At 69.4% G+C, this 56784-nt stretch carries 52 protein-coding genes and 3 pseudogenes (1 of these 55 only partly in view); 28 read left to right on the forward strand and 27 right to left on the reverse strand.

From position 1 onward, the window contains the following. Window positions 1–280 precede the first annotated feature (280 nt). Together ABZV38_RS05095 and ABZV38_RS05100 are read left to right on the forward strand one after the other, a co-directional pair. Window positions 281–2371, forward strand: a complete 2091-nt coding sequence (locus ABZV38_RS05095; protein WP_356324669.1) for a M4 family metallopeptidase — start codon at window positions 281–283, stop codon at window positions 2369–2371. Between the two features lie 543 nt (window positions 2372–2914). Continuing rightward, window positions 2915–3985: an alcohol dehydrogenase catalytic domain-containing protein gene (locus tag ABZV38_RS05100; protein ID WP_356324671.1), complete on the forward strand. Its 1071-nt coding sequence runs from the start codon at window positions 2915–2917 to the stop codon at window positions 3983–3985. 849 nt (window positions 3986–4834) lie between these two features. On the opposite strand, the gene ABZV38_RS05105 is transcribed toward ABZV38_RS05100, so the two are convergent. Continuing rightward, the gene (locus tag ABZV38_RS05105; protein WP_356324673.1) at window positions 4835–6250 is read right to left on the reverse strand and encodes a DEAD/DEAH box helicase; all 1416 of its coding nucleotides are present in this window, start codon (window positions 6248–6250) and stop codon (window positions 4835–4837) included. Between the two features lie 219 nt (window positions 6251–6469). Between ABZV38_RS05105 and ABZV38_RS05110 the strand changes: the two genes are divergently transcribed. Together ABZV38_RS05110 and ABZV38_RS05115 are read left to right on the forward strand one after the other, a co-directional pair. Then, entirely contained in the window at window positions 6470–7090 is a 621-nt protein-coding gene (locus ABZV38_RS05110) for an L-threonylcarbamoyladenylate synthase (RefSeq protein ID WP_356324676.1), read from the forward strand. 101 nt (window positions 7091–7191) lie between these two features. Beyond that, the gene (locus ABZV38_RS05115) at window positions 7192–8709 is read left to right on the forward strand and encodes a glutamate synthase subunit beta (RefSeq protein ID WP_356324678.1); all 1518 of its coding nucleotides are present in this window, start codon (window positions 7192–7194) and stop codon (window positions 8707–8709) included. 202 nt (window positions 8710–8911) lie between these two features. On the opposite strand, the gene ABZV38_RS05120 is transcribed toward ABZV38_RS05115, so the two are convergent. Genes ABZV38_RS05120 through ABZV38_RS05130 form a run of 3 tightly spaced genes read right to left on the reverse strand, consistent with a single transcriptional unit; the run spans window position 8912 to window position 11733 of the window. Further along, the gene (locus tag ABZV38_RS05120) at window positions 8912–10132 is read right to left on the reverse strand and encodes a cytochrome P450 (RefSeq protein ID WP_356324680.1); all 1221 of its coding nucleotides are present in this window, start codon (window positions 10130–10132) and stop codon (window positions 8912–8914) included. Between the two features lie 12 nt (window positions 10133–10144). Continuing rightward, on the reverse strand, window positions 10145–11527 hold the full coding sequence (locus ABZV38_RS05125) for an FAD/NAD(P)-binding oxidoreductase (protein WP_356324681.1): 1383 nt from the start codon (window positions 11525–11527) through the stop codon (window positions 10145–10147). Then, entirely contained in the window at window positions 11524–11733 is a 210-nt protein-coding gene (locus tag ABZV38_RS05130) for a ferredoxin (RefSeq protein WP_356324683.1), read from the reverse strand. Before ABZV38_RS05130 ends, ABZV38_RS05125 begins: the two co-directional genes overlap by 4 nt. Before the next feature lie 674 nt (window positions 11734–12407). On the opposite strand from ABZV38_RS05130, the gene ABZV38_RS05135 reads away from it, so the two are divergent. The 3 genes from ABZV38_RS05135 (at window position 12408) to ABZV38_RS05145 (ending at window position 16443) form a co-directional block, all read left to right on the forward strand. Then, window positions 12408–13163, forward strand: a complete 756-nt coding sequence (locus tag ABZV38_RS05135) for a dienelactone hydrolase family protein (RefSeq protein ID WP_356324685.1) — start codon at window positions 12408–12410, stop codon at window positions 13161–13163. Window positions 13164–13338: 175 nt separating this feature from the next. Then, window positions 13339–15213, forward strand: coding sequence for a transketolase (locus ABZV38_RS05140; protein WP_356324687.1), 1875 nt, complete (start codon window positions 13339–13341; stop codon window positions 15211–15213). A 135-nt stretch (window positions 15214–15348) separates the two neighbouring features. Continuing rightward, a complete protein-coding gene (locus ABZV38_RS05145) occupies window positions 15349–16443 on the forward strand; it encodes an NAD(P)/FAD-dependent oxidoreductase (RefSeq protein WP_356324689.1) in 1095 nt (364 codons plus the stop codon). Between the two features lie 96 nt (window positions 16444–16539). Here ABZV38_RS05145 and ABZV38_RS05150 read toward each other — a convergent pair whose 3' ends face one another. Beyond that, window positions 16540–17124 (reverse strand): helix-turn-helix domain-containing protein, encoded by a 585-nt coding sequence (locus tag ABZV38_RS05150; protein WP_356324983.1) that lies wholly within the window; start codon window positions 17122–17124, stop codon window positions 16540–16542. Window positions 17125–17337: 213 nt separating this feature from the next. Here ABZV38_RS05150 and ABZV38_RS05155 point away from each other — a divergent pair, with 213 nt between their 5' ends. Then, complete coding sequence (locus ABZV38_RS05155) at window positions 17338–17850, forward strand: methylated-DNA--[protein]-cysteine S-methyltransferase (RefSeq protein ID WP_356324691.1); 513 nt, start codon at window positions 17338–17340, stop codon at window positions 17848–17850. A 57-nt stretch (window positions 17851–17907) separates the two neighbouring features. After that, window positions 17908–18635, forward strand: a pseudogene (locus ABZV38_RS05160) (2OG-Fe(II) oxygenase). Window positions 18636–18782: 147 nt separating this feature from the next. Here the strand turns inward: ABZV38_RS05160 and ABZV38_RS05165 are convergent. Continuing rightward, window positions 18783–18908 (reverse strand): hypothetical protein, encoded by a 126-nt coding sequence (locus tag ABZV38_RS05165; RefSeq protein ID WP_356324693.1) that lies wholly within the window; start codon window positions 18906–18908, stop codon window positions 18783–18785. Between ABZV38_RS05165 and ABZV38_RS05170 the strand changes: the two genes are divergently transcribed. Then, window positions 18901–19482, forward strand: a complete 582-nt coding sequence (locus tag ABZV38_RS05170) for a hypothetical protein (protein ID WP_356324695.1) — start codon at window positions 18901–18903, stop codon at window positions 19480–19482. The two genes, ABZV38_RS05165 and ABZV38_RS05170, sit on opposite strands and share 8 nt — an antisense overlap. A gap of 110 nt (window positions 19483–19592) precedes the next feature. Here the strand turns inward: ABZV38_RS05170 and ABZV38_RS05175 are convergent, their stop codons facing one another. Then, window positions 19593–19745 carry a hypothetical protein gene (locus ABZV38_RS05175; RefSeq protein ID WP_356324697.1) on the reverse strand — a complete coding sequence of 51 codons (153 nt, stop codon included), beginning with the start codon at window positions 19743–19745 and terminating at the stop codon, window positions 19593–19595. Between the two features lie 25 nt (window positions 19746–19770). Here ABZV38_RS05175 and ABZV38_RS05180 point away from each other — a divergent pair. The 8 genes and pseudogenes from ABZV38_RS05180 to ABZV38_RS05215 all read left to right on the forward strand — a co-directional run. Continuing rightward, a pseudogene (locus tag ABZV38_RS05180) lies at window positions 19771–20511 on the forward strand (MFS transporter); the annotation flags it as partial. Between the two features lie 295 nt (window positions 20512–20806). After that, on the forward strand, window positions 20807–21952 hold the full coding sequence (locus ABZV38_RS05185; RefSeq protein WP_356324699.1) for an ATP-binding protein: 1146 nt from the start codon (window positions 20807–20809) through the stop codon (window positions 21950–21952). Continuing rightward, the gene (locus tag ABZV38_RS05190) at window positions 21949–22359 is read left to right on the forward strand and encodes a roadblock/LC7 domain-containing protein (RefSeq protein ID WP_356324701.1); all 411 of its coding nucleotides are present in this window, start codon (window positions 21949–21951) and stop codon (window positions 22357–22359) included. Before ABZV38_RS05185 ends, ABZV38_RS05190 begins: the two co-directional genes overlap by 4 nt. Beyond that, entirely contained in the window at window positions 22356–22736 is a 381-nt protein-coding gene (locus ABZV38_RS05195; protein ID WP_356324704.1) for a DUF742 domain-containing protein, read from the forward strand. Before ABZV38_RS05190 ends, ABZV38_RS05195 begins: the two co-directional genes overlap by 4 nt. After that, the gene (locus ABZV38_RS05200) at window positions 22711–23301 is read left to right on the forward strand and encodes an ATP/GTP-binding protein (protein ID WP_356324706.1); all 591 of its coding nucleotides are present in this window, start codon (window positions 22711–22713) and stop codon (window positions 23299–23301) included. Before ABZV38_RS05195 ends, ABZV38_RS05200 begins: the two co-directional genes overlap by 26 nt. Window positions 23302–23310: 9 nt before the next feature. Further along, entirely contained in the window at window positions 23311–24678 is a 1368-nt protein-coding gene (locus ABZV38_RS05205; RefSeq protein ID WP_356324708.1) for a cytochrome P450, read from the forward strand. Window positions 24679–24780: 102 nt separating this feature from the next. Beyond that, window positions 24781–26034, forward strand: a complete 1254-nt coding sequence (locus ABZV38_RS05210) for a cytochrome P450 (protein WP_356324710.1) — start codon at window positions 24781–24783, stop codon at window positions 26032–26034. Window positions 26035–26085: 51 nt separating this feature from the next. After that, window positions 26086–26850 (forward strand): enoyl-CoA hydratase/isomerase family protein, encoded by a 765-nt coding sequence (locus tag ABZV38_RS05215; RefSeq protein ID WP_356324712.1) that lies wholly within the window; start codon window positions 26086–26088, stop codon window positions 26848–26850. A gap of 71 nt (window positions 26851–26921) precedes the next feature. Here the strand turns inward: ABZV38_RS05215 and rbsD are convergent, their stop codons facing one another. From rbsD to ABZV38_RS05240, 5 genes are read right to left on the reverse strand one after another with little or no spacing between them, the layout of a single operon-like run. Beyond that, complete coding sequence (rbsD, locus tag ABZV38_RS05220; protein WP_356324714.1) at window positions 26922–27311, reverse strand: D-ribose pyranase; 390 nt, start codon at window positions 27309–27311, stop codon at window positions 26922–26924. Next, the gene (locus tag ABZV38_RS05225; RefSeq protein WP_356324716.1) at window positions 27308–28213 is read right to left on the reverse strand and encodes a ribokinase; all 906 of its coding nucleotides are present in this window, start codon (window positions 28211–28213) and stop codon (window positions 27308–27310) included. Before ABZV38_RS05225 ends, rbsD begins: the two co-directional genes overlap by 4 nt. Before the next feature lie 32 nt (window positions 28214–28245). Beyond that, entirely contained in the window at window positions 28246–30198 is a 1953-nt protein-coding gene (locus tag ABZV38_RS05230) for a substrate-binding domain-containing protein (protein WP_356324718.1), read from the reverse strand. Then, window positions 30188–31732, reverse strand: a complete 1545-nt coding sequence (locus ABZV38_RS05235) for a sugar ABC transporter ATP-binding protein (RefSeq protein ID WP_356324720.1) — start codon at window positions 31730–31732, stop codon at window positions 30188–30190. Before ABZV38_RS05235 ends, ABZV38_RS05230 begins: the two co-directional genes overlap by 11 nt. Continuing rightward, window positions 31729–32745 carry a LacI family DNA-binding transcriptional regulator gene (locus ABZV38_RS05240; protein ID WP_356324722.1) on the reverse strand — a complete coding sequence of 339 codons (1017 nt, stop codon included), beginning with the start codon at window positions 32743–32745 and terminating at the stop codon, window positions 31729–31731. The genes ABZV38_RS05235 and ABZV38_RS05240 overlap by 4 nt, the downstream gene beginning before the upstream one ends. Before the next feature lie 295 nt (window positions 32746–33040). Between ABZV38_RS05240 and ABZV38_RS05245 the strand changes: the two genes are divergently transcribed. Further along, the gene (locus ABZV38_RS05245) at window positions 33041–33379 is read left to right on the forward strand and encodes a DUF779 domain-containing protein (RefSeq protein ID WP_356324724.1); all 339 of its coding nucleotides are present in this window, start codon (window positions 33041–33043) and stop codon (window positions 33377–33379) included. Window positions 33380–33578: 199 nt separating this feature from the next. Here the strand turns inward: ABZV38_RS05245 and ABZV38_RS05250 are convergent, their stop codons facing one another. From ABZV38_RS05250 to ABZV38_RS05285, 8 genes and pseudogenes are all read right to left on the reverse strand, one after another. Then, complete coding sequence (locus ABZV38_RS05250; protein WP_030924608.1) at window positions 33579–33773, reverse strand: hypothetical protein; 195 nt, start codon at window positions 33771–33773, stop codon at window positions 33579–33581. 134 nt (window positions 33774–33907) lie between these two features. Beyond that, window positions 33908–34801, reverse strand: a complete 894-nt coding sequence (locus ABZV38_RS05255; protein ID WP_356324727.1) for a phosphatidylinositol-specific phospholipase C/glycerophosphodiester phosphodiesterase family protein — start codon at window positions 34799–34801, stop codon at window positions 33908–33910. A 297-nt stretch (window positions 34802–35098) separates the two neighbouring features. Next, window positions 35099–36226, reverse strand: coding sequence for an acyl-CoA dehydrogenase family protein (locus ABZV38_RS05260; RefSeq protein ID WP_356324728.1), 1128 nt, complete (start codon window positions 36224–36226; stop codon window positions 35099–35101). Further along, window positions 36223–37416, reverse strand: a complete 1194-nt coding sequence (locus ABZV38_RS05265; protein ID WP_356324730.1) for an acyl-CoA dehydrogenase family protein — start codon at window positions 37414–37416, stop codon at window positions 36223–36225. The genes ABZV38_RS05260 and ABZV38_RS05265 overlap by 4 nt, the downstream gene beginning before the upstream one ends. Then, a complete protein-coding gene (locus ABZV38_RS05270) occupies window positions 37413–38381 on the reverse strand; it encodes an NADPH:quinone oxidoreductase family protein (RefSeq protein ID WP_356324732.1) in 969 nt (322 codons plus the stop codon). Before ABZV38_RS05270 ends, ABZV38_RS05265 begins: the two co-directional genes overlap by 4 nt. 215 nt (window positions 38382–38596) lie before the next feature. Next, on the reverse strand, window positions 38597–38740 hold the full coding sequence (locus tag ABZV38_RS05275) for a hypothetical protein (protein WP_356324734.1): 144 nt from the start codon (window positions 38738–38740) through the stop codon (window positions 38597–38599). A 326-nt stretch (window positions 38741–39066) separates the two neighbouring features. Next, window positions 39067–39495, reverse strand: coding sequence for a TIGR03668 family PPOX class F420-dependent oxidoreductase (locus ABZV38_RS05280; protein ID WP_356324736.1), 429 nt, complete (start codon window positions 39493–39495; stop codon window positions 39067–39069). A gap of 101 nt (window positions 39496–39596) precedes the next feature. Then, window positions 39597–40422: pseudogene (locus ABZV38_RS05285) on the reverse strand (LLM class F420-dependent oxidoreductase). A gap of 307 nt (window positions 40423–40729) precedes the next feature. Between ABZV38_RS05285 and ABZV38_RS05290 the strand changes: the two are divergent. Genes ABZV38_RS05290 through ABZV38_RS05300 form a run of 3 tightly spaced genes read left to right on the forward strand, consistent with a single transcriptional unit; the run spans window position 40730 to window position 43334 of the window. Beyond that, window positions 40730–42142 carry an MBL fold metallo-hydrolase gene (locus ABZV38_RS05290; protein WP_356324738.1) on the forward strand — a complete coding sequence of 471 codons (1413 nt, stop codon included), beginning with the start codon at window positions 40730–40732 and terminating at the stop codon, window positions 42140–42142. A 53-nt stretch (window positions 42143–42195) separates the two neighbouring features. Then, complete coding sequence (locus ABZV38_RS05295; protein WP_356324985.1) at window positions 42196–42555, forward strand: rhodanese-like domain-containing protein; 360 nt, start codon at window positions 42196–42198, stop codon at window positions 42553–42555. Then, complete coding sequence (locus ABZV38_RS05300) at window positions 42552–43334, forward strand: sulfite exporter TauE/SafE family protein (RefSeq protein WP_356324740.1); 783 nt, start codon at window positions 42552–42554, stop codon at window positions 43332–43334. The genes ABZV38_RS05295 and ABZV38_RS05300 overlap by 4 nt, the downstream gene beginning before the upstream one ends. A 38-nt stretch (window positions 43335–43372) precedes the next feature. Here ABZV38_RS05300 and ABZV38_RS05305 read toward each other — a convergent pair whose 3' ends face one another. Then, window positions 43373–43651 (reverse strand): metal-sensitive transcriptional regulator, encoded by a 279-nt coding sequence (locus ABZV38_RS05305; RefSeq protein WP_355761728.1) that lies wholly within the window; start codon window positions 43649–43651, stop codon window positions 43373–43375. Window positions 43652–43728: 77 nt separating this feature from the next. On the opposite strand from ABZV38_RS05305, the gene ABZV38_RS05310 reads away from it, so the two are divergent. Further along, window positions 43729–44301, forward strand: coding sequence for a rhodanese-like domain-containing protein (locus ABZV38_RS05310; protein WP_356324742.1), 573 nt, complete (start codon window positions 43729–43731; stop codon window positions 44299–44301). Between the two features lie 77 nt (window positions 44302–44378). On the opposite strand, the gene ABZV38_RS05315 is transcribed toward ABZV38_RS05310, so the two are convergent. Continuing rightward, the gene (locus ABZV38_RS05315; RefSeq protein WP_356324744.1) at window positions 44379–45674 is read right to left on the reverse strand and encodes an alpha/beta fold hydrolase; all 1296 of its coding nucleotides are present in this window, start codon (window positions 45672–45674) and stop codon (window positions 44379–44381) included. Window positions 45675–45780: 106 nt separating this feature from the next. Between ABZV38_RS05315 and ABZV38_RS05320 the strand changes: the two genes are divergently transcribed. Continuing rightward, complete coding sequence (locus tag ABZV38_RS05320) at window positions 45781–46944, forward strand: betaine/proline/choline family ABC transporter ATP-binding protein (protein WP_356324746.1); 1164 nt, start codon at window positions 45781–45783, stop codon at window positions 46942–46944. Between the two features lie 136 nt (window positions 46945–47080). On the opposite strand, the gene ABZV38_RS05325 is transcribed toward ABZV38_RS05320, so the two are convergent. The 3 genes from ABZV38_RS05325 to ABZV38_RS05335 are packed head-to-tail and all read right to left on the reverse strand — an operon-like array spanning window position 47081 to window position 49382. Next, window positions 47081–48034, reverse strand: coding sequence for an ABC transporter substrate-binding protein (locus ABZV38_RS05325; RefSeq protein ID WP_356324748.1), 954 nt, complete (start codon window positions 48032–48034; stop codon window positions 47081–47083). Further along, the gene (locus tag ABZV38_RS05330; protein ID WP_356324750.1) at window positions 48031–48708 is read right to left on the reverse strand and encodes an ABC transporter permease; all 678 of its coding nucleotides are present in this window, start codon (window positions 48706–48708) and stop codon (window positions 48031–48033) included. Before ABZV38_RS05330 ends, ABZV38_RS05325 begins: the two co-directional genes overlap by 4 nt. After that, window positions 48705–49382, reverse strand: coding sequence for an ABC transporter permease (locus ABZV38_RS05335; protein WP_356324752.1), 678 nt, complete (start codon window positions 49380–49382; stop codon window positions 48705–48707). The genes ABZV38_RS05330 and ABZV38_RS05335 overlap by 4 nt, the downstream gene beginning before the upstream one ends. Window positions 49383–49720: 338 nt before the next feature. Here ABZV38_RS05335 and ABZV38_RS05340 point away from each other — a divergent pair, with 338 nt between their 5' ends. Together ABZV38_RS05340 and ABZV38_RS05345 are read left to right on the forward strand one after the other, a co-directional pair. Continuing rightward, on the forward strand, window positions 49721–50176 hold the full coding sequence (locus ABZV38_RS05340) for an SRPBCC family protein (RefSeq protein ID WP_356324754.1): 456 nt from the start codon (window positions 49721–49723) through the stop codon (window positions 50174–50176). 279 nt (window positions 50177–50455) lie between these two features. After that, complete coding sequence (locus ABZV38_RS05345) at window positions 50456–51187, forward strand: flavodoxin family protein (RefSeq protein WP_356324756.1); 732 nt, start codon at window positions 50456–50458, stop codon at window positions 51185–51187. 59 nt (window positions 51188–51246) lie between these two features. On the opposite strand, the gene ABZV38_RS05350 is transcribed toward ABZV38_RS05345, so the two are convergent. Next, the gene (locus ABZV38_RS05350; RefSeq protein WP_356324758.1) at window positions 51247–51585 is read right to left on the reverse strand and encodes a thioredoxin domain-containing protein; all 339 of its coding nucleotides are present in this window, start codon (window positions 51583–51585) and stop codon (window positions 51247–51249) included. 659 nt (window positions 51586–52244) lie between these two features. Here ABZV38_RS05350 and ABZV38_RS05355 point away from each other — a divergent pair. After that, window positions 52245–54674, forward strand: a complete 2430-nt coding sequence (locus ABZV38_RS05355) for a phosphoketolase family protein (protein ID WP_356324760.1) — start codon at window positions 52245–52247, stop codon at window positions 54672–54674. Between the two features lie 65 nt (window positions 54675–54739). On the opposite strand, the gene ABZV38_RS05360 is transcribed toward ABZV38_RS05355, so the two are convergent. Then, a complete protein-coding gene (locus ABZV38_RS05360) occupies window positions 54740–56197 on the reverse strand; it encodes an MFS transporter (protein ID WP_356324762.1) in 1458 nt (485 codons plus the stop codon). Window positions 56198–56359: 162 nt separating this feature from the next. On the opposite strand from ABZV38_RS05360, the gene ABZV38_RS05365 reads away from it, so the two are divergent. Next, a protein-coding gene (locus ABZV38_RS05365; RefSeq protein WP_356324765.1) for a MarR family transcriptional regulator crosses the window boundary here: on the forward strand, window positions 56360–56784 show its 5' portion. It continues 31 nt past the right edge of the window; the window shows 425 of its 456 coding nt (coding positions 1–425); the start codon lies at window positions 56360–56362; its stop codon lies off the right edge, out of view.

The raw sequence follows: 56784 nt of genomic DNA on the forward strand, positions 1-56784 counted from the left end.
ACACGCTTCCCGCAGGCCGCGACCGCCTCGTCCACCACATCCCGCGGCACCGAGGAGGCCAGCACACCCAACGAGATCCAGTCCGGCAGCGACCCGCCCACATCCTGACTCACCGCCAGAACGGTAGCGGCACCCCGCCCCAACATCAACACAAGCTAAGTGGCATTGGGTCAAGGGCGCCAAAACCGAGGGCCATGGTCTGAGCGTCCTGCCGGACGCCCGAGGCGGCAAGCTGGCCTGGCACTTCACCGTCACGGGTGCCGAAGCCAACGGCAGCCCGGTGCGCCAGGAGGTGTACGTCGACGCGAACATCGGCGGCATCGCCCTCTCGTACAACAACATCGACGCCGCGGACGCCGCCCCTGGCAAGGGGACGGGCATACGCGTGGACGGCTCCGAGGTGGAGCTGGACATCAACAAGGAGACGGGCGGGTCGTACACGCTCGTCGACTCCACCCGTGACATGTTCGCGCGGACCGGCGGCCAGATACGCACCTACGACGCCCAGCGCAAAAGCTACTCGCTCGTGGCGGGCGGCCCGGTCACCGAGGACATTCCCCTGGCGACCTCCGCGAGCGACCGGTTCGACGCCACCAACACTTCCTCCGGCGCGGTCGACGCACACCTGAACGCGGCGAAGGTCTACGAATACTTCAAGGACAAGCTCGGCCGTGACGGCGTCGACGGCAAGGACGGCACGATCTACTCCGTCGTCAACGTCGCGAGCAACGGCAAGGACTACGCCAACGCCTTCTGGGACGGCTCCAAGATGGTCTACGGCCACATGGACGGCGTGCCGCTGTCCGTGGGCCTGGACGTGGTCGGCCACGAGATGACCCACGGCGTCACCGAGCACTCCGCAGGGCTCGTCTACCTGAACCAGTCGGGCGCCCTCAACGAGGCGATCTCCGACTACTTCGGCAACGCCATGGAGACCGCCGACAAGGGCGTCGCGATGAGCGACCCGACGTCCGGCCTCATCGGCGAGTACCTCTGCAACGGCACCATGCCGCTGGACGAGTGCGCGCTGCGCGACCTCAACGACGGCCGCAACGCGCAGACGGACTACCAGCCCATCACGCTCGACATCGACAACGGCGGGGTGCACTACAACTCCACCATCGTCGGCGGCGCGCTGTGGGACATCCGGAAGAGCATCGACGCCGGCCTCGCCGACCGCATCATGTACCGGGCGGCCCAGAACTACCTCACCCCGCTTTCCGGCTTCACCGACATGCGCAATGCGGTCGCCCTGGCCGCGAAGTCGCTGAAGGTCTCCACAGCCGATCTGGAAGCCATCGGCCGGGCCTTCGACGACCACGGCATCGAGCGGGGCTGGGTGCAGAAGTCCGGCACCTACGACGGCACCACCATCGGCGCCGACGTCCTGCCCGCGTACGAGGTGTACAGCGGAATCGACGAGCAGGCAGCGCAGATCTACGGCGATGTCTACGCCATCGGTCACGGTGACGCGATCGCCTGGGACCAGGGCGGCGCCGCCTTCGGCATCACGGTCGGCCGCTTCGGCAAGAAGCCCCAGCACGAACTGGCGCAGTCGGACGCCTACCTGATGGATCCGTCCCTCGACGACGAGCGTGTCGTCTTCACCCGGATCTCCGCCACCGACGTCGGCATCTACCGGGCCGGTGACAAGGGCCAGGGCGCGATCAAGAAGCTGGTCGACACCCCGGACGCCGACGAGACCGAGCCGGTCACCGAGAACGGCGCCCTCGCCTACATCAGCACCACCTCCGACGGCGAGCAGGACGTCATGCTCCTGAAGGCCGACGGCACCACGGTGAACGTGACGCCCGAAGCCGGCACCAAGGCCTCGCGCCTCGCCATGAAGAACGGCACCCTCGCCTGGGCCGGCGGCGACGGGACGTACCTGTACGTCTACAACATCGCCGCGGGAACGACCCAGAACAAGCGGATCGGCGGCTTCCTGTTCGACAGCATCTCGGACATCCAGCTCACCTCGGACCGCGTCTTCTACCGCATCAGCGGCGGGTTCCTGATCCCGAGCACCAAGATCGGATCGACGCCGGCCGCCGACGTGACCCAGATGAAGAATCTGAGCTCCCCCAAGAGTCTGTACGTCGCCCAGTTCTCGGTCAGCGACGAGTACTTCGCCTACTCGACGTACGACATCTGGGGCGCGCTCGGCTCCTGGACCGGCCCGACCAAGGTGAAGGTCTCCACGACGGCGGACGTGCTGGCCGGGCTGAACAACTTCAGCCTCGCTTCGTGCTCCTCCGGTTCACAGCTGGCCCCGTCGCTCGGTGACGGGCAGCGGATCGTCTGGCTGGACACCACAGCCGCCACGACGGACGTGGTGACGCGCGGGACGTTCGCGGGCACCTGCGAGTAGCATCCGCCACTCGCAGGAGGCGGTCACCGGATCTACCGGTGGCCGCCTTTTCGCATACGGACGGCGGGAGGCTCGTCAGCCTCCCGGCGAACGCCGGCGCAGTCCTGGACCGGCCTGAGATGCCAGTCCTCCGCCCCCTCGCGCTGTCCGGCCCCGGCAAGGTCGGCCGCGAGGGACAGCAACGGGCCGGACCCCAGGTGCTTCCAGTGTCATGCGTCCAGCGTGCCGGTCGCCGCCGTTCCGCGCCATGCCCGTCTGGACCGCGAGGCCGCCGTGACCGTCCCCGACCAGCAGTGGGACGGGTCCGGCCTGCGGGAACAGTGACGCAGCCGTTGGCGCCGAGGTCGTACCGGCGCGCCGTCCACCCGAACCTCCATGTGCGCGGCTGCAAAGAGAGCGGCACGGCCCGGCCGTGCGCGCCACCCCTTACGGCAGGCGATGGAGTCCGGCAGCACCGCACGGATCTCCCCGAGGTCGCCGAAGGGACCTGGGCCGGCTGACGACCCCGGCACACTCCCCGCATGGAACGGCCGGTAGACGAACGTGAGGGCTTTCGTTCTCCGGAAGGTCGGCGAGGTCGGCGTCATCGACAAGCCGGTCCCCGAACCCGGGCCCAATGACGCGGTCGTGCGCACCACCGCGGCCATGGTGTGCACGACCGATGTGCACACCATGAAGGGCGCGATTCCGGTCGCTCCGGATGTGACGTTGGGGCATGAGGCGGTCGGTGTCGTCCATGCGCTCGGCTCGGCCGTCGAAGGTCTGGTCGAGGGTCAGCGCGTCGCGGTGGCCGGGGTCACGCCGTGCTTCCGGTGTGACTTCTGCCAACGCGGATTCTCCTCGCAATGCCTCGGGAGGATGCTGGGTGGCGCCCAGTTCACCAACCAGCGGGACGGGAACATGGCCCAGTATTTTCTCGTCAACGACGCCCAGGCCAATCTCGCGCCGATTCCCGAGACTCTCTCCGACCACCAGGCGCTGTACGCCACCGACATGCTCAACACCGGGTTCCTGGCCGCCGAACACGCGGAACTCGAACTGGGCGAGACGGTCGCGATCTTCGCCCAGGGTGCGGTGGGGCTGTCGGCGACGATCGGCTGCCGGCTGCGCGGCGCCGGTCTCATCATCGCCGTCGAGTCGGTTCCCGCACGTCAGGAACTCGCACGCCGCTTCGGCGCCGATCTGATCGTCGACTACACACAGTGCGATCCGGTGGAGCGGATTCTCGAACTGACGGATGGTCAGGGGGTCGATGCGGCCATCGAGGCACTCGGCACCCCCGGGACCTGGGAGGCGACATTCCGGGTCACGAAGCCGGGAGGGCGCATTTCCAATGTCGGGTACCACGGGGAGGTGCCAGAGCCGTTGAAAATCCCCCTTGAGCCGTTCGGATACGGCATGTCGGACAAGAAGGTCTACGGCGGGCTCAACCGCGGAGGGAACGGGCGGCTTCGGCGGATCTTCCGGTTGATGGAGAACGGCAAGGTGGATCCCACTGCGATGACCACGCATGAATTCGGTTTCGACGAGATCGAACGCGCGTTTTGGATGATGGCATCGAAAGAAGGGGGAATCATCAGGCCCTTGATTCGCTTCGACGCCGATGGCGCGTAGACGGTGCACAGTTGCCGCAGTCAAGGACAACCCTTGGCCGCACCGCGCAAGGGCCGACAGAAGACAACGACAATGAGCCAGAATTTGCTACGTTGCGAAGTTGTTACCTGTATGGGTGGTGCGTCCCCTGGCTCGGCCGTAGCGTCGATAGCGGAACAACCTTTGAGAAGAGGCCATAAGCACCGTCAGGCGCCTGCTCCGGTCTCGCGGCCCGCACCGCGGAGCGGGCCGGGCGTACGCAAGGCCTCGTAGGCCCGGAGCGAGACTGCTGGGGAGCGGACATGCAAAGACACCAACTGAAGGCAGCGGTTCTGATCTGTGCCGCGGCATCCCTCGCAACCGCAGTCGCGCCGGCATCCGCTTCCACGAAGGCACAGTCACCCGCCGGCGTCGTGGTCGTCGACTGCTTCTCGCATCCTCAAGCACGCCCGGGCACGTTCCTGATTGCCTGCGGGGACGGCAACAGCATCCTCACCGCGCTCCGGTGGTCGGCCTGGAAACCGAAGTTCGCCACGGGTAGCGGGCTCAACGTATTGAACGACTGCCGGCCCTACTGCGCTGCAGGCACGTTCCACTCCTACCCCGTGGCTGTCAGGCTCGACCGGCCGGAGCCATGGCAGAAACATCCCGGGCACCAGCATTACACCCAGCTGCGCATTGTCTACACCGACAACAGGCCGCCACAGATGCCAAGAGAAGTGACGTACCGGCTCTGGGACTGACGGTTGGCCCGGGCCGTGCGCAGTACCGCGTCCAGCCGATTACCGCATTCGGTGGATCTGTGCCACATGTGTCACGTGTGACACATGAATGAGGGCTCCTGACCTGGGCTTTTCCGCCAGGCGCCTGCTAGGAGCCGCGGCGCACCCGTGCGGCCCTGCGGGCCTCGGCCAACTTGCGGGCGTCACCGCCCCGGCGGGACCCGCCATCGGTGCGCCCGGACTCGCCCCGGGCAGTGCCCATGCCGCGGAACGGGGCGTTGCCGCTCTTGGGGCGCGCTGCGGCCGGACCACCGTCGAGCGGAACGCCGGAGGGGGTCCGGGCACCGGTGATCCGGCTCAGTTCCGCCTCGCCCGAGCGCACCGCGGTGATTTTCGGCGTAATGCCGGCGTCAGCCATGAGCCTGCTCATTTCGCGGCGCCCGCTCGAAGGGACCAGGGTGACGACGCTGCCGGATTCACCGGCCCGGGCGGTGCGCCCTGCACGGTGCAGATAGTCCTTGTGGTCGCTGGGCGGGTCGACGTTGACCACCAGGTCGAGGTCGTCCACGTGCAGGCCCCGGGCTGCGACATTAGTGGCCACCAGCACGGTGACCTGACCGTTCTTGAACTGGGCGAGGGTGCGCGTGCGCTGGGGCTGGGACTTTCCGCTGTGCAGCGCGGCGGCACGGACGCCGCTGGCCCGCAGGTGCTTGGTCAACTGGTCGACCGCATGCTTGGTGTCCAGGAACATGAGCACCCGGCCGTCGCGGGCCGCGATCTCGGTCGTGACGGCGTACCGGTCGGCCCCGTGGACTGTCAGCACATGATGTTCCATCGTCGTGACCGCCCCCGCCGACGGGTCGACCGAGTGGACCACCGGGTCGTGGAGGTAGCGACGGACCAGCAGGTCGACATCGCGGTCCAGGGTCGCCGAGAACAGCATCCGCTGCCCGTCGGGGCGCACCTGGTCGAGCAGTTCGGTGACCTGGGGCAGGAAGCCCATGTCGCACATCTGGTCGGCCTCGTCCAGCACGGTGATCCGCACCCGGTCCAGGCGGCAGTCCTTGCGCTCGATGAGGTCATGCAGGCGTCCGGGGGTCGCTACGACGACCTCGGCCCCGGCCCGCAGCGCACCGGCCTGCCTGCCGATCGATATGCCGCCGACCACCGTGACCATGCGCAGCTTCAGAGCCTGGGCGTACGGCGTGAGCGCCTCGCCGACCTGCTGGGCCAGCTCCCTGGTGGGGACGAGGATCAGCCCGAGCGGCTGTTTCGGCTCCGCACGCCGGCTCGCGATCCGCGTGAGCAGCGCCAGGCCAAAAGCCAGGGTCTTGCCCGATCCGGTGCGCCCCCGGCCCAGGACGTCCCGGCCCGCGAGGGAGTTCGGCAGCGTCGCCGCCTGAATCGGGAACGGCTCGTTCACGCCGAGGCCGGCGAGCGTTTCCTGCAGCTGCTGCGGCAGGTCCAGGTCGGCGAACGACGTCGCTGCCGGGAGCGCCGGGGTGACCGTATCCGGCAGGGCAAATTCGCCCTTCGGGGCGTTCGTGCGAGCTGAGCGCGTCATGGAGAGCCTTCCTCGATGTACGGCACGTATCGAGGAATTCCCGGCAGACGGTGAAGCCGGCAAACCGCAAGAACGGGCATGTGAAGATGATGGAGGCCATCAACGGTAGCAGCCGGTGCTCACCAGGAGCGTGAAACCTCAAGCACCGGGGATTCCGGCCACCTCACCGTCGCGATCCAATTCCTGACCGCGGCTGTCCGGATCGCATAGGCTCCGCAGATGGCCAAGTACTTTGACGTGCACCCCGACAATCCTCAGCGGCGCGCCATCAGCAGCGTGGCCGACAGCATTCGCTCCGGTGCGCTCGTCGCGTACCCCACGGACTCCTGCTATGCCCTGGGATGCCAGCTGGGCAATCGTGACGGCATCAGCCGGATCCGGTCGATCCGGAACCTCGACGATCGTCACCACTTCACGCTGGTGTGCGAGGACTTCGCACAGCTGGGCCAGTTCGTACATATCGACAACGACGTGTTCCGCGCGATCAAGGCGGCTACGCCCGGCAGCTACACCTTCATCCTCCCTGCGACCAAGGAGGTGCCGCGCCAGCTGCTGCACCCCAAGAAGAAGACGGTCGGAGTCCGTATTCCGGACCATGCTGTTGCTCAGGCCCTGGTCGCCGAGCTCGGTGAGCCGCTGCTGTCCAGCACACTGCTCCTTCCCGACGAGGACGAGCCGATGACGCAGGGCTGGGAGATCAAGGAGCGGCTCGATCACATGGTGGACGCCGTGGTCGACTCGGGAGACTGCGGCACCGAACCGACCACGGTCATCGACTTCTCCGAGGGTGAAGCGGAGATCGTACGCCGAGGGGCAGGCGACACCACACGCTTCGAATAGCCGGCCGGCGCAGGGTGTCCTCAGACCGATGAAAGGGGAATAAACCAGGCGTAGTCTGTTCAAAACGCCGGTACACCGCACTGGGGCGACGGAGGCGGAGCATGACCGACCCCCACGGCTTCCTCAAAGTCCCCCGTCGGCCTGTTCCGGCGCGCCCCGTCGAGGAACGGCTGGGCGACTGGAACGAGGTCTACGCGGGGCAGGCACGGCTTCCGCTGGTGTCCGAGCAGGCGGGGCGCTGTATGGACTGCGGCATACCGTTCTGTCACAGCGGCTGTCCGCTGGGGAATCTCATCCCCGAGTGGAACGCGTACGCGGCGAAGGACGACTGGTGGGCCGCCGCCGAGCGGCTGCACGCGACGAACAACTTCCCGGAGTTCACCGGGCGGCTGTGCCCCGCGCCGTGCGAGGACGCCTGCGTGCTCACCATCAATACCGATCCGGTGACGATCAAGAACGTCGAGCAGGCGATCGCCGACGAGATCTGGGCGCGCGGGTATGCGTCACCGCGACCGCCCGAGCGACTCAGCGGGAAGACCGTCGCCATCATCGGCTCCGGACCGGCCGGGCTGGCGGCGGCACAGCAACTCACCCGGATCGGTCACACCGTCGCCGTCTACGAGCGCGCCGACCGCATCGGCGGACTGCTGCGCTACGGCATCCCCGCGTTCAAGATGGAGAAGCAGCACCTGAACCGCCGCATCGAGCAGATGCGATCGGAGGGCACGAAGTTCCGCACGGGTGTGGACATCGGCAGCGATCTCGACGCCACCGAACTCACAAGACGTCACGACGTGGTGGTCGTCGCCGTAGGAGCCAGAGGACAGCGGGAGCTGCCCGTCCCCGGCCGCGGCCTGCACGGCATACATCAGGCCATGGACTACCTCACCTTCGCCAATCGGGTCACGGAGGGCGACTACATCACGTCGCCCGTCACAGCCGAGGGCAAGCACGTCGTGATCATCGGAGGCGGGGACACCGGTTCGGACTGTCTGGGCACCGCCCTCCGTCAGGGCGCGACGTCCGTGGTGCAGCTGGATATCAATCCGGAACCCGGCGAGGCCCGGCGGGAGGCCGAGCCCTGGCCCACGTATCCGAAGGTCTACCGGATCTCCCATGCCCATGAAGAGGGCCGGGAACGGGAGGGCGCGGATCCGCGAATCTTCTCCTCCGCCACCCTCCGCCTCGAAGGGGACCGGCACGGCCATGTGCGCGGCATACGCCTGGCGGAGGTGGAACCCGAGGACAGAAGGCCGCGACCGGACACCGAGCACGTGATCTCGGCGGATCTGGTCCTGCTCGCCCTCGGCTTCTACGGTCCCGAACGGGGCACCGGTCTGATGAAGCAGCTGGGGCTCACGCTGGACGACCGGGGTAACTTCGCCCGCGATGCCGACTTCGCCGCCGAATCGGCGGAGCGGGCCGAGCACGCCGAGCGGACAGTCCCTACCGGGACGGGCGGGGTCTTCATCGCCGGCGACGCGGGACGTGGCCAGTCACTTGTGGTGTGGGCCATCGCAGAGGGACGGTCCGCCGCGGCCGCAGCAGACCGCTATCTGAGCGGCTCCACAGAGTTGCCGTCCCCCGTCGCCCCAAGGGACCGGCCGCTGGTGGCATGAGCGCATCCGTCACCCCATGCGCACGACCACGATCACCACCTCGCCGGAGCCACATTCACAGATGCCTCTCGCCGCCGGCCGGCCGCCTCCCGAGTCGGCCATGAGGCGTCGGGCCAGGTGAGGCGGGGTTTGTCCGGCACGCCGTCGAGCCGCGCAGCTACCCGGACGGGTGGCCGGTCAGGCACCATCGGCGACCTGCGGCCTACTTTCCTACGGAGCCCTCGATCAGGAGATGGCGGGGACCACGCAACACAGGGCTGCGCCGGTACGGGGGTGGGTCCTCGACCAGGCGGGGGGCGTCGAGGTGGCGGAGGAGCGCATTGAGTGCGATCTGTGCCTCGATACGGGCTAGCGGGGCGCCGAAGCAGTTGTGGATGCCGCTGCCGAAGCCGAAGTGCTGGTTGTCCTCGCGCATCGGGTCGAAACGGTCCGGGTCGTCGAACCTCAGGGGGTCCCGGTTGCCGGCGGCGAGCACCAGGATCAACGGGGCGCCCTTGGGGATGGTGACGCCCGCGACGTCGATGTCGGTGAGCGGCGAGCGCTGCGGCAGAAATTGGACGGGGGGCTCGTAACGCAGCAGTTCTTCCACGGCCCTCGGCATGTTTTCGGGCGCGGCGCGCAGCTGCTCCAGGATGTCGGGGTGGCGCAGGAGGGTGAGCATGCCGTTGGTGATCAGGTTGACGGTCGTCTCGTGACCGGCGATGAGCAGCAGCACAGCGGTGGCCATCAGTTCCGGCTCGGTGAGGCGGCCTTCGGGTCCTTCGTCGTTGGCCAAGGCGGAGAGCATGTCTCCGGACGGGTGGCCACGCCGTTCTTCGGCGAGGTCGCCCAGATAGTGCGCCATCGCCTCCCGTGCGTCCAGTGCCGACTGTCGACGGTGCTCCGGGTCCTCCCCGTGGCTGAAGTCGAAGCCGGCGATGATCGCGTTCGTCCAGGTGCGGATGCGGGGCACATCGTCCCGGGGCACGCCCAGGAGCCCGCAGATCACGGTGACGGGCAGCGGGTAGGCGAAATCCTCGACGAGGTCGATCCGGTCCTTGCCCTCGAACGAGTGGATCAGTTCCTCGGCGATCCGGGTGATGTCGCCGTGCAGGGCGTCGATCCGTCCCGGGGAGTGCGGCGGGCCGAAGGGGCGCATGGCGATGCGGCGGAGCCGGTCGTGTTCGGGGTCGTCGACACCGATGAAGGCCGGCGGCATGTCATCCGACGTGGCCAGCTGTGGGTCCGGATCCGTACGGTTACGGAGGTCCGAGCTGATGCGGGGGTCGTGGAGCAGAGCCGCGATCTCGTGGTAGGTGCCCACCAGGTAGCTGCCGTCGCCCTGTCGTACCACTCCGTTCCCGCGGAGCTCTGTGTACAGCGGATACGGGTCGGCGCGGTTCGCGTAGTCGGTGATGCGCTCAAAGAGGGTGTCCGGTGGCATGCGAGGGTCTCCTCATCGACGGTGGGCAGCGGTCGGCGGCGGTTCGGCCCGCACCAGAATCAGGTGCCGGTCCGGCAGATGACCGGTGAGAGCCACGGTCGGACCGTGCGAGAGCAACTGAGGGGACGGCACGTCGGAGGGGACGGGCTCGGGCGAACCGGACCGGTCGGCGGCACCGGGTGCGGGTGGAAACGGTGCCGCCGTCTCGATGAGGTACTGGTAGTGCTCCAGCCACTTGGCGCGGTTCACACTGACCGCAGCGGTGATACGTCCCCGGTAGCCGTAGACGGCAACGAACCGGCCCTCGCGCAACGAGCCCTGGGCGATGACCACTTGATCGGAGAAGGTCGGTACGCCCACGGACTTGATGTTGAGGCCGAACTGGCTGGACCAGAAGGCGGGCACCGACAGGTGCGGGCGCCTTCGTGGCCCCGGGCTGATCATGTTGTGCGCCGCGACCTCGGCCTGTGCAACCGCGTTGCCCCAGTGTTCGAGGGAGAGCATCTGGTACTCGAAGAGCGGATGCGGGAAGCGTGCCACGTCTCCGGCGACGAAGACATCGTCGGTGACGATCCCGTACATGTCGAAGGCGCGGCACCCCGCGTCGCAAGCGACACCTCGAGGGCCTGCGGCCAGGCCTGATCCGTCAAGCCATTCGGTGTTGCGGACGGCGCCCAATGCGACCACGGCGACATCGGCGTCGATCCGGCCGCCGTCGGAGAACTCGGCGCCGGTGAGCCGGCCGTTGCTGCCTTTCAGAGCGGTGACGGTCACGCCGCAGCGCAGGTCGACCCCGTGTGCGCGCTGCAGCCGCGCCGCATAGGTGCCGAGTGTCCCGCCGAGCGCGCCGACGAGCGGCGAGGGTCCGCGTTCGGCGACCGTTACGTCGAGACCGCGCTCCCGGCAGGCGGACGCGATCTCCGAGCCGATGAATCCGGCGCCGATCACCAGGACCCGGCGCGGTCCGGCGTCGAGGAGTTCGGCGAGGAGGGCCGCGTCGTCGTTCGTACGCAGGGTGAGTACGCCGTCCAGGCGCGCTTCGTCGGAGTTCGGCCATGGCCGGGCCCGGGTCCCGGTCGCGATCAGCAGCCGGTCGAAGGGGAGCTCTTCGCCGTCGGCGAGGATCACCCGCTTCTTGATCGGGTCGACCCCGACGGCACGGACCCCGAGCTTCCACTGCGCGTCCACCTCGCGACGGCTCGGCAGCGCGACGTCATGCGCGTGTACCCGACCGAGCAGCACCTGCTTGGACAGCGGTGGCCTGTCGTAAGGAGGGTGGGGCTCCTCCCCGACAAGGGTCAGCGATCCCGCGAAACCTTCGTCACGCAGCGTCTCGGCGGCGCGCAGACCGGCCAGCGATGCGCCGACGACGACGATTCGGCCGACGACGCTCACGGGGCGCCGAGACCTGCCGGCTCACCGGCGAGGATGGCCTGTACCGGACAGGCCGCCACCGCCCGGCGGACGCGCTCATGCTGATCGTCGGGCACGGCCGGCGTGAACATCAGGGCCTCCTCGCCATGCAGTTCGAACACCTGAGGGGCGAGAAATGCGCATTGCGCATAACCCTGGCAGCGATTGAGGTCGACAACGATCTGCATCCCGGTCCACTCCTCCGTGCCACCCGTCGTCTCTGTCCTAATACCTGCAGGCGCGCGACGCGAACGGTGCGGGTCCGTCCGGGTCGCAGGCCGACCGGTCAGGAAGGGCAGTGGCTGCGGCAGATTGCGCCCCGCCTGGCAGCTGCCGCCCGGCGGCCTGTCGCTGTGGGTCGACCTGGGCGAGCCCATCGCCTCACCGCTGGCCGAGCGCGCACTGGACTACGGGGTCCGGATCGAAGGTGGCGCCTACTTCGCCACCGACCCGGGCTTCTTCGAACAGCGCCTCCGCATCCCCTACACGACTCCTCCCGACACCCTGCGCGAGGCCGTGCGCCGCATGGCCACCGCGCTCGCCGACGGGCTCCCGCCCTCGTCCGCCACCGACGGCCGCACTGGGCCACCTGACGGACACCTGATGTGCTCCCGGTGCGGCGCCACATCGCGCCCTTGCGCCGGCTGCGGAAGGATCCTCCACGCGCGGCCCCGGACGGCGAAGGGCTGTGCGGATCCTGCCGGCGCAAGCGCCCCTCCACGCAGCGTGCGCCATCACTTCTTCGGTCACCTGCAAGGATCGGCCGGGACAAGTGCGTCGCCGTCTTCCAGCACATCGCCACAACGGCGTGACCACCCGCTCCACACGCCAGGACACAGCTCCCGGAGAAACGGAAGTACCCATGCCCGCCGTACGCGGAACAGAGGTCGATGTCCCCACCCCTGACGGTGTCGCGGACGCCTATCTGACGCATCCCGACGACGACCGCCCCCATCCCGCGGTGCTGCTGTACATGGACGCCTTCGGGCTACGGCCGCAGCTGAAGAAGATGGCCGACCGGCTTGCAGCTGCCGGTTACACGGTGCTGGTACCCAACGTCTTCTACCGCCACGGCCGCGCCCCGGTGGTGGCCCTGCCCGACCTCATCGACCCTGCCCGGCGCCCGGAGATCTTCCAGCAGCTCCGCCCGGTCATGGACTCCCTCACCCCCGACCTGGCCGCCCGGGACGCCGGGGCCTACCTCGGCCGGCTGGCCGCCTGCCCCCACGCTTCGGAAGGCCGAGTCGGCATCACCGGCTACTGCATGGGGGCCCGCCTGGCCTTGCGTGCCGCCGCCACCCACCCCAACCGGGTCGCGGCCATGGCCGGCTTCCACGGCGGAGGCCTGGCCGCCGACGTCCCCGACAGCCCGCACACGCTCGCCGAGAACATCACCGCCGAGCTGTACTTCGGCCACGCCGACCAGGACCCCGGCATGCCGCCCGAACAGATCGACCGCCTGGACAAGGCTCTTGCCGCCGCCGGGGTACGCCACCGGGCCGAGGTCTACACCGGCGCCGACCACGGCTTCACGCAGGCCGACACCGCCGCCTACGACGCCGCCGCGGACGAACGCCACTGGGCAGCCCTGCTCGACCTCCTCCATCGCACGCTCTGAGCCCACCGGCGGCCCTCCGGCTGCAACATCACGGTCCGGGCCGGACATGAGGAGACGTCAATGCGACCGATCGCCACGGGCAAACGGCCGAACAGACAGTCGCAGCTGTGACCCAGCCCCGCACACGGGGTACCAGGCATCGGGTAACAGCTTTTCTGCAGGAAGGGAGGCCGTGATGACGGCCGTATCCAGCCACTCGATCGGTCCCGACAGCGACCTGGACCAGGTCTTCGAACTCGCCCAGCAGCTGCGCGTGGACTCCGTGCGCGCCAGCACCACGGCCGGCTCGGGCCACCCCACCTCCAGCCTGTCCGCCGCCGATCTCATGGCCGTCCTGATGGCCCGCCACCTGCGCTACGACTGGCAGCAGCCGAATTACCCCACAGGCGACCACCTGATCTTCTCCAAGGGCCATGCCTCTCCCCTGCTGTATGCCATGTTCCTCGCCGCCGGGGCCATCGACGAGCAGGAACTGCTGACCACCTACCGGCAGAACGGCGCTCGCCTGCAGGGCCATCCCACCCCCGTGCTCCCCTGGGTGGACGTGGCCACCGGCTCGCTGGGCCAGGGCATCGCCTACGGCGTGGGCATCGCCCTGGCCGGACGCGACCTGGAACAGCAGCCCTACCGCGTATGGGTGCTGTGCGGCGACAGCGAGATGACGGAAGGCTCGGTGTGGGAGGCCCTGGACAAGGCGGGCCGCCACCGGCTGGGCAACTTCACCGCCATCATCGACGTCAACCGCCTCGGCCAGAGCGGGCCCACCGAACTGGGCTGGGACACCGACGCCTACGCCCGCCGCGCCGAAGCCTTCGGCTGCCGGGCCCTGATCATCGACGGCCACGACCTCAAGGCCATCGATCGGGCCCTGATCACCGCCGCCGACGGACAGGCCCCCACCGTCGTCGTCGCCAGAACGGTCAAGGGCCAGGGCGTCGACGAGGTCGCCGACGCCGAGGGCTGGCACGGCAAGCCCCTGCCCGAGGATCTCGCCGAGCGCGCCGTGGCCGAGCTGGGCGGCGTGCGCCACCTCACCGTCAGCGGCCCCCGGCCGCCCGTCGACGACCATCCCCGCCCGCCCATGGGCGACGTCACCGTCGACCTGCCCCGCTTCGAGGTCGGCGACAAGGTCGCCACCCGCTCCGCCTTCGGCAAGGCTCTGGTCGCACTCGGCGCGCGCCCCGACGTCGTCGTGCTGGACGCCGAAGTGGGCAACTCCACCCACGCCGAGGACTTCGGCAAGGCCTACCCCGAGCGCTACTTCCAGACCTATATCGCCGAACAGCAGATGATCGCCTCGGCCGTCGGCATGGCCGTGCGCGGCTACCGGCCGTACGCGGCGACCTTCGCCGCCTTCCTCACCCGCGCCCACGACTTCATCCGCATGGCAGCGATCTCCCAGGTGTCCCTGGCCCTGTCGGGCAGCCACAGCGGCGTAGAGATCGGCGCGGACGGCCCCTCTCAGATGGGGGTGGAAGATCTCACCATGATGCGCTCGGTGCACGGCTCCACCGTGCTCTACCCCAGCGACGCGACCTCCGCCGCCGCCCTGACCTCCGCCATGGCCGACCTGGAAGGCATCTCCTACCTGCGCACCACCCGCGGCGCCTACCCCGTCCTCTACAGCCCCGACGAGACCTTCCCCGTGGGCGGCTCCAAGACATTGCGCGCCACGGACCACGACCAGGTCACCCTCATCGGCGTCGGCGTCACCCTGCACGAATGCCTGGCCGCCGCCGATCAACTGGCGGCCGACAACATCAGCGCCCGTGTGATCGACCTGTACTCGGTCAAGCCCGTGGACGCCGACACCCTTGCCCGCGCCGCCCGCGACACCGGCGCCTTCGTCGTCGTCGAGGACCACCACCCCGAAGGAGGTCTCGGCGAGGCAGTCCTGTCCGCCCTCGCCGAACACCGCCAGGCTCCCGCGTTCGCCCATCTCGCCGTCCGCAACCTGCCCGTCTCCGGCACACCCGCCGAACTCCTCGACGCCGCAGGCATCTCCCACACCCATATCACCAGCGCCGCACGCAGCCTCGCCACACGCTGACCCGCGCGGGTTCGACGCTGCCGCGCACGGTGCCGATCTCCTTGCTCCGGATGCGCCGCCCCTCGACCGTCTGCAGAGTTGCCATAACAGCAAGAGATCTTGCACTTGCGCCCGGGTGGCTCGCAGGGTGTTCCTATGAATGAGACGGAGAAGAACAGCCTCGTCGAGGCAGCTGCTGATGTAGATGTCGTGGTCGTCGGAGGTGGGATCGCCGGGCTGTCCGGTGCTCTGACGCTGGCCCGCTCCCGGCGGTCGGTGCTGGTGGTCGACTCCGGGGAGCCGCGCAATGCGCCCGCATCCGGAGTCCATGGACTGCTGTCGCGCGACGGAATCGCGCCGGGCGAGCTGCTGCGAGCGGGCCGGGCGGAGGTCACCGGTTACGGCGCGCGGATCGTGTCGGACAAGGTGGTGGCCGTCCGCCGTGACGGCGAACGGTTCGTCGTGGCCACCGCTGGGGGCCGGAGCTATGGTGCTCGGCGACTGCTGGTGACCACCGGACTGGTGGATGAACTCCCCGATGTCCCCGGTCTTCGGGAGCGTTGGGGCCGTGACGTTCTGCACTGCCCGTACTGCCATGGGTGGGAGGTGCGCGACGCGCCGATCGGTGTGCTCGCCGACGGGCCGGCCGCAGTGCATCAGGCGCTGCTGTTCCGCCAGTTGTCGCCGGACGTGACCCTGTTCCTGCACACCGCGGACGACCCGGGCGAGGAGCAGTGGGAGCAGCTGGCCGCCCGCGGAATCAGCGTGGTCGACGGAGAGGTAGCCGCTCTCGAAGTGGGCGACGACGACCGCCTCTCGGCTGTACGGCTGTCCTCCGGCCGACGGGTACCGGTGCGTGCCCTGGTGGTGGCGCCCCGGTTCGAAGCCCGTAGCGAAGTGCTCGCAGGCCTCGGTCCGACTGCGGTGGAGCACCCCATGGGCGTGGGGAGTTACGTGGAATCGGACGCGAGTGGCTTCACCGGTGTCGCCGGGGTGTGGGTCGCCGGCAATGTCACCGAACTGCTGGGCGGGGTCCCCGCCGCTGCGGCAGCCGGAGTGCAGGCCGCGGCAGCGATCAACAGCGATCTCGTGGCCGCCGACACCGATGCCGCGGTGGCGCTCCGGAAGGAGGAGCGGTTCCTTGATGCCTTCAGCCCTGATGCTGAGGCCGCCGGCTGCGAGCGCGCCCTGGGGAATCGCCGCCATGGACTCGACACGCTGCTCCGCCCTGGCCGCCCCCCTGGTCGGTGACTCCCCTGCGCCGGTCGGCGGCGTGCGCTTCCCGACCGCCGGCCGGCCGCGAGCGGCCTTCCCGCCGCGTGTGCGGGCGCGGACTTCCGCGTGCGGTCAGGTCGCGCGGGCACGCAAATGGGCACGTTCACCCTGCGGGCCGAAGAGGACGAGCAGTTCGACCGCATCGGAGTCAGCAGCTCCCAGCCAGTGCGGCACATGGGTGTCGAACTCCGCCACCTCACCGGATGTGAGGACCAGGTCCCGGTCTCCGAGGAGCAGCCTCAGCCGGCCGCTCAGGACATAGACCCATTCGTACCCCTCGTGCACTTTCAGGTCGGGTTCGGTGTCCCGGCGGCTGGGCGGGATCACCAGTTTGTGCGCCTGCATGCCCCCGGCCCGGCGGCTCAGCGGCACGAACGTCATCCCGGATCGGCGTACCGGACGAAGGTGCACGCGCGGGTCCCCGGTGTGCGGTGCGCCGACCAGTTCGTCGAGCGGGACTCCGTAGGCGCGGGCCAGCGGCAGCAGCAGTTCCAGGTTCGGCCGCCGCCCGCCGCTCTCCAGTCGCGAGAGCGTGCTCTCCGAGATCCCGGTCGTCTCCGCCAGGTCGGCCAGGGTGATGCCGCGCTGCCTACGCAGAGCGCGCAGTCGCGGCCCGACAGCGGCCAGTACGGTACTCAGCTCTTCCACGCCTCTTATCTTGCTGAAATGGCATAAATAATTGCAAGTGGATGAGCTCGGCATGGAACCGCACCGCGACGTCAGGCCGTCGCGGAGAGCCTCCTCGACATCGTGGAATCCGGCCCGGGAACAGCTCCCAGCGCGGTGACCGAATACCGCCAGCTTTGCGCGTCCGAAACCCCCAGGCTGTGAGAGCAGGACGGAAACATCCACACGAAGGGGACCACGACCATGACGGTCCACACCACGATCGACAGCGCGCTCGGCCACCTGCTCCTGGTGGGCGAGGAGTCCCACACAGCGCCGGGTGGCACCGCGCTCACCTCGCTGTCCCTGCAGGGCATGAAAAAGGCTCCCCCACTCCGCAAGGAATGGCGGCACGACGAAGCCGCCTTCGCCGAGGCGGTTCGACAGATCCAGGCTTACTTCACAGGTGAACTGACCGTGTTCCACCTGGAGTTCACGCCCACCGGGTCCGACTTCCAGCAGCAGGTGTGGGGCGCCCTGGATGCCATCCCGTACGGCGCCACCACCACCTACGGCAAGCTGACCGAGCAGCTCGGCCTTCCGCGTGAGCGCGTGCAAGCCGTGGGCGGGGCGGTCGGCGCCAACCCGCTGCTGCTGGTGCGCCCCTGCCACCGGGTGATCGGCGCCGACAACTCGATGCGGGGTTACGCCGGCGGTGTCGAGCGAAAGGTGCAGCTCCTCACGCACGAGGGCGCCCTGCAGCCGACGCTCATCTGACGACGGGCAGACACCGCCGACGGCGGCGCGGCCCACACCCCCTGACGGAGCACACCGATGAGCACCAAGACCGACATCGCCCGCACCCGCAAGCACGTGGACACGGCCGACTGGGCGCACCTCGCCGAGGAACTGGACACCTACGGATGCGCGTTCACGCCACGTCTCCTCACCATCGCCCAGTGCACCGAGATCGCCGGACTCTACGACCGGACCGACCTCTTCCGGACGACGGTCGACATGGCCCGTCACCGTTTCGGTTCCGGCCAGTACCGCTACTTCACCCATGATCTGCCCCGTCCGGTGGCCGAACTGCGCGCGGCGCTCTACCCGCACCTGCTGACCATCGCCCGCGACTGGGCCGCTCGGCTCGGCCGCCCCGCACCCTGGCCCGACACCCTGGAGGAATGGGTGTCCCTGTGCCACGAAGCGGGGCAGAACCGCTCGGCGCAGATCCTGCTGCGCTATGAGGAGGCGACTGGAACGCCCTGCACCGCGACGTGTTCGGCGACATGCTCTTCCCCCTCCAGGTGGTGGTGGGTCTCGACGCGTACGGCACCGACTACACCGGCGGGGAGTTCCTGCTCGTCGAGCAGCGCCCGCGCGCCCAGTCGCGCGGCACCACGCACGTCCTCGCTCAGGGCCACGGACTGATCTTCACCACCCGCGACCGCCCGGTGGCCGGCCGACGCGGCTGGTCGGCCGGTGCGATGCGGCACGGAGTCAGCACCGTCCGATCCGGCCGCCGCCACGCGCTGGGCCTGGTCTTCCACGACGCCGCCTGACGCGTATGTACACCCTGCTCGGCGCGGACGGACTGCCGTACCGGAGTGCCGCCCCCGGCGCGCTCGGAGGGCACCGGCGCGGACGTCTGTACGGCCGGCTCGACTGCCCTCCGCCCTGCGGGCCATCGCCCGTGGCCACTATGTCGCTTACCGGGTCTTCTTCCCCGACGAGACCACCGCGATCACGGCCGGGTACCGGCCCTGCGCCGTGTGCCTGCCCGCGACGTACGCCCGCTGGAAACTGAACCGGGAGAACGCCTCCACCATGAACACGCCCAAGGAGCGGAAGCAGGACCGCTCGCCTCTGATCCCCGCCTCGGACCTCGCCGAGTACCGCGACCTGCCGCCGCCGTCCCCACACACCGAGGCCGAACTCACCGCACTCATCGGGTTGCTGAAGTATCCCCGGTCCCCCATCGAGACCGTGTTCATCGGCCACAGCCGCGACGACGCGTCCAGGGCAGCGGCCGAAGCCTTCAGCACCGCCTGGCGCGCCTGCGGCGGAACGGTCCTGGCCGTGGTCGACTGGCCGGAGTCGGCGGCCTCCTGGCTACGCCCCGCGACGAGGCTGACCGGTGAGACACCCGACGCCTGGGTGATGGCAGCCGCCCCGCTCGGCTTTGCCCAACTGGCCCGCCGTCTGCGCCGCAGCGCGGACTGGGCCCCTGACCGCACTGTCGCCTTCGCCTCACTCCGGGACGCCCGCCTGCCCGCGCTCGCCGGAGAGAACACCCTCGACGGACTGCGCGGCGCGAGCGCCGACAGTGGCACGTGGAGCGTGCGCCGCGGCTGGGTGGCCTCCCGCCCGCCCGCGGCAGCAGGCCGCGCCGAGACCCCGCGCCCGTGAGACGGGGCGGGCTGCTGCCGTGGCCGGATCAGCCGCGCCGGCCGTGGTTGGCTGCCCCCTCATGGGTGGTCGCGCCCGCCCGCCCCGGGGTGGCCACACGTTTCGTACGGTCACACCTTCCGTACCGTCACACCCGCCGCAGCCAGTGCGTCGGTCTCGTCGAGCGGTGCGGACTCGTCGGTGACGACGGCGTGCAGGTCCAGGTCCCGGCGGATGGTCATCTCCGAGGCGCCGGTGAGTTCGGCCGGCTCCGCCACTGCCATCCGGCCCGCCTGCCGTACGGCATCGGGCTGGAGCCCGGCGGTCACTCTCGGCGCGGTGGCGCTCGTCGGCCTCGCCGTAGCCGCGCTGGCCGCCCCCGCTCTGCTTCGTACGGAGCGCGACTCCACCGCCGAAGTACCCGCCGCCGCGGTGACGAACGGGCCCAGGACGCCCCGCCGCATCTGGATGCTGGCCGCCCTCGCGCTGATGCTCATGCTCTGCGAGGGCGTGGCCAACGACTGGAGTGTGCTCCAGCTGCGCGACGTCCTGGACGCGCCCCCCGCGACCGCTGCCCTCGCCTATGGGGCCTTCGCCACCGCCATGACCATCGGCCGGCTGCTCACCGACCGAGTGGCCGCTCGCTTCGGCCCGGTGGCCGTCCTCCGCCACGGGGCGTCCGTGGCCGCGCTCGGCCTCACGGTAGCGGCGCTGTCTCCCTGGACACCGCTGGCCCTGGCCGGCTGGACCGTGTACGGGGCCGGGCTGTCCGGCTGCATCCCCCATCTGTTCAGCGCCGCAGGCCACGTCGACCAGGACGCCGCCGGGGCCAATGTCTCCCGCGTCGCCGGACTCGGCTACCTCGGTCTGCTCGCCGGGCCCGCCGTCATCGGACCGCTGACCCACTTCATCCCGCTCAACTTCACGTTCTTCCTGCCGGTTGCGTTCTGCGCCGTCGCCGCCTCGGTTGAAGCTCACCCTTCTGCGGCAAGTGGCACGTCCTCTCGGACAGTCAGGATCACCAAGTCCCCATACCGGACACCATGCTGAATTACCGTCAGATGGAAAAAAGGGAACAAAACTGCTTGATCATCATCCCTTCGGATGATGCTAGGATCGCCAAAGCTTGCCTGGCGGCATCAATACCGCTGCGACGTGCATTCAATGAAGCGTCGGCCCAGACTTCCGCCACACCGGGGAGAGTTATGCCATCAGCCGGGCCTTCCAAGGCAGCCGGGCAGCAGAGGACGCGCGGTCGTTCCCGTGGAACCGAGGTCACGGGCGCACACGGACGCGTCTTCCGGAAGTTCTGCATCCGGCGGCCCAGCCATCCGAAGAGAGCCTTATGACTCAATACTTCCAGGATCCAGCACTGTGGGCATTGATCGCTGGTACTCCTGTCGCCGCAACCGCAATCGTTCGTGGCAGACGTGCGAATTCCACTCTGCGTAGGGAAAAGCTGGAACTCACCCAACATTATTCTGCTCTTGAAGAGCATTATGCGGAATCCGTGCAGGAAGCGAAGGAGCGGGCCGAGGAGGACACCAAGACCGCTCTGAAGTCCGCCATGCGCACGCTGCAGGGTCTCGCCAGCGAGCAGCAGTTGGCGATCACGAAACTGCAGGAGAAGTACGGCGAACTTCAGATCCTCCAGGATCTCCTGGACATCGACCACATGAACTCGCAGTTCGCGCGGCGCGCCCAGTCCATTGCCGTGCTCTGCGACGGCTGGCTCGGCCGCCAGCGTACGGCCGCGTCGCTCTACGACGTGGTGCGCAGCGCGAAGGGCCGAATCCGCCATTTCACGCGTGTCGAGATCCGGACCCAGAGCAATTTCGCCATCGTCAGCCGGGCCGTGGAACCGGTCGCGCTCACGCTGGCCGAACTGCTCGACAACGCCACCAGCTACTCGGCGCCGGAAACCACGATCGAGATCAACATCCGGGCCGTACCCAAGGGTGTCTGCATCGTCGTCGACGACGCCGGTGTCGGTATGAACGAGGAAGAGAAGAGCCGGGCCGCCAAGCTCCTTTCGAGCGAGCGCTCCCCCGGTGTCTCAGGGCTCGGGAACCCGCCTCAGTTCGGATTCACCGTGATCGGCGTGCTGGCGGCACGCTACGGGTTCAGCGTCTCTGTGGATTCGGCCTCTCCGTACGGTGGTGTGAGGGCGGTCGTGCTCCTTCCCGATGATCTCCTCACGTCCATGCCGGAGCCCGACCTCAAGCCCGAGGCGAAGGAGAACCCCGCTGTGGGCGAGTCTTCCCCGATGCCGCCCGAAGAGGATTCGACGGATTCCTCGACCACCTTCGGCGGCCTGCCGAAGAGGCGCCGCAGAGGCGCCGCCATTTCGATCGTGCCGACAGCCGACAGCGGGGAGACCCCGGCACGATCGACCGAACAGATCGCTTCCGTCATGGGGGCATTCCAACGGGGGACACAGTCAGGACGACGCACAAACAGCGCCAGTAGCGAAGGGCATGAGGCTCAGTGAACTACGACCTGTCATGGATGCTTGACAGCGCCTTGGAAGTGCCCGAGGCACGGCACGCCATTCTCGTTTCCGCCGACGGCCTGCTCATGGCCCGCTCGAAGGATGTCGGGAAGGATCATGCCGACACCGTCGCCGCGGCAATGAGCGGCATGCAGTCCCTGAGCCGTACCGTGGCGGATTTCTGCGGCGAGCCGCCGAGCGACCGGCCGACCTGGCGTCAGACGCTCGTCGAGTTCGAGCACGGCTGGGTCTTTCTCATCTCCGCCGGCGAAGGGGCCTACCTCGCCGTGTCGGCTTCCCCCGAGGTCGACATGGCTGACATCACCTTCCGCATGCAGCAGCTCGTCGGCCAACTCGGCAAGGCCCTGACCAGCCCCCCTCGCGAGATTGCTGACACCAAGGCATGACGACACCGGACGACTCCGAACTGGGACCGGAAGCACCACCGTTAGTACGTCCGTACGTGATCACCAACGGCCGCATCCTGCTGAACGGTGACGGTCTGTCACTGATCACGTTGGTCACCGTGGCCGAAGAAGCTCCCCGGAACGATCTGCTCGATCCCGAGAAGCGCCGCCTGATCGAGCTGTGCTCGGGTGGCTATCTCTCGGTCGCGGAGATCGCCGGACACACCCAGCTTCCCGTGGGAATCGTCAGACTGCTGCTGACCGATCTCATCGACAGCGGATATCTCTGCACGCGCAAACCCGTTCCCAGCGCGGAACTTGTCGACCGTCACATACTCGAGGAGGTGCTGCATGGCCTTCAAGCAAGATTCGGATGACGGCGTCTACCTGCGCGATTCAGTGCAGACTGCGGCGAAGATCCTCGTCGTCGGTCATTTCGCCGTGGGTAAGACCACGTTCATCGGAACCATGTCCGAGATTCCACCGCTGCGCACCGAAGAGGTGATGACGCAGGCCGGTGAGGGGATCGACGACCTCAAGGGCACCCCGGGGAAGTCCACGACCACCGTGGCCATGGACTTCGGCCGGCTGACGCTCAGCGAGAACCTGGTCCTCTATCTCTTCGGAACACCCGGGCAGCAACGCTTCGTCCAGGTGTGGGAAGACATGTCTCGGGGCGCACTCGGCGCCTTGGTGCTCGTCGATCCCGAACGCCTCGAAGAATCATTTCCCGTCATGGATCTTGTCGAGCAGTACGGAATCCCGTACACCATTGCCGTCAACCGGTTCGCCGACAGCCAGAACCACCAGGATGCGGAGATCCGGGAGGCTCTCGACCTCCTGCCCGAGACGCCACTCGTCACCTGCGACGCGCGTGACCAGCGCTCGTCGGCGAATGCGCTCATCGTTCTCGTCCGTTACCTACAGTCGCGCCTTTCCTAGGAGTTCGGCATGCAACATCATTCGGAGGCCCAGGCCCCGCCGCCGGGGTGCCCGGCCCACAACAGCGGCAAGAGCGTTCCTCTGCACGGGCCCGAATTCGCTGCCGCTCCGGACGCCTTCTACCGACACCTTCGGGAGTACGGTCCGGCGGGCCCCGTCGAGCTGTCCCCCGGCGTGGAGGCGTCGCTGGTCACCGACTACGCGGCGGCGCTCCATGTGCTGCAGAACCCTGACGTCTTCGCCCGGGACTCACGCCGTTGGCGCGCCGTGAACGAGGGCCTGGTGCCCATGGACAGCGCTGTGCTTCCCATGATGCTGTACCGGCCCAACTGTCTGTTCACCGACGGCGCCGTCCATTTGAGGCTGCGTCAGGCGGTGACGGATTCGCTGGCCCGGGTCGATACGCATCGGATGACCCGGCATGTGGACCGCGTCGCCACTTATCTCATCGACCAGTTCAACGGCCGGGGCCGGGCCGATCTGATCACCGACTACGCGCAGTTGTTGCCGCTGCTCGTCTTCAACGACCTCTTCGGCTGCCCTGCGGAGATCGGCGACCGTCTCGTCTTCGGTATTTCCTGTCTCTTCGACGGCGTGGACGTGGAGCAGGCGAACCAGATCCTCACGGAATCCCTGTTCGAACTGGTCGCACTGAAGCGGGCCGAGCCGGGCGAGGACGTCACCTCCTGGCTGATGCAGCACGAGGCCCGGCTGACGGACGAGGAGATGATCCATCAGCTGGTGATGCTGATCGGGGCGGGCACCGAGCCGACCCAGAACATCATCGCCAACGCGCTGCGGCTGCTGCTCTCCGACGACAAGTACGCGGGCGGTCACCACTCGGCCGGTCTGCTGGTCGAGGACGCCATCAATGACGTGCTCTGGAACAGCCCGCCCATCGCCAACTACGCCGCGCACTACCCGGTGTACGACGTGGACCTCGGCGGGGTGACGCTCAACGCCGGTGATCCCGTGCTGATCAGCTTTGCCGCGGCGAACACCGATCCTGCCCTGTCCATGAGCCGGCAGACGCTCAGCAAGCGGGCCCACCTCGCCTGGGGTGCGGGGCCGCACGCCTGTCCGGCCAAGGATCCTGCCCTGCTGATCGCCGTCCAGGCGATCGAGAAGCTGCTCAACAGCCTTCCGGACATCGACCTGGCCGTGCCCGCCGACATGCTGTCCTGGCGGCCCGGGCCGTTCCACCGCGCCCTCAAGTCGCTGCCCGCCCGTTTTACCCCGGAACGCAAAGAAAGGCGCGGATCCGCGCCCTCCGCCGGGGCAATCAGGACCCCTGAAAATACCCCGTCCCGGGACAGCGGAAACGCACCGCAGAAGGGTAGCTGGTGGAGCGGATTCCTGACCTGGTGGAAGGTGTGAGATCCATAACAGCCCTTCCCGTATTCACCCCTGCATGAACATTCAACCACATGGGTAGACAGGGTTGAAAAATCCTACGTCATCTCTTGAAAAGGATTCCCTGTGGAGCTTTCCCTGGCTATCCCGCCGGTCGACCGGCGTGCCGTTTCTTCGCTTTTCTCGCGGCTGCGTACCCCGAGTGGTCAGGCAAATCCATTGCCTATCTATAAAGAACTCAGGGCCATGGGTGACGTCATTCCGGCCCCCTGGGGCGGGCACCTGGTGAACTCCCATACCCTCTGTGACCAGGTACTCAGGGATAGATCCTGGAAGGTACCCGGCAGCGAGTGGCGGACCCGGCAGGAGGACGTCACCCGCTGGGGTGCCCCCGCTTCACGTCAAATGGCCGACACGCTCCCCATGCTCAATCCTCCGCATCACACCACGATGCGGAGGTCCATGGGCAATATGTTCGACAGAAAATCACTCGAAGTCATGCGAGAATCGGTCGACCGAATTACGGGGCGATTGCTCGACCGCCTCACCGGCGATCTATGCCATGGCGAGGTGGATTTCTGTGAACTGGTCACCGAAGAATTGCCTGTCACCGTGATCGGTGAATGGCTCGGTATATCACCGGTCGATTATCCTCTCCTTCGGTCACTCACGCATGATCAGGTGTTCACCCAGGAACTCTTCCCGTCCCGGAGCCAGCTCGCGCTCTCCGACGCGGCGACCCATCGCCTCCGGGAGTACTTCACCGCTCTGGTCGAGGAGCGCCGCAGGGCCCCGGGGAACGATCCGGTGTCGGCCTGGCTGCGGACCTGGGACGGGCTCGAATCCGACCGGGCCGTCGCGGACGAGGCGGTCTACTCCCTCACACTCTTCGTGCTCCTGGCCGGGCTGGAGACGACCTCGCACCTTCTCTCCACCATGGTGTGGCTGCTCCATGAGCACCCCCGTCAACTGGAGTGGCTGCGTGCGCATCCCGAGCACATACCGAGCGCGATCGATGAAGTCCTGCGCTATGACGCGCCGATCCACATGATCAGCCGGATCGCCCCCAAGGACACGACACTCGCCGGAGTGCGCGTCCACAAGGACGAGATGGTGCAGCTCATGGTCGGCGCAGCCCATCACGACCCGGCGAAGTATGAAGACCCCACCCTGTTCAAAATCCATCGCAGAGCCCCTCATCTCAGCTTCGGCGGCGGCATCCACTACTGCCTCGGCGCGCCGCTGGCCCGTCTGGAGGCGACCTCGCTGCTGACCGCGCTGCTGGAGCGGCTGCCCGGCCTGCGCATCAGCGGTTCGCCTGTCTGGGCGCCACGCGTGGCCTTCCGCCGTCTCACGAAGCTGACGGTCGCCCGAGCCTGAGGCACGGTCCCGAACACACGCGGAAATCAGAGCACAAGGAAGAGAACGAGCATGCCAGAAGACTTCAAGACCCTCCGCGTCACGACCGAAGGCCCGGTCCTGCAGGTGCAGTTGAACCTCCCCGAGACGGGCAACGCGCTGTCCGGGCGGGTCCTCGACGAACTCCTCACCGTCCTGGCCGCGTTGGACGACGACCCGGGCATCCGGGTGCTCGTCCTCTCGGGCGCGGGGGACGACTTCTGTCTGGGCGGAGAGCGGAGCGAGTTCGCCGAGCTCCTCGCCGCCGCCCCCGGCGGGGCGGGCCTCCACGCCCTCGGCAACAAGGCGCGCCGGGTGTGCGACGCACTGGCGACCACGCATGCGGTCACCATCGCCCGGCTGCACGGCGGAGTGATCGGAGCCGGTCTCGGACTCGCGATCTTCTGCGATCTGCGGGTCGGGGCGGACACCTCCCGTTTCCGGATGCCGGAGCTGGGCCTCGGGGTTCCGCCGGCGTGGGGCGGGGTCCTGCCCCGCCTGCTCAACGAGTCGGGGGCTGCGAAGGTCCGCGAGCTGATTCTCACGGCGGACAATTTCGATGCCGTGCGGGCGGCGGAACTCTCCATACTCCACAAGGTCGTTCCGGAGGACGATCTCGACAGCACCGTCGTACGGTGGACCAAGCCGCTGGTCCGCAGGTCTCCCGCGGCGCTGCGGAGTGCCAAGGTCATGCTCAATGCCTATGCGGGCGCCGCCCGTCTCGCGGACGCCTCACTCTTCGACGCGGAGCTGCTGACGGCCTCGGTCTCGGCGGCGCAGGCGGCGCGGGCGCGCTGACAGCCCGCCAGGAAACGCGGTGAGGCCCGGCACCGCGTTGCGGAGCCGGGCCTCACTCGTCTCCACGCGTATCAGAAGAAGACGCCGCAGTGCAGCAGGACGTTCGCGTAGGGCCGCGCCTCCCCGGTCCGTACGATCAGCCGCGCCCCTGCCGACAGCGCCTTGAGCTCGTCGTGTCCGACCAGCTCCAGATCCGGCAGGCACCCTTCCAGCAGCCGGGCAGCCGCAGGATTCGCCTCCCGCACCTCGCGCGCGGCCGTGGCGCGCTCGATCACCAGCTCGTCCAGCAGCCCTTCGAGCACGTCGGCGAAGGAGGGGATCCCGGCACGGAAGGCCAGATCGACGACGCGCGGGCCGGCCGGGACGGGCATGCCCGCATCGCAGACGAGGACCGTGTCGCCATGGCCCAGTTCGGCCAGCGCCCCGGCCAGATGACGGTTGAGTATTCCGGCCTTCTTCACAGCGCGGAGACCTCCTCGGCGGTGGGGAAGGACGCCTGGGCGCCTTCCCTGGTGACGGCGGCGGCGCCCACCCGCACAGCGAAGGCGGCAGCCGTCGCGAGGTCCTCGCCCAGGCTGAGCCGCCAGGCCAAAGCGGCGGTGAAGGCGTCGCCGGCGCCGGTGGTGTCCACGGCGTCGACCCGCAGGCTCGGAACCCGCACCACCGTGTCCGTACGGCCGTCGGCGACCAGCGCACCCTGGGCACCCAGCGTGATCACCACCGACCGCGGGCCGAGCACGAGAAGCTCCCGCGCCCAGTCCTCGGGGCCGGGCCCGGCCGCATCGCCGAGCATGAACCGGGCTTCGTGCTCGTTGACCACCAGCGGGTCGCAGGCGGCGAGGACGTCCGCGGGCAGCGGCGCGGGCGGGGACGGGTTCAGTACGAACCGGGTACCGGCCGGCCGGGTGCGTACCACCTCGGCCACCGTCTCCAGGGGGATCTCCAGCTGCGCCGAGACGACCCGGGCGCCGGCGAGCAGGCGGTCGGCGGCGCGGATGTCGCCGGGGGTCAGCCGGGCGTTGGCCCCGGGCGAGACCACGATGCTGTTGTCACCCGACGGATCCACCGTGATCAGCGCGACGCCGGTGGGTGCCCCGCCGACCTGGACACCACCGGTCTCGACACCGGCCGCGCGCTGCGATTCCAGCAGCAGCCGCCCATGGGCGTCATCACCCACCCTGGCGAGCAGTGCGGTCCTGGCGCCCAGGCGGGCGGCGGCGACCGCCTGGTTGGCTCCCTTGCCGCCGGGGTGGACCGCAAGATCGGAGCCGAGCACGGTCTCGCCCGGCGCGGGCCGACGCTCGACGCCTATCACCAGGTCGGCGTTGGCCGACCCCACGACCAGCAGGTCGTAGTCGCGCATCACTGTCCTCATTTCACTGGGGGTGGGGCCGGTCAGGAGAAGTCGGCGACGTTCTTCTCCGTCACGACCTTCACCGGCACCTTGACCATGCTGTCGACCTGCTTGCCGCGCGCGGCCTCGACCGCGTTCTGCACGGCGATCTTCCCGAGCTCCTTCGGCTGCTGGGCGACCGAGGCGTACAGCGTGCCCGCGGCGACCGCCTTCAGGCCGTCGGGGGTGCCGTCGAACCCGACGACGTCGACGGACTTGCCGGCCTTGCTGCCGAGCGCCTTGACCGCGCCGAGCGCCATCTCGTCGTTCTCGGCGAAGACGCCGGTGATGCGCGGGTGGGACTGCAGCAGGTTGGTCATGACGTCCAGGCCCTTCGTACGGTCGAAGTCCGCAGGCTGGGAGGCGACGACCTTGATCCCCGGGTAGGCCTTCAGACCCTCGGTGAAGCCCTTGCCGCGCTCGCGGCTGGCGGAGGTGCCCGCGGTGCCCTGGAGGACGACGATGTCGCCCTTGCCGCCGAGCTTCTCGGCCAGCGCCTTCGCGGCGAGCCTGCCGCCCGCGACGTTGTCGGAGGCGACGAGCGCCGCGGTCTCCGCCTTGTTGACGCCGCGGTCGGCGGCGACCACGGGGATGTCGGCCTTGTTGGCGGCCCGCACCGCGGGTCCCACCGCATCCGAGTCCACCGGATTGACGATGATCGACTGCACGCCCGCGCCGGTGAAGTTCTGCAGCTGGTTGGCCTGCTGCGACGCGTCGTTCTGCGCGTCCGTCACGGTGAGGTCGATGCCCGCGTCCTTCGCCTCGGCCTGCGCGCCCGCCTTCATCTGGACGAAGAAGGGGTTGTTGAGCGTGGAGAGCGACATGCCGACCTTGGTGGTCGTGCCGGAGTTGCCGGAGTTGAAGAAGGACACGGCTGCGACGACGGCCGCCACGCACACGGCGGCGATCGCGATTTTCGCGGCTCCCTTGCCCCGGTGCCCGGATGCCCCGGGCGAGGACGCCGACGTCGCGGACCCACCGCCGGTCCGCCGGCGCACCGTGTCCAGCAGGACTGCGAGCGCGATCACGACACCGATGACGACCTGCTGCCAGAAGGCCGAGACGGACAGCAGGTTGAGGCCGTTGCGGAGCACGGCGAGTATGAGCGCGCCGATCAGGGTTCCGGAGGCCTTGCCGACGCCGCCCGCGAGGCTGGCGCCGCCGATGACGACCGCGGCGATCGCGTCCAGCTCGTAGCCCTGAGCGGCCTGCGGCTGCGCCGAGGCGAGCCGGGAGGCGAGGACGATGCCTGCGGCGGCGGCGAAGAGACCGGACAGGGCGTAGATGACCAGCTTCTGCCGCTTGACGCGCAGGCCCGAGAGCCTGGCTGCTTCCTCGTTGCCGCCGATTGCGTACATCGAACGGCCGATGTACGTGCGCCCGAGGACGACTGCCGTCACCAGCCCCATCGCGACCATCACGAGGACGGGGACGGGCAGCCACCCGCCGAGCGTGTCGCCGAGGACCGAGACGGAGCCGGGGAAGGGGATCGGGCTGCCCTGCGAGATGACGAGGGACAGGCCGCGGCCGATCGAGAGCATCGCCAGCGTGGCGATGAACGGCGGGAGTTTCCCGTACGCGACGAGGGCGCCGTTGACGAGACCGCAGGCGATGCCCGTGGCTACCGCAAGGATCACCGCGATCCACACGGGGACGCCCTCGGATGTCGCCATCCAGGCGAGTACGGTCGCCGAGAGCGCGGCCACCGAGCCGACGGACAGGTCGATGCCCGCCGAGACGATGACGAAGGTCACGCCGAACGCGAGGATCGCCGTCACGGAGGCCTGCACACCCACGTTGAGCAGGTTCTGGGTGGTGAGGAAGTCGCCGGAGAGCAGCGACATCGCCACTACCAGGACCACCAGGGCGCTCAGCGCGCCGTTGTCGAGCAGGATGCGGCGGAGCGCCGAGGCGCCACTTGCCCCCGTATTGCTCTTGAGCGTGTCAGTGGCCACGGGAGCCCTCCACTTCATCGTTCACATCTGGGGTGGTTGTTACGGACGGGGCGCTGACGGCGAGCGCCATCACCGTGTCCTGGGTCGCTTCGTGCGCGGGCAGTTCGCCGGCGATCCGGCCCTGGGCCATGACGAGCACCCGGTCGCTCATGCCGAGGACCTCGGGCAGGTCGCTGGAGATCATCAGGACCGCATGGCCGGAGGCCGTCAGTTCGTTGATGAGCTGATAGATCTCGACCTTCGCGCCGACGTCGATGCCTCGGGTCGGCTCGTCGAGGATCAGCACCCTGGTGTCGGCGAGCAGCCACTTCCCGATGACGACCTTCTGCTGGTTGCCACCGGAGAGGGTGCGGACGTGCTGGCCGAGGCCCGCCATCCGCACGCCGAGCTGCTCGGCGATCCGGGCGGCGGCAGCGCGCTGCCCCTTGAGATCCACCAGACCGCCGCGGCTGGCCGAACGCAGCGTGACCAGGCCGAGGTTCTCCTGCACCGAGGCGTCGAGCACGAGGCCCTGGCCCTTGCGGTCCTCGGGCACGAGCCCGATCCCGGCGCCCATGGCGGCGTTCACGTCGCCCTTGCCCAGCCGCTCGCCGCGCACCTCGACGCTCCCTGCGTCGTAGGGGTCGGCGCCGAAGACGGCGCGGACGACTTCGGTGCGGCCGGCGCCGACGAGTCCGGCGAGTCCGACGACTTCACCGGCGTGCACGTCGAAGCTGATGTCGTGGAAGACGCCGCCACGGGTCAGCCCGCGCACCGAGAGCAACGCTTCGCCCGTCTCCGGGCGTTCGCGCGGGTACTGCTGCTCGATGCTGCGCCCGACCATCAGCCGTACGAGTTCGTTCTCGGGGGTCGAGGCGGGCACCTGGTCGATGCTGCGGCCGTCGCGCAGAACGGTGACCCGGTCGCCGAGCGCCGCGATCTCCTCCAGGTGGTGGGTGATGAAGACGATCCCCACGCCGTCCGCGCGCAGCTGCCGGACGATCCGGAAGAGTTTGTCCACCTCTTCACTGGTCAGCACGGCGGTCGGCTCGTCCATGATCAGGACCCGGGCGTCCAGGCTGAGCGCCTTGGCGATCTCCACCATCTGGAGCCGGGCGATGCCCAGTTCGCGCACCTTGGTCTTCGGTGAGACGTGCACGCCGACGCGGCGCAGGAGTTCCTCGGCGTCCGCCTCCATCTTCTTGCGGTCGATCATGCCGAAGCGCCGCGGCTGGCGGCCGAGGAAGATGTTCTCGGCGACGGTCAGCTCGGGCACCAGGTTGAACTCCTGGTAGATGGTGGCGATCCCGAGCCGTTCGGCGTCCTGGGCGCCGTGGACACGCACCTCGTCCCCGTCGACCAGGATCCGTCCGCTGTCCGGGCGGTAGGCGCCGGAGAGCATCTTGATCAGCGTGCTCTTGCCCGCGCCGTTCTCACCGAGGAGGACATGCACCTCGCCGCGGCGCAGGTCGAAGTCGACGGAGTCGAGCGCGACCACGCCGGGGAAGGTCTTTCGTATTCCCTCGATGCGCAGCAGTTCGTCCTGACTGCTCACAGGTTGCTCCTCTGGTACGAAGCGGGCTCGCCGCACGACCTGCGTACGACGAGACGGGCGGAAAGGGTGACGGACTGCGGGGGCCGGCCCTCAATGACGTCGACCAGCGCCCGTACGGCGGCTCGGCCGAGGTCTCCGGTCGGCTGGGCGATCGCCGTGATCGGCGGATCGGTGTGGACGAACCACGGGATGTCGTCGAACGCGGCGAGCGCGATGTCCTGCGGAACCCGCAGCCCGCGCGCACGGATCGCGTCCAGTGCGCCGAGGGCCATCAGGTTGTCGGCGGCGAAGACCGCGTCGGGCGGCTCGGGGAGGGCCAGGAACCGCTCGGTGGCACGGCGTCCGCTGTCCGCCTGGAAGTCGCCCTGACCGATGTAGGCGTCGGGCAGCGGAAGCCCGTGCTCACCCAAGGCGTCGCGGAAGGCCTCGACGCGCTCGCTGCCGGTGGTGGTGGCGGCCGGGCCGGCGATGATCGCCAGCCGGCGGTGGCCGAGCCGGTGCAGATGGGCGACGAGGTCCCGTACGGCGGGACAGCCGTCTGCACGCACCACCGGCACGTCCACCCCGGGAATCCAGCGGTCCACGAAGACCATGGGCGTGCCGCCGCGCGCGGCGTCGAGTATCTGCGGGGAGCCGCCGTCGGTGGGCGAGACGAGGAGACCGTCGATCCGGCGGTCGAGGAGCGTACGGATGTGGTGGTCCTGCAGCTCGGGCCGCTCGTCGGCGTTCCCGATGATGACGCTGTACCCGAGGGCGCGCGCCGCTTCCTCGACGGAGCGGGCCAGCGCGGTGAAGTACGGATTGAGGACGTCGCTGATGATCAGCCCGAGGGTGCGCGTCCGGTCGGTGCGCAGCGACCGGGCGACGGCGTTGGGCCGGTAGCCGAGCGCGTCGACAGCGGCGAGGACACGGGCCCTCGCGTCGGGGCTGACGGACGGATGGCTGTTGAGGACACGCGAGACCGTGGCGACGGACACGCCGGCCTCGGCTGCGACATCTTTGATGCTGGCCACTGCCGGACCACCTCCTTGTGGTTTCCGTGAGCATCGGATCCAGAGGGTGGCGCGGTCGGCGCCACCATTCATGGAAACGATTACATGGACGATTGGAATCGATTACACGCTCCAAAGCAAGCCCCTCCTGGCGCAGCGAGACGCAACCGTAATGAAGCGATGCTCATATGAGCGCGGCCCGCAGGTCCACGTTCCCGTGCAACCTCGACGCAACGTTGTGCGGGGTTGCCTGGAGCCATCGCATCGGTACCGGACAGCGAAAGGCCGACACGTGATCCCCTCGGACGCACCGCGCGTGGAGCTCACTCCCGCAGCCGCCGATCTGGTGCGGCGCCTGCGGGAGGCCCACGGGCCACTGATGTTCCACCAGTCCGGCGGCTGCTGCGACGGCAGTGCGCCCATGTGCTATCAGGACGGCGAGTTCCGTACCGGCAGCTCCGATGTGCTGCTCGCTTCGCTCGCCGTAGACGGGGTCGCGGAGCGCGTCCCCTTCTGGATGTCGAAGAGCCAGTTCGAGGTGTGGGCGCACACCCGGCTGATCGTCGATGTGGTGGCGGGGCGCGGCAGCGGGTTCTCGCTGGAGGCGCCGGAGGGGGTCCGGTTCCTGATCCGGTCGCGCCTCGTCAGTACCTGATCCGCGCAGTCCGCGCCCCGGACGGCGAACGTCACTTCGTGTCGCGTGCCGCCACGACGTCGTTGAACACGCCGACGCAGGCCGTGCCGTCGGGGCCGCACGGGGTCGCGCCGCCGCCCGACGCCGGAGCGACCCCTTGAGGTATCCGTGGAAGTGCCGTGTGTTTCATGACCGCTTCACGGCGCCGCAGCGAGTTCGGTCAGGGCTTGAGGCTGCTGACGACGTCGGCCGTGGCCGTCAGCCCCTCCTGAATGCTCGGCGCCATGCTTGTCCCGGCCAGGAAGAATCCGAGCAGCGCGCAGACGATCGCATGCGAGAGCTTCAGTCCTCCGTTGCGGAGGAAGATCACCGCAAGGACCAGCAGTAACAGCACCAGTGAGATCGAAATGGCCATGGTCAACCTCCTCCGCCGCGCCGGAATGCGGCATTCGGCCGCCAGTGTGGCGTAGCGAAGGGGCCATCCGGCGGACTGGCGTGTCCGCCATCCGGGTGTTGACTGACTGTCACTGCCACACGCCGTACGGTCCGTCAGACACCGCGTCGGCTACCGCTGTTCTTCGCACGGAGGAAGAGCTCGAGCCCGGCCAGGTCGTCCGTGTTCAGATGGTCGACCCCGGCGCTCAGCAGTTCGGTCCAGACGGCGTCGCGCTCGGCTCCCGCGACGTCGGGCGTCGCCCAGAAGCGCACGCGCTGTCCGCCGCGGTGGGCGGCGCCGACGAGGGCGCGGAGCCTGTCCCGTTCGGTGGCGGGAAACGGGCCCGTGCCCAGCCAGCCGAAGCTCGCGGTCCAGTTGCTGCTGATGAGCGGGATGAATGAGGCGGTTGCCGCGGTGCCGAGGTCGTCGAGCCTGCCGTCGTAGAATGCGAGGCGCGAGCGCTGCGCCTCCATGGGGACGCGGGCGGCCCGGTCGCCGGAGATGACGGGGGTGACTGCGCCTGCGCGTACCCGGCCGTCGTGATACGAGGTCAGCATCCGACGGTACCGCTGCAGTTGCCGGTCGAGTTCCAGGTAGGCGGCGGCGCCGTCGGTCTTGATGTCGATGAGCAGCTGCACGGGTTCGCGACAGCCGGCGTACACCGTGCCGTGATTGGCCCTGACCCTGGCCAGCAAGGGGTCAAGGTAGAGCGACGCGAGGGTGCGAGTGGGGTCGAGGTCGGTGGTTTCGTGGGCGACGAGCAGTTCCCCGTCCACGAGGAAGATGTCCGCCTCGACGCTGGTGAACCCGTGCGAGAGCGCGTCATGGAGCGGGTGCGTATGGAGGTAGTCGTTGTGGGCGTGGGCCTGTCGCAGCGGGCGGCGGGGCGGGCGGTGCCGCGCGGCGACGGGCTCGGCGGCCGCGGCCGGCTGAAGGGGGACGACTGCGCCTGCGGCCAGGGTGGCAAGGGCGGTGGTGACGACGCGTCGGCGGGTCGGGAACGCCATGGATTCTCCCGGGAACGAGGTGCGGACGGACGGACGGACGCGACCGAGTATGGGTCCGGAGCAGCCCTGACGGGCAGGTACCTGCCAAGAGTTGACGCGGTCGTCGACCGTCCGTCGACTCCCGTTCCCCCGGGCGGACGGGGTCGTGGGTCGAGTGGGGGCGCGGCTGGACTGCATGGCCTTGTCCGGTCGGGCTCCTGCTCTGCACCGTCCGGCCGTCCGCCCGGAACGGCGAACGGGGCGGGGATACACAACCCGTATCCCCGCCCCGCATCCGCCGACGCGGGCGCAGTTCCGCTACGGCGCGGGCAGTTCCCTCAGTTCGGCGATCGCCTCGCGGTGGCGCCCGGCCGTGCCGTACGCGATCGCATCGGCCTTGGCCCGCTTCAGATACAGGTGTGCGGGGTGCTCCCAGGTCATGCCGATACCGCCGTGCAGCTGGATGCACTCCTCCGCGGCATGGACCGCGACCTTGGAGCAGTACGCCTGTGCCACGGCCACCGCGAGCGGCGTGTCGGGGCTGCCGGTCGCGAGGGCGTCCGCGGCGTTTCGCGCGGCGGCGCGGGCCGAGACGACCTCCAGCCAGAGCTGCGCCATCCGGTGCTTGAGCGCCTGGAACGAGCCGATGGGCCGGTTGAACTGGTGCCGTTCGCGGGTGTACCTGACCGTCTCGGTCAGGCACCACTCGGCGAGGCCGAGCTGCTCGGAAGCTAGCAGTCCGGCACCGGCGAGCAGCCCGCGGCCTACGGCGGAGCGTGCCCCTTCCGCGTCCGCGAGGCGGGTTCCGGTGGCGGCGGCGAGGGTGACGGTGGCGAGCGGGCGGGTCAGGTCGAGCGGGACGAGCGGCTCGACGGTGACGCCGGGCGCATCCGCCTCGACCGCGTAGAGGCCGTCGGTGGTCGGCACGAGCAGCACATCGGCCGCGGCCGCGTCGGCGACCGCGGTGACGGTGCCGTCCAGGGTTCCTGTCACGGTCTCGGCCGCCGTGCCGTCCTTCGGTGCGGCGGGGAACGGCACGGCGAGGACCGCGACCTTACGGGCCGCGGCCAGCTCGCCGAGGAGTTCGGCGACCGGTCCGTCCTCGCTCCCCAGCGCAAGGAGGGTCTCGGTCGCGACGACCGCGCTGCTCAGATACGGCGCAGGGGTCACGCTGCGGCCGAGCTCCTCCAGGACCACCGCGGCTTCGCGATGGCTCGCGCCCTGGCCGCCGAGCTTCTCCGGCACGAGCAGCCCGGCGGCGCCGATGCCGGCGCCGAGGGCCTTCCACAGCTTCGGGTCGTACGGCGTGTCGGACTCGACTCGGGCGAGCACCGCCGGCGCGTCGGACCGGTCGGCGAGCAGCGACCGTACGGCGGCCCGCAGGTCCTCCTCGGCCTCCGAGTACAGCAGATCGGGCGCCACGGTCTCTTCGGTCTGCGCTGTCATCGGGACAGATCCTTCCAGGGGACGTCCGTGTCGTTGCGCGGCTCGGCGGGCAGCCCGAGGACGCGTTCGGCGACGATGTTCAGCAGAACCTCGCTCGTGCCGCCCTCGATCGAGTTGCCCTTGGACCGCAGATAGCGGTAGCCCGCGTCGCGTCCGGTGAAGTCGACCAGCTCCGGCCGGCGCATCGTCCAGTCGCTGTACAACAGCCCCTCTTCGCCGAGGAGTTCGACCTCCAGTCCGCTGATCTCCTGGTTGAGACGGGCGAAGGCGAGTTTCATGCCGGAGCCCTCGGGGCCCGGCTGTCCGGCGACGAGCTGCTGACGCAGCCGTTCACCGGCGAGCCTGGCGACCTCGGCCTCTACCCAGAGGGTGAGGAGCCGCTGGTGGAGATCGTGGGTGCGCAGTTCGGGACGTTCGCGCCAGGTCCTGGCCACCGGGCCGATCATGCCGCCCTCGCGCGGGATCCGGGATCCGCCGATCGAGACACGCTCGTTCATCAGGGTCGTCCGGGCGACCTTCCAGCCGTCGCCGACCGGGCCGAGCCGCCTGCTGTCGGGGATGCGTACGCCGGTGAGGAAGACCTCGTTGAACTCGGCCTCGCCGGTGATCTGACGCAGCGGCCGTACCTCGACGCCCGGGTCGGTCATGTCGCAGATGAAGTAGCTGATGCCGCGGTGCTTGGGCAGGTCCGGGTCGGTGCGGGCGATGAGGATCGCCCAGCGGGCCGCATGGGCGCTGGACGTCCAGACCTTCTGGCCGTCCACGATCCAGTCCCCGTCGGCCTCTTCGCGTACGGCGCGGGTGCCCAGCGCGGCCAGGTCGGACCCGGCGCCCGGCTCGCTGAAGAGCTGGCACCACACCTCCTCGCCGACCCACAGGGGGCGCAGGAAGCGCTGCTTCTGCTCGTCGGTGCCGAAGCCGAGGATGGTGGGAGCGGCCATGCCGAGGCCGATGCCGATGCGGCGGGGGTCGTTGTCGGGGGCGCCCGCTGCGGCGAGTTCGGCGTCGACGACCGGCTGCAGGGAGCGCGGTGCGTCGAGTCCGCCGAGCCCGGCCGGGTAGTGCACCCAGGCGAGTCCGGCGTCGAAGCGGGCCCTCAGGAAGTCCGTGCGCTCCGTGATGGCCGGGGGGTGTGCGGCGAGCAGCTCCCGGGTGCGGCGGCGGAGTTCGGCCGCGTCGACGGTCGTCATCGGGCGGCTCCTGCCGGGAGGACGACGATACGGCCGGTGCTCGTGCCGTCGGCGACACGCTGAACGGCGTCCGCCGCCCCGTCCATCGCGACACGCTCACTGATCAGCGGCTTGATGACACCCCGCGCCGCGAGCGCGGTGAGCTCCTCGTGGCAGGCGCGGACCGCAGCCGGGTCCTTGGTGTTGTACAGACCCCAGTGGAGCCCGACGATCGAGTAGTTCTTCACGAGTGCGTGGTTGAGCGCCGGGGTCGGGATGACGCCGCTCGCGAAGCCGACGACGATCACCCGGCCCTCGAAGGCGATGCACTTGACGGACTTGGCGTACGCGTCGCCGCCGACCGGGTCGTAGACGACATCGGCCCCGTGTCCGCCGGTGAACTCCTTGACCGCCGCGACAATGTCCTCGGTGCGGCGGTCGATGACCAGGTCGCAGCCGAGCTCATGCGCGATCTTGGCCTTCTCGGGGCCTCCGACGACACCGATGACCTTGGCCCCGGCGGCCTTGGCGAGCTGGACCGCCGCACTGCCGACACCGCCCGCCGCGGCGTGCACGAGGAGGGTCTCGCCCGACTGGAGGTGCGCCCTGCGGTGCAGTCCGAACCAGCCCGTCTGGTAGCCGATGTGCAGAGCGGCCGCTTCGGTGTCGTCCAGGGCGTCCGGGGCCGGCAGAAGAGCCGCCTCGTCCGCGACGACGTACTCGGCGAAGCCGCCGTTCGGCAGGGCGGGGGTGGCAAGTACCCGGCGCCCGTCCTGCGTCTCGCCGCAGATCTCCACTCCTGGGGTGAACGGCAGCGGCGGCCGCACCTGGTACTGGCCGCGGCAGAGCAGCGCGTCCGGGAAGTTGATGTTCGCCGCGAGTACCTTGAGGAGCACCTGCCCGTCGCCGGGCGTGGGCCGGTCCGTGTCTTCGAGCCTCATCACCTCGCTCGGCTCGCCGTTCCGGTGCACTCGCCATGCCTGCATGAGGGGCCTCCACAACACTGTCGGCATTACCACTGCTCCGGCGCATACTAAGCGGTCGCTTGCCCGTCTGGGAACAACTTGCCCCGGACCGATTCGGCCGGGCCTGGACATGGCTGCGCGCCCGGCACGCCCTGAGAGGTCCGGGGATGCCGGGCGCGCTGCCGGTCGGAACAGGCCGGCCGGTGTCATGGGCCGTCCTGATGCCCCCTACCGGTTCAGCCGACCACCAGCTCGGCGGTCTGCGGCGCCGCGGACCCCGCGCGCCGGGCGAGACGTACCGCATCAGCTGTGCGGCCGTTCCTCTTCACCCTGGTGTACGGACCGTCGAGCTCACCGAAAAAAGACATCGCGGCGCCCACATGTCAATGGTCTGGACAACATCAACGCCTGGACCTGGTGTTTTGTCTTCGCCGGAGGGGTATCGATACGCCGTGACAGGTCATGGGCCGCGGGCTGGAGCGGCTGTAGGAGGCGCGGGAGGTGCCGGCGGCGCTCGGGGCGGGCACAGTGACGACCGTGGTCGGCGACATCCGGGAACCGAGCGGATCGCGGATATTCGACGCGGCAGAGTCGGCGCGGGGCCCACCGGACGTGCTGACCAACAACGCGTCGGCCAACTACCGCTCTCCCGCAGCACAGCTGTCGCCGAACGCCTGGCGGGCGGCGGACGACGTGTGTGGCCGGCTCACGACGCGCGCCAGCCGCTCCACCGCAGGACCGAGACTTCGACCACCGGTCCGTCGGGAGGGCGGTCGGCGTACTGCTGGTATTTCGCCGTGAGCAGGCCGACACAGCGGGCGGCCTCGGGGAAGCGGTCCGGCGACGGGAGCACGCGGGCCTCGCCATCGGCCCGCACCCACCACAGTCGGTTCCAGTCCTCCTCGTAGTGGTCGGTGAGCAGACAGACCGACGGGTTGGCGGCGATGTTGGCCAGGCGTTTCAGCCGCACGGTCCGTTTCGGTTTGTGGTCCACGGCCAGCATCACCGTGTCGCCGTCCAGGGCGAACACCACCGGCACCAGGTGCGGGCGGGAGGCCGTGTCGATCGTCGCCAGGTGGGCGATGCGGGCAGCGGCGAACCGCTCCCTGGCCTCAGCGCTCGTCAGAGCGGGCATCGCACCCCTTACTGCGGTTACGGTGGTCGGGGATCTCCGGTACGGCGGTCGGGGATCTCCTGATCGGTCCCACACGCCGAGGCGCAGTCGTCTCCGGCGTCTCAGCGGTACCGGGCAGCCACTGCGGCCAGCCGGTCGAGGTACTCCAGCGTCTCCCGTTCGGGCATCGTCGGCACGTAGAACAGCAGCCGTTCGACACCCAGACGGCTGTAGCCCTCGATCTGCCCGGGATCGTCGGGAGCCGCGTACACCGTCACCGGAACCTCTCGTTCGGCACGTGCGCGCAGCCGCTCGATCTGTGGACCGAGCTCCTGCGGCGGCACGCCGTTGGCCAGCCACGCATCCCCGAGCTGCGCCACCCGCGGGAACGCGCCCTCGCCGCCGCCGACGTAGATCGGCGGATGGGGGCTCTGTACGGGTTTGGGCCACGCGAAGACCGGATCGAAGTTCACGAACTCGCCGTGGAACTCGGCTCTCTCCGAGGTCCACAGCTCTCGCATGGCGCGCAGCCTCTCGTCGGTGGGCCGGCCACGGGTCGAGGGATCCGTGCCGTGGTTCCTCATCTCCTCACGGTTCCAGCCGATACCGATACCGAAGATCACGCGGCCGCCGGAGATCAGATCGAGCGAAGCGACTTCCTTCGCCGTGATGATCGGGTCTCGCTGCGGGATCAGCGCGATGCCGGTGCCCAGCAGCAGCCGCTCGGTCACCACACCGATCGCGGTCAGGGCCACGAAGGGGTCCAGGGTGCGGTAGGTACATCTCCGGCAGCTCACCACCGGGCGGGTAGGGCGTCTGACGGTCGGCCGGGATGTGGCTGTGCTCGGCGATGAACAACGAGTCGAAGGAACGTTCCTCGAGCGCGGTCCCGAGCGAGGTCGGGCCGATGCCCTGGTCGGTGATGAAGGTCGATACCCCGAATTTCACGGTGGCTCCGTCGAGGATTGGGTACGGGAAGAGAGGGGTGGCACAGATCTGTTGCCTCCCCGCCCCCGGCGGTCCCGCCGCCATGACCACCCGGGAGAACCCATCGCTGAGCACCGTCCCCGGCTCCGCGACCGCAAGAACTCCTCGTGGGCCCGCGGCGCTCGAAGAGCTCGAACACGCGCCGGCTCCACAACGGCCGCCCGTCGTTCCGCACATCACACCGGAGCCATAAATACCCCCCGGGGTATAAGTGCTAATCTCGATGAGAGATACCCCCCGGGGTAACCCGTACGGAAGGAATCACGCCGTGTTCTTCGTCGACACCATGGAGACCGCCGGCCTCGGCAACCGCAGCTATCTGGCGGGCGGGCGGCACTCCGCGCTGGTCGTGGACCCGCCCCGCGACATCGATCGGGTCATCGCCGCAGCGGCACGGCGCGGCGTGCGGATCGCCCTGGTCGTGGAGACGCATCTGCACAACGACTACGTGACCGGCGGCCTGGAGCTGGCGCGTGTCACCGGGGCCGCATACCTGGTGCCCGCCGCCGCGCCGGTCTCGTTCGACCGGGTGCCGGTTGCCGACGGGGACACCGTCCCGGTCGACGAGGGCCTGACGCTGCGCGCGATGGCCACTCCCGGGCACACCCCGCACCACACCTCGTACGTGCTGGAGGAGGACGGCCGCCCGGTGGCCGCCTTCACCGGCGGTTCGCTGCTGATCGGCAGCGTGGGCCGGCCCGACCTGGTGGAGCCTCGGCTCACCGCTGCGCTGGCCCGCGCCCAGCACGCCTCCGCGCACCTCCTCGCCGACGAACTCGACGACGCCGTGCCCGTCCTGCCGACCCACGGCTTCGGCAGCTTCTGTTCCTCCGCGCAGGCCGACGGGGACACCACGACGATCGGTGCCGAGCGAGCCCGCAACGACGCGCTCGTCAAGGATGTGGACACATTCGTCGCCGAGCTGCTCGCCGGGCTGGACGATGTCCCCGCCTACTACGCGCACATGGGCCCGGCCAACGCCGCAGGTCCCGATCCGGTCGATCTGACCCCGCCCTCCCGGGCCGACGCCGAGCAGATCGCGCGGCGGCTGGCCGCAGGTGAGTGGGTGGTGGATCTGCGCAGCAGGGTGGCGTTCGCCGAGGGGCATGTCGCCGGTTCGTTCAACTTCGAGGGCGAGGGCCGGCTCGCCACATATCTGGCCTGGCTGATCCCCTGGGGCAGGCCGGTCACCCTGCTGGCGAACAGCGCCGACGACGTCGCGCACGCCCAGCGCGAGCTGGCCCGGGTGGGCATCGGCCGCCCGGTGGCCGTTGCGACCGGCGACCCGCAGACCTGGGTCCGCACCACGGACGAGCTGCGCTCGTTCCGCAGGTCAGACTTCGCGGGCCTGGCCGCGGCACGCGCGCGCGGCGAGCAGCCGGTGATTCTCGACGTCCGCAGGGACTCCGAACGCCGGGCCGGAGCGATAGCCGGGTCGGTGCACATACCGGTGCACGAGCTGCCCAAGCGGCTGCACGACGTGCCGGGCGGCAGGGTGTGGGTGCACTGCGCGGGCGGGATGCGGGCGGCCATCGCGGCGTCGCTGCTCGACGCCGCCGATCGTGAGGTCGTGGCCGTCGACGACGGGTTCGCCGCGGCGGAGGCCGCCGGCCTGACCATCGCGGCTCCGGCAGCCGGCGCACCCGACAGGACGACCGGCACCTCGCCGGCCGCCGCCTGACCGTCGGACTTCCCCGTCCCGCACTTCTGGAGCACTTCCCCATGCCTTCCGTGATGCCCTTCTTCCGGCGCGGCCCGGGCCGCGTCACCCCGGCCGAGGCCCGCCGGCGGACCGCCGATGGTGCGGCGGTCCTGCTCGACGTACGCGAAACCCCCGAATGGGAAGCCGGACACGCTCCGGACGCCGTCCATCTGCCGCTCTCCCGGCTGGCCGCCGGGCAGGCACTGCCCGCTGCGGCGTCGGGCCGCCCGGTGGTGGTCATCTGCCGTTCCGGCCACCGTTCCCGGCAGGCCGCCCGCATCCTCGCCGGACGCGGCACCGACGCCGTCGACGTCACCGGCGGCATGACCGCCTGGGCGGCCGAGGGGCTGCCCGTGCGGAACCGTCACGGAGCGGCGGGCACCGTCGCATGACCACCCTGATCCTGGCCCTGGTCGCCGGTGCGGCGGTCGGTCTGGCCCTGGGCGGGCTGGGTGGCGGCGGCAGTGTCCTCGCCGTTCCCGCCCTGATCTATCTGCTCGGTTTCACCCCGGCCGCGGCCACCACCGCCGCTCTGCTCATCGTCATCGCGACCTCCCTGACCGGGCTGGTGGCGCATGCCCGGGACGGTCACGTCCGCTGGCGAACCGGAGGACTCTTCGCGATGGCCGGCATCGTGCCGGCAGCGGTGTCGGGGGCACTGTCGGTCCGGATTCCGGCGGGGGTGCTCACGGCGGCGTTCGCGGCGCTCGCGGTCGTGGCGGCGGTGCGGATGATCCGACCGCGGGCGCCTGCGCGGTGCGAGGCGACTTCGGCCGAGCCGTACGCCCTGGACCCCGCCGACCGTACGGACGCCGGGCGGGCCGTCCGTGCCGGGGCCGGCCTCGGCGCCGTGACCGGGTTCCTCGGGGTCGGCGGCGGATTTCTCGCCGTGCCCGCGCTGGTCACCGTCCTCGCCGTTCCCATGACGGCAGCGGTCGGCACCAGTCTGCTCGTCATCACGGTGAACTCCACGGCTGCCCTGGCCACCCGGCTCACCACCCCCACCTCACTGGACTGGGCGGTGATCGCCCCGTTCACGGCGACGGCGGTCCTCGGGGCCTGGGACGGCAAGCGGCTGGCCACCAAGGTGTCCACTGCCGCACTCCAGCGGATCTTCGGCGTATCGCTGCTCGCCGTCGCCCTCGTCATGCTGGTCGATACCGTGGCCTGAGCCACGCCACGCCGTCGACAGCGGATCGGGATCCGGGCTCAGGCGAGCGAGAGGAACAGCTTCTCCAGCCGGGCGCGCATCTGGTTCCGGTCGGCCGGCTCGGCGCTGTCGTCGGCCATGCAGTGCTGAAGGCCCGTCGCGATGATCGCGAAACCCGCTCGGTCGAGCGCGCGCGAAACGGCTGCCATTTGCGTGATGACGTCCTCACAGTCCCGGCCTTCCTCGATCATCCTGATGATCGCGGCAAGCTGGCCCTGAGCGCGGCGAAGGCGATTGAGGACCGATTTCAGTTCGTCGGCCGCCATGTCAAGTTCCACACATCCTCCTTCGAATACCCCAAGGGGTATTCTAGCCTGTCCGGGGTACGCCCCGGCGACGAAAGGAAGCATCCCTCGTGACCAGCCCCGCCTCCCTCTCCCCCACCCAGGCCGCAGCCCGGATCGCGGAGTTCACCGTCATCGACGTGCGCGCCCCGGGCGAGTACGCCTCCGGGCACGTGCCGGGTGCGCTGAACATCCCGCTGGACCGTCTCGACGAGGCGCTGCCCGCCCTGAAGGCGGCGTCGGCCCGCGGCTCCCTGCTCGTGGTGTGCGCCTCCGGTGTCCGTTCCACCCGAGCCTGCGACGTTCTCTCCGCGGCGGACATCGACGCCGTCACACTGTCCGGCGGCACGTCAGCATGGGAGGGCGAGGGCCACGGCTTGGACCGCCCCGCCGGCGCCCGGGCCACCTGGCCGATGGAGCGTCAGGTCCGGCTCGCCGCCGGTTCGCTCGTGGTGGCCGGTCTGCTCGCGGGCCGGCGCTTCCCGGCCGCCCGCTGGCTGTCGGCCGGCATCGGCTCCGGCCTGGTCTTCTCCGCGGTGACCAACACCTGCGGGATGGCCGCCGTCCTGTCGAAGCTGCCGCACAACCGGGCCCCGCGCACGGCGGCGGACTTCGACGCCACGCTGGATGCCCTGCAAAGCTGAAGCGACACGGAAGTGCCCCTGCGGCAGGAGCCGGTCACGCCACCCGCGTGACCGGCTCCTGCCGTGAACAAGACAGGTCAGACATCGTCCCGGACGAGGGCCAGCAGCCGGTCCAGCACCTGCGGTCCCCCGGCGCGCAGACCGTCGTGCTCGAACTCGTTCGTCACCCAGGTGCGCAGTCCGCGGATCGACGCGGCGGTGCGCAGCGCGTGCTCCGTATCGACGTACATGTCGTCGTGGTACACGGCCGCCGCGACCGGCACCTCATTGGCGGCGAGGCGCTCGGTGTCGTACAGCTCGGGCCAGTCCGTACGGGAGGCGAGCAGTTCGGCGGTCTCGCGCAGCGGGCGCAGCGCCGGGTCGACGTCGAAGTGCCAGGGGTGGATGGTCTCGCCGGTGAAGAGCACCGGCCCGTCGCCGGCCAGGGCGGTGGCGGCGTCGAACTGCGGGAATTCGGCACGGACCCGCTCGGCGGCCCAGCCGGTGGGCTGCTCGCCCCGGCCGTAGATCGCCTCGTGCATCAGGGCGTACAGGGGGTGGCCCGCGAACGAGTTGGCGGTGCGCATGGCCTCCTGGAACGTGTCGGAGAGCTCAATGCCCAGCGGCGTGCGGACGAAGGCGTTCTCCAGCAGGTAGTGCAGCTGGTGGCTGCCGTTGCCGCTGCCCAGCATGATGCCCAGGGACTGGAATCCCTCGGGTGTGAGGCGGTGTCCGGCGCTCTCCGGGCGGTGCTCCGCAAGGTACGCGGCGATCTCGCGGGCGCGCTCGACGTCCTGCGGGTAGCGGGCGTAGTGGGCGGCGACCTTGCGCTCGATCCGTGGGTACGCGGCGCGGTACACGTCGTCCGCGTGGCCGTCGAGCGAGGGCAGCCCGCCGGTGATCAGAACCGTCTTGAGCCCCTCGGGGGCGGCCGACAGATAGCGGACCGCGCAGAAGCCGCCGAACGACTGGCCGAGCACGGTCCACGGGTCGCCGCCGGTCAGCTGCGGTCGGATCAGTTCGCAGTCGCGCACGATGTTGTCGGAGCGGAAGTGGGCGAGATGGTCGGCCTGCTCGCGCGGTCCGCCGCGCAGCGGCAGCGTCTGCCGGTTGGCCGGGGTGGAAAGACCGGTGCCGCGCTGGTCGAGGAGCAGTACGCGGAACTCCTCCAGCGCCCGCCCCAGCCAGGCTTCCGTACCGACGAAACGGCGGGCCCCGAAACCGGGTCCGCCCTCCAGATAGACCAGCCACGGCAGCTCTTCGTCGGCCTTGCCGCGGGCGACGGCTACCCGGCCGAAGAGTTCGATCTGCTCACCGCCCGGATCGGTGTGATCGAGAGGAACCGTGAAATAACGGTCGGTGAGAACGACGCCGGGCTGCCGGTAACTGCTCAAGAGGTGCTCCTGGATCAGATGGTTCACGGACAGTTCAGCACACGGCCGTGACTCGGACAGTCCCGGCCCGTGTGCGCCGCGCCCGGGTCGCTCCTAGCGTGCAGTCATGATCCGGTTCGAGCAGGTCAGCAAGGTCTATGCGGACGGTACGACCGCGGTGGACGGACTGTCCTTCGAGGTGGCCGAGGGGGAACTCGTCACCCTGGTCGGACCGTCCGGCTGCGGCAAGACGACCACGATGATGATGGTGAACCGGCTGATCGAGCCGACCTCGGGCCGGATCCTGGTCGACGGCGAGGACATCGCGCACACCGACCCGGTGCAGCTGCGCCGCCGGATCGGCTATGTCATCCAACAGGTCGGGCTCTTCCCGCACCGGACGATCCTCGACAACACGGCGACCGTCCCCTCCTTGGTCGGCTGGAAGAGGGCGAAGGCGCGGGAGCGGGCGGCCGAGCTGCTGGATCTGGTGGGGCTCGACCCCAAGACGTACGGGCCCCGCTACCCCGCCCAGCTCTCCGGCGGCCAGCGCCAACGGGTTGGCGTCGCACGGGCGCTGGCCGCCGATCCCCCGGTACTGCTGATGGACGAACCGTTCGGCGCGGTCGACCCGGTGGTGCGCGAGCGGCTGCAGAACGAGTTCCTGAGCCTGCAGGCGACCGTCAGGAAGACGGTCCTGATGGTGACCCATGACATCGAGGAGGCGGTCCGGATGGGCGACCGGATCGCGGTGTACGGGGAGGGGCGGATCGAGCAGTTCGACAGCCCGGCCGCCGTGCTCGGCACGCCCGCGACGCCGTACGTGGCCCGGTTCGTGGGCGCGGACCGGGGGCTGAAGCGGCTGTCGGTCACCACGATCGAGCCGGATGACCTGGAGGAACCGCCGGTCGCCCGGTTCGATGAACCCGCCCGGACGGCGGCGGCCCGGCTGAACGTCGCGGACGCCCGCTGGGCGGTCGTACTGAACGGCGCGGGCGAGCTGCACGGCTGGGTGTCGGCGGATGCGCTGCGGACCGGCGGGGAACACCGCACGGTCGGTGAACTGGCCCGCCGGATGGACGCGTGGGTACCGGTCGGTGCCCCGCTGAAGCAGGCATTCAGCGAAATGCTCCAGCAGGACGCCGGGTGGGTGGCGGTGCTGGACGGTGCGCGGTTCCTCGGCGTACTGACTCCGGTGAAACTCCATGAGGCGCTGCGCCGGTCGGTGGACGCGGACGCGCAGGGAGTGGGACGCGGCGAGGTGGAGTTCGACTCGGTGGCGAACGCTTGAGGGCGCTTCGCCTGCCAGGGAACGCTTCTCCGGGTCACCCACAGCGCCCTGCACGGCAACGCCGCCGGCCCAGGCGCCTGCACCGTCCGGGCCGGCGGCATGATCTACGGCGGCCCGCCACCGTTCCCCTGAAGCTTCAGCCACCCGGAATGAGCTTCTTGGACTCCAGGTAGTTCCGCGCGACGTCCTCGGGCAGCCGTCGCCAGCTGTCCACCTGTTCGTTCATACGGGCCAGGTCGGCGGTTGTCAGCACCGTGTTGAGCCGGTCCAGCGCGTTGCGCACCCCGGCGCTGCCGGCCCGGGACCGGTTGACGACGGGGACGAGGTAGTCGGCGTTCTGCAGGTGCTTGTCGTCGGCGAGCAGGACGAGCCCGAAGTTGTCGAGGGTGGCGTCGGTGGTGGTGGTCAGAACCATCTGGTCCCGACCGCTCTGCACGGCCTGTTTGGCCTGGGTGGTGCCGACTCCCTTGGGATCGACGGCGGTGATGTCGATGCCGTACGTGTTCTTCAGCCCGGGTGCGCAGTACGGCCGCTGTACGCATTCGTCGCCCGCGGCGAGCCGTACCCGCAGCCCGGACCTGCCGAGGTCGCTGAGCGTCTTCAGCCGGTGCCGCGCCGCGTAGGTGGCGGCGACGGCGAACGCGTTCTGGTCGACGGCGCGTCCGGGGTCGAGGACGGTGAGGCCGCGGGGTGCGGCCAGGGCACGCAGCGCCTTCATGGTGGTGCCCAGGTCGGGCGAGCCGACGGGGGTGGCGTCGGCGCCGTTCTTCTTGGCATTCAGCCAGTCGGCGAAAGTGGCGGCGTACTCCGGTACGACGTCGATCTGGCCGCTCTCCAGCGCCGGCTCGTAGATCTCCCGGTTGGTGACGGAGATGATCTTCGTGGAGTATCCGGCCCGGTCGAGCAGCAGCGCGTACATCCGGGCGAGCAGGTCGCTCTCGGTGAAGCCCGCGGAGCCGATGGTGAGGTGTCTGCTGTCGCCCGGCGGGGCGGTGACGTCTCCCTGGTTCTCCAGGGCGGGCCCGGTGGTGCACGCGCTCCCCGTCAGCAACAGCGTCAGGAGTACGGGTACGGTCCGGCGTGCCCTCATCCGGTGTCCTCGCCACGCACCCAGGCGGGGGCGAGCCGTTGCCCGATCTCGAAGATCCCTTCGACGATCAGGGCGAAGACGGCGACGAGAATCGCTCCGGCGACCACCTGCGGGGTGGAGGCGAGGTTGAAGCCCGCAGTGATGATCCGGCCGAGTCCCCCGCCGCCCGCCAGTGCGGCAAGGGTGGCAGTGGCGACGAGCTGGACGGCGGCGATCCGCACGCCGGTCAGGATGAGCGGCAGAGCGAGCGGCACTTCGACACGTATCAGCAGTTGTCGGCCCGTCATGCCCATGCCGCGGGCGGCCCGTACGACATCGCGGTCGGCCTCCCGCATCCCCACGTAGGCGTTGGTGAGCAGCGGCGGGACGGCGAAGAGCACCAGGGCGACGACGGTCGGCCCCTCGCCGTACCTGCCGATCGGAGTGAGGAGCAGCAGAACGAGGACGGCGAAGGTGGGGACGGCCCGGCCGACGTTGGAGATGTTGACGGCGAGCGCGCCGCCCTTGCCGAGATGGCCGAGGACCAGGGCCACGGGCAGGGCGATGAGGCAACTGAACAGCAGGCAGACGACGGTGAGGAACAGATGCTGTTCGAGGCGGTGCCAGATGCCGTTGTCGCCGGACCAGTGGGGGGAGCTGGTGAGCCAGGACCAGGTGTCGGAGAGGGTGTTCACGACTGCCTCCGGGTCCACGGTGTCAGCAGTCGCTGGGCGCCGAGCAGCAGCAGGTCCGCGGCGACGGCGATGACGACGCAGAGAACGGATGCGGTGAGCACCTGGGCCTTGAAGTAGGTGTTCATCCCGGAGTAGATGAGATTGCCGAGCCCGCCGTATCCGACGATCGCGCCGACGGTGACCAGGGAGACCGCGGAGACGGTGGCGATCCGCAGCCCGGCCATGGCGGCGGGGAGAGCAAGTGGCAGCTCCACGGCGACCAGTAGGCGGATGGGCCCGTAGCCCATGCCGCGGGCGGCCTGCCGGGTCTCCTCGGGCACGGCGCGCAGTCCGGCGAGGATGTTCCGTACGAGCAGGGTGAGCGAGTAGAGGACGAGCCCCGCGACGACGAGCGAGGCGGAGAGTCCGTAGACCGGCAGCAGCAGCGCGAACATGGCGAGCGACGGCACGGTGTAGAGGATGGTCGTCACGCCGAGCACGGGTCCTGCCGCCCAGCGCCGGCGACGGGCGGCGAGAGCGAGCGGGACGGCGAGGAGCAGTCCGACGAGCACGGAGACCGCGGTCAGCTGGAGATGCTGGATGACGGCGTCCTGGAGGATCTCGCGACGGCTCGTCAGATAGGCACCGCAGAGCCAGTCGTTGCGCGCGAGGCAGTCGTCGGGTGGCGCGGTCACGAGTTCATTGGAGCGCGACGCGGCGGGGGCCGCGCGTCTTGATCGACTGTTCGGGTGCGGCGTGGCCGCCCGGAGCGGACCCCGTGCCGCTCCCGTGGCACCGGACCGGGCCGCCCAGCGGGCTGCTCCGACGCCGCCACGGCCGACGGGGCAGCGGCGCGCCCCGGAAGCCGCCGCTGACTGCCCAGGGCGACGGGTGGCGCCGTCGCATGTCGTCGTTCGGCCAGCCGCCCGCCCCCGGCGGACTTATGATCGCCATCCCGCGCCTTCGCGGGCCTGCGGTCGCGTGCCGCCCCCCGCAGTCCGAGCACACCTGACCAAGTGACGAGGGAGAATTCATGGCCACTCAGTTCGAGGCTACGGTCGAGATCGACCGGCCCATCGCCGAAGTTTTCGCCTATCTCGCCGATGGCGAGCGCGACCCGGAGTTCAGTCCACGTGTGATGAGGATCGAGAAATCGCCGGCCGGACCGACGGCGGTGGGAACGGTGTTCCGGAGCACGGTCAAGGACGCCGGCATGAAGACCCAGCGCGAGTTCCGGATCAAGGAGCTGGTGACGCCCACCCGCATCCGCTGGGAGGAGCTCTCGAAGAACCTGGTCACCGCCGCCGAAGGCGGCTACGACCTCGAAGCCACAGCCGACGGAACGACCAAGGTACGGATCTTCAACGTCCTGGCGGGCCACGGCATCGGCAAGCTCCTGATGGGCTTCGCCGCCGGCGCCGCGCGTAAGGACGCTCCCGCGTTCGGGCAGCGGATCAAGGCGGCGGCCGAGGCTTCGATCGCCCGCTGAGCGCGTGGTGATCCGTCCCGTCGGGCTCGTTCACCCCCTGCGGCGTATCGCCTCTCAGGGCCGGCCGACAAGCCCGGCGAACACCCCATGGGTGCAGATCACGATGGCCGGGGCGCGGGCGGCCCTCGCACATACGGCGATGCGTACCGCGCGTCCACTCCTCGTGCACCCTGCTGCGTACGGGTGGCACGCGCGCGCCTATGGCCGGGGATGCCCCGAGGTGACGGTAGACCGGGGGCACGTCTCGCGTTCTCCCGTACGCACAGAGGAGCCCCCCGCATGGTGTCACCCGGCCCTACCGATGACGCGTACCGCTTCGACGGTCTGCGCGCGATGTACCTCAACTGCACGCTCAAGCGCTCCCCCGAAGTCAGCAACACCGAAGGACTGATCGACCGGAGCCGCGCGGTGATGGAGGGGCGCGGCGTCAGCACCGAGGTGGTCCGGGCCGTCGACCACGACATCGCGACCGGCGTGTGGCCGGACATGAGAGAGCACGGCTGGGAGACGGACGCCTGGCCCGAGCTGTACGGGAGGGTGATGGCCGCCGACATTCTGGTGCTGTGCGGTCCGGTCTGGCTGGGAGACAACTCGTCGGTCATGAAGCGGGTGATCGAGCGGTTGTATGCGTGTTCGTCGATCCTGAACGAGGCGGGGCAGTACGCCTACTACGGGCGAGTCGGGGGCTGTCTGACCACGGGCAACGAGGACGGTGTGAAGCACTGCGCGATGAACGTGCTCTACAGCCTGCAGCACCTGGGATACACGGTGCCTCCGCAGGCGGACGCCGGCTGGGCGGGAGAGGCAGGTCCGGGGCCGTCGTACCTGGACGAGGGCTCGGGCGGCCCGCAGAACGACTTCACCAACCGCAACACCGCATTCATGACGTGGAACCTGCTGCACCTGGCGCAGCTGCTCAAGGATGCGGGTGGCATTCCGGCGCACGGAAACCAGCGCTCGGAATGGGACGCCGGCTGCCGCTTCGACTTCGCGAACCCCGAACACCGCTGAACACGGGAGCCGGAACGGCTGAGGCCGACGGCTCCGGCGCGCAGCGGACGTGCGGACATTCAGAGGTTCGTGTCCAGGAATTCCTTGAACTGCGCGCGGCTCATGGGACCCGTCCTGGTTGCTGTCACCACACCTTGTTTGATCAGGAGGAACGAGGGCGCGCCGGTGACACCGTAGCGTCGGGTCGGTTCCGGACACCGGACCATGTCGGTCTTGACGGCGGTCAGTCGTTCCCCGTACACATCGGCCATCTCGCGTACGAGGGAGTCCATCTCCCGGCACACCTCCGCCACCTTGGCCCAGGCCCCGCAGAAGTACGCGAGCACTGGTGCATCGGCCTTCGCGAGAACGAAATCGAATTCCTCGTTCTCCAGCGGCTGGTGAACCCGACTCGCCATGGGCACTCCTGAGATTGTGATCAACACGGCAGCACCCATCATGCCTGCATCCTCCGCATCGCGGTTCGCTCCCGGGCTGCGTCCGCACATCCCGCAGTCCGTGGCTCCGGCACTCCGTCGCTGGTCCCTGTCGGGTGTCGCACACGCTCACGCCGCTGCCGCGACCCTTTGCACAGGGTGATCCACGCCTCGGACACGCCGGGCCGGGCGGGACGGCGCGGGGAGCAGTTGCGCCCGGCCGGGCAAGGATTCAGGCTGAGAAGGACCGGGTCAGGGGGTTCGGTCGGCCACGACCCACGACGCGACAGCCGGCTGCGAGGACCTCATCGCGAAGGTGACCGAGCGGCTCCGAACCGAGGCGGGATTGATCCGCGGAGCGACCGTGGAGCCGAAACGCACGTCGGTCGCCGTGCACGGCCGGCTCGCCGCCCCCCGACGACCGCGCACGGGTCCCCGCTCCGGTGCACACTGCTCGCCGAACATCCCGGCCAACGAGGTCGACGTGGACCGCCGGCCCGCACGAACTCACGACGCTGTCCTCGTGAACAGCGCGCCTGCTGCTGTCGTTCACCTCTGATCCCGCTGTGGGCCACTGGTCCGACGTGGCGCGCCGTAATCCCCGGGCGGGACAGCCGCACTGGACCGAACGGAAGGTTGGGATGGACATGGACGGAACGCAGACGAGGGCGGCACCGGTCGCCACGGGCCCGCTCGACCCGGAGCAGCTGCACCGGATCCACGCGTGGTGGCGGGCGGCGAACTACCTGTCCGTCGGCGAGATCTACCTGATGGACAACCCGCTGCTGCGCGAACCATTGCGCCCCGAACACGTGAAGCCCCGACTGCTCGGGCACTGGGGCACCACCCCGGGGCTCAACTTCATCTACGCCCACCTCAACCGCTGCATCACCCAGCGCGACCTGGACATGATCTACGTGATGGGACCCGGTCACGGCGGGCCGGGACCGGTGGCGGCGGCATGGCTGGAAGGCACCTACAGCGAGATCTACGCCGCCGTGTCCCAGGACACGGCGGGGATGAAGAGGCTGTTCACCCAGTTCTCCTTTCCCGGCGGCATCCCCAGCCATGTGGCCCCGGAGACCCCGGGATCGATCCACGAGGGCGGCGAGCTCGGATACGCCCTGTCGCACGCCTACGGCGCCGCGTTCGACAACCCCGGGCTGACGGTGGCCGCGGTCGTCGGCGACGGGGAGGCGGAGACGGGCCCGCTGGCGACCAGCTGGCACTCCAACAAGTTCCTCGACCCGCAGCGGGACGGGGCGGTGCTGCCGATCCTGCACCTCAACGGCTACAAGATCGCCGGCCCGACCGTACTCGCCCGCATCGAACCCGAGGAACTGGACCAGCTGCTGCGCGGCTACGGCTACGTCCCCCATCTGGTGGAGGGTTCCGACCCGGCACAAATGCACCAGGACTTCGCAGCCACCATGGACCGGTGCCTGGACGAGATCGCACGGATCCAGCGGCGCGCCCGCCAGGACGGAGTCACCGAACGGCCCCGCTGGCCGATGATCGTCCTGCGCACGCCGAAGGGATGGACCGGTCCCAAGGAGGTCGACGGGCTGAAGGTGGAGGGCTCCTGGCGCTCGCACCAGGTGCCGTTCAGCAATGCCCGCGGCGACGACGCCCACCGGGCAGTGCTGGAGCAATGGATGCGCAGCTACCGGCCCGAGGAGCTGTTCGACGAGTCCGGCGCCCCGGTGCTCGAGATCCGTGACCTGCACCCGGCGGGCGACCGGCGGATGAGCGCCAACCCGCACGCCAACGGCGGCGTGCTGCTCCGCGACCTGCGGATGCCGGACTTCCGCGACTACGCGGTGCCGGTCGAGTCACCCGGCACAGGAGCGGTGGAGTCGACCCGGGTCCTGGGCACCTTCCTGCGGGACGTGATGCGCCGCAACATGACCAACTTCCGGGTCCTGGCCCCCGACGAGAACAACTCCAACCGGCTGGGCGCCGTCCTCGAGGCCACGGGACGGACCTGGGAGGCCCGGATGCAGCCGGACGACGTGGGCCTCGCGGTCGACGGAAGGCTGATGGAAATCCTGTCCGAGCACACCTGCCAGGGCTGGCTGGAAGGCTACCTGCTGACTGGCCGGCACGGGTTCTTCTCCTGCTACGAGGCGTTCATCCATATCGTCGACTCGATGTTCAATCAGCACGCCAAGTGGTTGAAGACCACCGACGGCATCGAATGGCGCCGCCCCATCGCCTCTCTGAACTACCTGCTGAGCAGCCATGTATGGCGGCAGGACCACAACGGGTTCTCCCACCAGGACCCGGGCTTCATCGACCATGTGGTGAACAAGAGAGCCGACGTGATCCGGGTCTACCTGCCACCGGACGCCAACACCCTGCTGTCCACGGTCGACCACTGCCTGCGCAGCAAGCAGTACGTCAACGTCATCGTCGCCGGCAAGCAGCCGCAACTGCAGTACCTGGGCATGGACGACGCGATCGTGCACTGCACCAAGGGCATCGGGATCTGGGAGTGGGCCAGCACGGACGCCGGCGTCGAGCCCGACGTGGTACTGGGCTGCGCCGGCGACGTGCCCACGATGGAGACCCTCGCCGCGGCCGAGATCCTGCGCGGCTGGTTCCCCGACCTGCGGGTGCGCGTGGTGAACGTGGTGGACCTGATGCGGCTGCAGAGCGAACGGGAACATCCGCACGGGCTGTCGGACCGGGACTTCGACGCGCTGTTCACCACCGACCGGCCGGTCATCTTCGCCTACCACGGGTACCCGTGGCTGATCCATCGCCTGACCTACCGGCGCACCAACCACGACCAGATGCACGTCCGCGGCTACATGGAGGAGGGCACCACCACCACACCCTTCGACATGTGTGTACTCAACCGGATCGACCGGTTCGACCTGGCCATCGACGTCATCGACCGGGTGCCGCGGTTGCAGGGGATCTCCGCGCACCGCCGGGAGGAACTGCGCAACAAGCTGATCGAGCACCACCGCTACATCCGTACCCATGGCGAGGATCTGCCCGAGGTCCGCGACTGGCAGTGGTCGGCCACCCGTACGGGGAGTTCGACTCCGTGCCCTGAGCCGTGAGTGGGCACGCGTCCGCTCCGGGCGCCGACGTCCCGGAGCGGACAGCCCCCGCCGAAGCGCCTCCGTCAGGCCTGGGCAGCGGTCTCGGCGGTGACAGCGTTCGCCGCCTCACCGTCTTGTGCAGCGGCGGACCGGGCAACGCCCGGGATGGCCGCGGCCACTGCGGCAGCCGCGAGCGCCACGCCGCCGCCGATCAGCAGGCCGACACGGAAGCCGTCCTCGGAGGCGAACGTGAAGCCGCCCATGGTGACCGTCATCTGCGAGAGGACGACACCGATCACCGCGGCGCCGATCGAGGTGCCGAGCGATCGCATCAGCGTGTTGAAGCCGTTCGCGGCGGCCGTCTCGGACACCGGGACCGCACTCATGATCAGGGCAGGCATCGCGCCGTAGGCGAGACCGACGCCACCGCTGATCACGACGGTGACGATCAGCAGGCCCCAGGTCGAGCCCATCAGCGCCATCGACAGGCCGTAGCCCGCCGCGATGACGAGGGAGCCGGCGACGAGGGTGAACTTCGGGCCGCGTGCGTTGGTCAGCTTCCCGCCGAACGGCGAGACGACCATCATGACGAGGCCGGCGGGTGCCATCCACAGGCCCATCGCCAGCATCGACTGGCCGAGGCCGTAGCCGGTCGCCTCGGGAAACTGCAGCAACTGCGGCACGATCAGCATCTGCGCGTACATGCCGACGCCGATCAGGACCGAGGCGGCGTTGGTGAGCAGCACCCGGGGGCGGGCGGTGGTGCGAAGGTCGATCAGCGGGTCACGGGTGCGCAGCTCCCAGTAACCCCAGAGCAGCAGGACCACGACCGCGGCGGCGAGAAGGCCGAGTGTGCTGCCCGAGCCCCAGCCCCAGTCCGCCCCCTTGGAGATCGCGAGCAGCAGACAGACCAGGCCCACGCCGAGGCCGAGCGCGCCCGCCAGATCGAAGCGCTGTCCCTTCGCCGCGGCCGGTACGTTGGGGATGAAGGACCAGATCATCACGGCGATAAGCGCGGCAAGGACGGCCGAACCCCAGAACAGTGCCCGCCAGCTCGCGTACTCCGCGACCGCGGCGGCGATGGGCAGGCCGAGGCCGCCGCCGATGCCCATGGATGCGCTCACCAGCGCGATGGAGGAGCTGAGCTTCTCGGCCGGCAGGAGATCACGCAGCAGGCTGATGCCGAGGGGCACCACACCCATGCCCATGCCCTGCAGCCCGCGCCCGACGATCATCATGCCGACCGACGAAGTCAGGGCGCACACCACCGAGCCCGCGAGCAGCGGCACACAGGAGGCGAGCAGCATCTTGCGCTTACCCACCAGGTCGCCGAGGCGGCCGGCGACCGGGACACAGACCGCGGCCGACAGCAGCGTGACGGTGATCACCCACGTGGCATTGGAGGACGTGGTGTGCAGGATCTGCGGCAGATCCGCGATCAGCGGCGTCACCAGGGTCTGCATGACCGCGGCGACGGTACCGGCCAGCGCGAGGGTGGCAACGACGCCGCCCGGTCGGGAGGTCGGCTGGGGGCCGTCCATGAAGGACTCCTCTATGTGTTCGACGTTCGAGCGTTCAGCTATGCATCATACATATTCAATGTATCGACCACATTACATGTATCATGCATGGGCGTGGCACGCGTGGATCATTGGGACATCGCATGCGCCGTCCGGCGTGCACGGGACCATGGAGGAGATCCGATGAACAGGGCCACGCGCCAGGTGGAGTACGAGCAGATGCTTCACAGCCGCTACCTTCACCTGCACAAGTCGAAGGGACGGCGCGAGGGCAGCACCCTGGAGCGCAGCGCGTACATCATGCTCAGCCGCATCCGGGTGCAGGGCCCGATGTCCATCGGCCAGCTCGGTGACGCCTTCGGCCTCGACGCGTCCACCCTCAACCGGCAGACCGCGGCCGCCATGCGCGCCGGGCTCGTCGAGCGCATCCCGGACCCCGACGGTGGCATGGCGCGAAAGTTCCGTATCACCGCGGAAGGCGAGCGGCGCCTCGACGAGGAGCGCGAGGGCGCGATCCGCACGCTGGATCGGATCATGGCCGACTGGCCCGAGGAGGACATCGCCGCGTTCGCCGACTACCTCAAGCGCTTCAACACCGACATCGAGCG

Source organism: Streptomyces sp. NPDC005181 (assembly GCF_040608395.1).
Classification (GTDB): Bacteria; Actinomycetota; Actinomycetes; order Streptomycetales; family Streptomycetaceae; genus Streptomyces.

Bases quoted from the DNA above. Each gene is read 5' to 3' on its own strand.
- ABZV38_RS05300 (WP_356324740.1), top strand. From the start codon at position 42,552: ATGACCACCCTGATCCTGGCCCTGGTCGCCGGTGCGGCGGTCGGTCTG.
- ABZV38_RS05115 (WP_356324678.1), top strand. From the start codon at position 7,192: ATGACCGACCCCCACGGCTTCCTCAAAGTCCCCCGTCGGCCTGTTCCG.
- ABZV38_RS05340 (WP_356324754.1), top strand. From the start codon at position 49,721: ATGGCCACTCAGTTCGAGGCTACGGTCGAGATCGACCGGCCCATCGCC.
- ABZV38_RS05140 (WP_356324687.1), top strand. From the start codon at position 13,339: ATGACGGCCGTATCCAGCCACTCGATCGGTCCCGACAGCGACCTGGAC.
- ABZV38_RS05145 (WP_356324689.1), top strand. From the start codon at position 15,349: ATGAATGAGACGGAGAAGAACAGCCTCGTCGAGGCAGCTGCTGATGTA.
- ABZV38_RS05105 (WP_356324673.1), bottom strand. From the start codon at position 6,250: ATGACGCGCTCAGCTCGCACGAACGCCCCGAAGGGCGAATTTGCCCTG.
- ABZV38_RS05205 (WP_356324708.1), top strand. From the start codon at position 23,311: ATGCAACATCATTCGGAGGCCCAGGCCCCGCCGCCGGGGTGCCCGGCC.
- ABZV38_RS05255 (WP_356324727.1), bottom strand. From the start codon at position 34,801: ATGGCGTTCCCGACCCGCCGACGCGTCGTCACCACCGCCCTTGCCACC.
- ABZV38_RS05215 (WP_356324712.1), top strand. From the start codon at position 26,086: ATGCCAGAAGACTTCAAGACCCTCCGCGTCACGACCGAAGGCCCGGTC.
- ABZV38_RS05320 (WP_356324746.1), top strand. From the start codon at position 45,781: ATGATCCGGTTCGAGCAGGTCAGCAAGGTCTATGCGGACGGTACGACC.
- ABZV38_RS05350 (WP_356324758.1), bottom strand. From the start codon at position 51,585: ATGGCGAGTCGGGTTCACCAGCCGCTGGAGAACGAGGAATTCGATTTC.
- ABZV38_RS05195 (WP_356324704.1), top strand. From the start codon at position 22,356: ATGACGACACCGGACGACTCCGAACTGGGACCGGAAGCACCACCGTTA.
- ABZV38_RS05295 (WP_356324985.1), top strand. From the start codon at position 42,196: ATGCCCTTCTTCCGGCGCGGCCCGGGCCGCGTCACCCCGGCCGAGGCC.
- ABZV38_RS05280 (WP_356324736.1), bottom strand. From the start codon at position 39,495: ATGCCCGCTCTGACGAGCGCTGAGGCCAGGGAGCGGTTCGCCGCTGCC.
- ABZV38_RS05355 (WP_356324760.1), top strand. From the start codon at position 52,245: ATGGACATGGACGGAACGCAGACGAGGGCGGCACCGGTCGCCACGGGC.
- ABZV38_RS05200 (WP_356324706.1), top strand. From the start codon at position 22,711: ATGGCCTTCAAGCAAGATTCGGATGACGGCGTCTACCTGCGCGATTCA.
- ABZV38_RS05360 (WP_356324762.1), bottom strand. From the start codon at position 56,197: ATGGACGGCCCCCAGCCGACCTCCCGACCGGGCGGCGTCGTTGCCACC.
- ABZV38_RS05250 (WP_030924608.1), bottom strand. From the start codon at position 33,773: ATGGCCATTTCGATCTCACTGGTGCTGTTACTGCTGGTCCTTGCGGTG.
- ABZV38_RS05265 (WP_356324730.1), bottom strand. From the start codon at position 37,416: ATGACGACCGTCGACGCGGCCGAACTCCGCCGCCGCACCCGGGAGCTG.
- ABZV38_RS05185 (WP_356324699.1), top strand. From the start codon at position 20,807: ATGACTCAATACTTCCAGGATCCAGCACTGTGGGCATTGATCGCTGGT.
- ABZV38_RS05130 (WP_356324683.1), bottom strand. From the start codon at position 11,733: ATGCAGATCGTTGTCGACCTCAATCGCTGCCAGGGTTATGCGCAATGC.
- ABZV38_RS05110 (WP_356324676.1), top strand. From the start codon at position 6,470: ATGGCCAAGTACTTTGACGTGCACCCCGACAATCCTCAGCGGCGCGCC.
- ABZV38_RS05120 (WP_356324680.1), bottom strand. From the start codon at position 10,132: ATGCCACCGGACACCCTCTTTGAGCGCATCACCGACTACGCGAACCGC.
- ABZV38_RS05270 (WP_356324732.1), bottom strand. From the start codon at position 38,381: ATGCAGGCATGGCGAGTGCACCGGAACGGCGAGCCGAGCGAGGTGATG.
- ABZV38_RS05325 (WP_356324748.1), bottom strand. From the start codon at position 48,034: ATGAGGGCACGCCGGACCGTACCCGTACTCCTGACGCTGTTGCTGACG.
- ABZV38_RS05345 (WP_356324756.1), top strand. From the start codon at position 50,456: ATGGTGTCACCCGGCCCTACCGATGACGCGTACCGCTTCGACGGTCTG.
- ABZV38_RS05260 (WP_356324728.1), bottom strand. From the start codon at position 36,226: ATGACAGCGCAGACCGAAGAGACCGTGGCGCCCGATCTGCTGTACTCG.
- ABZV38_RS05170 (WP_356324695.1), top strand. From the start codon at position 18,901: ATGAACACGCCCAAGGAGCGGAAGCAGGACCGCTCGCCTCTGATCCCC.
- ABZV38_RS05175 (WP_356324697.1), bottom strand. From the start codon at position 19,745: ATGGCAGTGGCGGAGCCGGCCGAACTCACCGGCGCCTCGGAGATGACC.
- ABZV38_RS05225 (WP_356324716.1), bottom strand. From the start codon at position 28,213: ATGCGCGACTACGACCTGCTGGTCGTGGGGTCGGCCAACGCCGACCTG.
- ABZV38_RS05155 (WP_356324691.1), top strand. From the start codon at position 17,338: ATGACGGTCCACACCACGATCGACAGCGCGCTCGGCCACCTGCTCCTG.
- ABZV38_RS05135 (WP_356324685.1), top strand. From the start codon at position 12,408: ATGCCCGCCGTACGCGGAACAGAGGTCGATGTCCCCACCCCTGACGGT.